Annotated in this window: 53 protein-coding genes, 1 pseudogene and 1 riboswitch (2 of these 55 only partly in view); of the genes and pseudogenes, 43 read left to right on the forward strand and 11 right to left on the reverse strand. The window is 64.4% G+C overall.

Features of this window, described 5'->3' with window-relative positions; genetic code table 11:
* The 21 genes and pseudogenes from ACVWYQ_RS38110 to ACVWYQ_RS38210 all read left to right on the forward strand — a co-directional run.
* On the forward strand, positions 1-10 hold the final stretch of the coding sequence (locus ACVWYQ_RS38110; RefSeq protein WP_007593252.1) for a 4Fe-4S dicluster domain-containing protein. 224 nt of this gene lie to the left of the window's left edge; the window shows 10 of its 234 coding nt (coding positions 225-234); its start codon lies beyond the left edge, outside the window; it ends in the stop codon at positions 8-10.
* Between the two features lie 2 nt (positions 11-12).
* Complete coding sequence (locus ACVWYQ_RS38115; protein WP_404542234.1) at positions 13-990, forward strand: HEAT repeat domain-containing protein; 978 nt, start codon at positions 13-15, stop codon at positions 988-990.
* Between the two features lie 112 nt (positions 991-1,102).
* A complete protein-coding gene (locus tag ACVWYQ_RS38120; protein ID WP_404542232.1) occupies positions 1,103-2,275 on the forward strand; it encodes a fumarylacetoacetate hydrolase family protein in 1,173 nt (390 codons plus the stop codon).
* A gap of 302 nt (positions 2,276-2,577) precedes the next feature.
* Positions 2,578-2,718, forward strand: a pseudogene (locus tag ACVWYQ_RS38125) (sugar ABC transporter substrate-binding protein); the annotation flags it as partial.
* Positions 2,719-2,720: 2 nt separating this feature from the next.
* Positions 2,721-2,867, forward strand: a complete 147-nt coding sequence (locus ACVWYQ_RS38130) for a hypothetical protein (RefSeq protein WP_271545134.1) — start codon at positions 2,721-2,723, stop codon at positions 2,865-2,867.
* Positions 2,864-3,640 (forward strand): FadR/GntR family transcriptional regulator, encoded by a 777-nt coding sequence (locus ACVWYQ_RS38135; protein ID WP_157282541.1) that lies wholly within the window; start codon positions 2,864-2,866, stop codon positions 3,638-3,640. The genes ACVWYQ_RS38130 and ACVWYQ_RS38135 overlap by 4 nt, the downstream gene beginning before the upstream one ends.
* Positions 3,637-4,563 carry a Gfo/Idh/MocA family protein gene (locus ACVWYQ_RS38140; protein WP_271545133.1) on the forward strand — a complete coding sequence of 309 codons (927 nt, stop codon included), beginning with the start codon at positions 3,637-3,639 and terminating at the stop codon, positions 4,561-4,563. Before ACVWYQ_RS38135 ends, ACVWYQ_RS38140 begins: the two co-directional genes overlap by 4 nt.
* 2 nt (positions 4,564-4,565) lie before the next feature.
* Complete coding sequence (locus tag ACVWYQ_RS38145) at positions 4,566-5,642, forward strand: aldose epimerase family protein (RefSeq protein WP_271545132.1); 1,077 nt, start codon at positions 4,566-4,568, stop codon at positions 5,640-5,642.
* Complete coding sequence (locus tag ACVWYQ_RS38150) at positions 5,642-6,520, forward strand: SMP-30/gluconolactonase/LRE family protein (RefSeq protein ID WP_271545648.1); 879 nt, start codon at positions 5,642-5,644, stop codon at positions 6,518-6,520. Before ACVWYQ_RS38145 ends, ACVWYQ_RS38150 begins: the two co-directional genes overlap by 1 nt.
* A gap of 72 nt (positions 6,521-6,592) precedes the next feature.
* A complete protein-coding gene (gene chvE / locus ACVWYQ_RS38155; RefSeq protein WP_157282544.1) occupies positions 6,593-7,663 on the forward strand; it encodes a multiple monosaccharide ABC transporter substrate-binding protein in 1,071 nt (356 codons plus the stop codon).
* A 245-nt stretch (positions 7,664-7,908) separates the two neighbouring features.
* Positions 7,909-9,486: a multiple monosaccharide ABC transporter ATP-binding protein gene (gene mmsA / locus ACVWYQ_RS38160; protein ID WP_404542228.1), complete on the forward strand. Its 1,578-nt coding sequence runs from the start codon at positions 7,909-7,911 to the stop codon at positions 9,484-9,486.
* A complete protein-coding gene (mmsB, locus tag ACVWYQ_RS38165; protein ID WP_157282546.1) occupies positions 9,483-10,673 on the forward strand; it encodes a multiple monosaccharide ABC transporter permease in 1,191 nt (396 codons plus the stop codon). The genes mmsA and mmsB overlap by 4 nt, the downstream gene beginning before the upstream one ends.
* Positions 10,674-10,833: 160 nt before the next feature.
* A complete protein-coding gene (locus ACVWYQ_RS38170; protein WP_404542225.1) occupies positions 10,834-11,496 on the forward strand; it encodes an HAD family hydrolase in 663 nt (220 codons plus the stop codon).
* A gap of 6 nt (positions 11,497-11,502) precedes the next feature.
* Positions 11,503-12,453, forward strand: coding sequence for a sugar-binding transcriptional regulator (locus ACVWYQ_RS38175; protein WP_157282548.1), 951 nt, complete (start codon positions 11,503-11,505; stop codon positions 12,451-12,453).
* A 214-nt stretch (positions 12,454-12,667) separates the two neighbouring features.
* Complete coding sequence (locus tag ACVWYQ_RS38180) at positions 12,668-13,981, forward strand: ABC transporter substrate-binding protein (protein ID WP_271545130.1); 1,314 nt, start codon at positions 12,668-12,670, stop codon at positions 13,979-13,981.
* An 84-nt stretch (positions 13,982-14,065) separates the two neighbouring features.
* Complete coding sequence (locus ACVWYQ_RS38185) at positions 14,066-14,938, forward strand: carbohydrate ABC transporter permease (protein WP_036035012.1); 873 nt, start codon at positions 14,066-14,068, stop codon at positions 14,936-14,938.
* A 1-nt stretch (position 14,939) separates the two neighbouring features.
* Positions 14,940-15,770 carry a carbohydrate ABC transporter permease gene (locus ACVWYQ_RS38190; RefSeq protein ID WP_404542220.1) on the forward strand — a complete coding sequence of 277 codons (831 nt, stop codon included), beginning with the start codon at positions 14,940-14,942 and terminating at the stop codon, positions 15,768-15,770.
* 14 nt (positions 15,771-15,784) lie between these two features.
* The gene (locus ACVWYQ_RS38195; RefSeq protein ID WP_404542218.1) at positions 15,785-16,792 is read left to right on the forward strand and encodes an ABC transporter ATP-binding protein; all 1,008 of its coding nucleotides are present in this window, start codon (positions 15,785-15,787) and stop codon (positions 16,790-16,792) included.
* Between the two features lie 31 nt (positions 16,793-16,823).
* Positions 16,824-17,597: an SDR family NAD(P)-dependent oxidoreductase gene (locus tag ACVWYQ_RS38200; protein ID WP_404542216.1), complete on the forward strand. Its 774-nt coding sequence runs from the start codon at positions 16,824-16,826 to the stop codon at positions 17,595-17,597.
* A gap of 34 nt (positions 17,598-17,631) precedes the next feature.
* Entirely contained in the window at positions 17,632-19,278 is a 1,647-nt protein-coding gene (locus ACVWYQ_RS38205; protein WP_271545126.1) for an FGGY-family carbohydrate kinase, read from the forward strand.
* A gap of 5 nt (positions 19,279-19,283) precedes the next feature.
* On the forward strand, positions 19,284-20,219 hold the full coding sequence (locus tag ACVWYQ_RS38210; protein ID WP_271545125.1) for a carbohydrate kinase family protein: 936 nt from the start codon (positions 19,284-19,286) through the stop codon (positions 20,217-20,219).
* Positions 20,220-20,225: 6 nt separating this feature from the next.
* On the opposite strand, the gene ACVWYQ_RS38215 is transcribed toward ACVWYQ_RS38210, so the two are convergent.
* The gene (locus tag ACVWYQ_RS38215; protein ID WP_271545124.1) at positions 20,226-21,113 is read right to left on the reverse strand and encodes a LysR family transcriptional regulator; all 888 of its coding nucleotides are present in this window, start codon (positions 21,111-21,113) and stop codon (positions 20,226-20,228) included.
* A 125-nt stretch (positions 21,114-21,238) separates the two neighbouring features.
* On the opposite strand from ACVWYQ_RS38215, the gene ACVWYQ_RS38220 reads away from it, so the two are divergent.
* The 9 genes from ACVWYQ_RS38220 (at position 21,239) to ACVWYQ_RS38260 (ending at position 31,307) form a co-directional block, all read left to right on the forward strand.
* Positions 21,239-22,660, forward strand: a complete 1,422-nt coding sequence (locus ACVWYQ_RS38220; protein WP_271545646.1) for an amidase — start codon at positions 21,239-21,241, stop codon at positions 22,658-22,660.
* A gap of 84 nt (positions 22,661-22,744) precedes the next feature.
* On the forward strand, positions 22,745-23,695 hold the full coding sequence (locus tag ACVWYQ_RS38225; protein WP_271545123.1) for an ABC transporter permease: 951 nt from the start codon (positions 22,745-22,747) through the stop codon (positions 23,693-23,695).
* Entirely contained in the window at positions 23,692-24,579 is an 888-nt protein-coding gene (locus ACVWYQ_RS38230; protein ID WP_404542213.1) for an ABC transporter permease, read from the forward strand. Before ACVWYQ_RS38225 ends, ACVWYQ_RS38230 begins: the two co-directional genes overlap by 4 nt.
* A gap of 2 nt (positions 24,580-24,581) precedes the next feature.
* On the forward strand, positions 24,582-25,595 hold the full coding sequence (locus ACVWYQ_RS38235) for an ABC transporter ATP-binding protein (protein ID WP_456727093.1): 1,014 nt from the start codon (positions 24,582-24,584) through the stop codon (positions 25,593-25,595).
* Positions 25,592-26,596 carry an ABC transporter ATP-binding protein gene (locus ACVWYQ_RS38240; protein ID WP_404542209.1) on the forward strand — a complete coding sequence of 335 codons (1,005 nt, stop codon included), beginning with the start codon at positions 25,592-25,594 and terminating at the stop codon, positions 26,594-26,596. The genes ACVWYQ_RS38235 and ACVWYQ_RS38240 overlap by 4 nt, the downstream gene beginning before the upstream one ends.
* A gap of 56 nt (positions 26,597-26,652) precedes the next feature.
* Positions 26,653-28,146, forward strand: coding sequence for an ABC transporter substrate-binding protein (locus tag ACVWYQ_RS38245; RefSeq protein ID WP_271545119.1), 1,494 nt, complete (start codon positions 26,653-26,655; stop codon positions 28,144-28,146).
* Between the two features lie 228 nt (positions 28,147-28,374).
* On the forward strand, positions 28,375-30,033 hold the full coding sequence (locus tag ACVWYQ_RS38250) for an amidase family protein (RefSeq protein WP_404542206.1): 1,659 nt from the start codon (positions 28,375-28,377) through the stop codon (positions 30,031-30,033).
* A 210-nt stretch (positions 30,034-30,243) separates the two neighbouring features.
* Positions 30,244-30,630: a nuclear transport factor 2 family protein gene (locus ACVWYQ_RS38255; protein WP_036035076.1), complete on the forward strand. Its 387-nt coding sequence runs from the start codon at positions 30,244-30,246 to the stop codon at positions 30,628-30,630.
* A 383-nt stretch (positions 30,631-31,013) separates the two neighbouring features.
* The gene (locus tag ACVWYQ_RS38260) at positions 31,014-31,307 is read left to right on the forward strand and encodes a hypothetical protein (protein WP_271545117.1); all 294 of its coding nucleotides are present in this window, start codon (positions 31,014-31,016) and stop codon (positions 31,305-31,307) included.
* 656 nt (positions 31,308-31,963) lie between these two features.
* Here ACVWYQ_RS38260 and ACVWYQ_RS38265 read toward each other — a convergent pair.
* Positions 31,964-32,134 carry a hypothetical protein gene (locus ACVWYQ_RS38265; protein WP_271545116.1) on the reverse strand — a complete coding sequence of 57 codons (171 nt, stop codon included), beginning with the start codon at positions 32,132-32,134 and terminating at the stop codon, positions 31,964-31,966.
* A 461-nt stretch (positions 32,135-32,595) separates the two neighbouring features.
* Here ACVWYQ_RS38265 and ACVWYQ_RS38270 point away from each other — a divergent pair, with 461 nt between their 5' ends.
* The 4 genes from ACVWYQ_RS38270 (at position 32,596) to ACVWYQ_RS38285 (ending at position 38,527) form a co-directional block, all read left to right on the forward strand.
* Positions 32,596-34,035, forward strand: coding sequence for an IS1182 family transposase (locus ACVWYQ_RS38270; protein WP_404542203.1), 1,440 nt, complete (start codon positions 32,596-32,598; stop codon positions 34,033-34,035).
* A gap of 145 nt (positions 34,036-34,180) precedes the next feature.
* A complete protein-coding gene (locus tag ACVWYQ_RS38275) occupies positions 34,181-35,962 on the forward strand; it encodes an adenylate/guanylate cyclase domain-containing protein (protein WP_404542200.1) in 1,782 nt (593 codons plus the stop codon).
* A 626-nt stretch (positions 35,963-36,588) separates the two neighbouring features.
* Positions 36,589-37,065: a hypothetical protein gene (locus ACVWYQ_RS38280; RefSeq protein WP_271545114.1), complete on the forward strand. Its 477-nt coding sequence runs from the start codon at positions 36,589-36,591 to the stop codon at positions 37,063-37,065.
* 109 nt (positions 37,066-37,174) lie between these two features.
* Positions 37,175-38,527 carry a transposase gene (locus ACVWYQ_RS38285; protein WP_456725395.1) on the forward strand — a complete coding sequence of 451 codons (1,353 nt, stop codon included), beginning with the start codon at positions 37,175-37,177 and terminating at the stop codon, positions 38,525-38,527.
* A 98-nt stretch (positions 38,528-38,625) separates the two neighbouring features.
* On the opposite strand, the gene ACVWYQ_RS38290 is transcribed toward ACVWYQ_RS38285, so the two are convergent.
* Positions 38,626-39,582 (reverse strand): LysR family transcriptional regulator, encoded by a 957-nt coding sequence (locus tag ACVWYQ_RS38290; RefSeq protein WP_404542197.1) that lies wholly within the window; start codon positions 39,580-39,582, stop codon positions 38,626-38,628.
* A gap of 92 nt (positions 39,583-39,674) precedes the next feature.
* On the opposite strand from ACVWYQ_RS38290, the gene styA reads away from it, so the two are divergent.
* The 3 genes from styA (at position 39,675) to ACVWYQ_RS38305 (ending at position 41,825) form a co-directional block, all read left to right on the forward strand.
* Positions 39,675-40,925, forward strand: a complete 1,251-nt coding sequence (styA, locus tag ACVWYQ_RS38295; RefSeq protein ID WP_404542194.1) for a styrene monooxygenase subunit StyA — start codon at positions 39,675-39,677, stop codon at positions 40,923-40,925.
* Between the two features lie 70 nt (positions 40,926-40,995).
* On the forward strand, positions 40,996-41,298 hold the full coding sequence (locus ACVWYQ_RS38300; protein ID WP_404542191.1) for an EthD family reductase: 303 nt from the start codon (positions 40,996-40,998) through the stop codon (positions 41,296-41,298).
* Entirely contained in the window at positions 41,298-41,825 is a 528-nt protein-coding gene (locus ACVWYQ_RS38305) for a flavin reductase family protein (RefSeq protein WP_404542188.1), read from the forward strand. The genes ACVWYQ_RS38300 and ACVWYQ_RS38305 overlap by 1 nt, the downstream gene beginning before the upstream one ends.
* A gap of 27 nt (positions 41,826-41,852) precedes the next feature.
* Here the strand turns inward: ACVWYQ_RS38305 and ACVWYQ_RS38310 are convergent, their stop codons facing one another.
* The 3 genes from ACVWYQ_RS38310 to ACVWYQ_RS38320 all read right to left on the reverse strand — a co-directional run bounded on the left by ACVWYQ_RS38310 (position 41,853) and on the right by ACVWYQ_RS38320 (position 44,518).
* A complete protein-coding gene (locus ACVWYQ_RS38310) occupies positions 41,853-42,776 on the reverse strand; it encodes an arginase family protein (protein ID WP_404542185.1) in 924 nt (307 codons plus the stop codon).
* A gap of 168 nt (positions 42,777-42,944) precedes the next feature.
* Positions 42,945-43,583: an alpha/beta hydrolase gene (locus ACVWYQ_RS38315; RefSeq protein WP_404542183.1), complete on the reverse strand. Its 639-nt coding sequence runs from the start codon at positions 43,581-43,583 to the stop codon at positions 42,945-42,947.
* A complete protein-coding gene (locus tag ACVWYQ_RS38320; RefSeq protein ID WP_275509260.1) occupies positions 43,580-44,518 on the reverse strand; it encodes a ring-cleaving dioxygenase in 939 nt (312 codons plus the stop codon). The genes ACVWYQ_RS38315 and ACVWYQ_RS38320 overlap by 4 nt, the downstream gene beginning before the upstream one ends.
* Before the next feature lie 128 nt (positions 44,519-44,646).
* Here ACVWYQ_RS38320 and ACVWYQ_RS38325 point away from each other — a divergent pair, with 128 nt between their 5' ends.
* A complete protein-coding gene (locus ACVWYQ_RS38325) occupies positions 44,647-45,546 on the forward strand; it encodes a LysR family transcriptional regulator (RefSeq protein ID WP_404542180.1) in 900 nt (299 codons plus the stop codon).
* On the opposite strand, the gene bluB is transcribed toward ACVWYQ_RS38325, so the two are convergent.
* The 3 genes from bluB to cobU are packed head-to-tail and all read right to left on the reverse strand — an operon-like array spanning position 45,543 to position 47,462.
* Positions 45,543-46,175: a 5,6-dimethylbenzimidazole synthase gene (gene bluB / locus ACVWYQ_RS38330; protein ID WP_404542177.1), complete on the reverse strand. Its 633-nt coding sequence runs from the start codon at positions 46,173-46,175 to the stop codon at positions 45,543-45,545. The two genes, ACVWYQ_RS38325 and bluB, sit on opposite strands and share 4 nt — an antisense overlap.
* 4 nt (positions 46,176-46,179) lie before the next feature.
* Positions 46,180-46,962 carry an adenosylcobinamide-GDP ribazoletransferase gene (gene cobS, locus ACVWYQ_RS38335; protein ID WP_271541219.1) on the reverse strand — a complete coding sequence of 261 codons (783 nt, stop codon included), beginning with the start codon at positions 46,960-46,962 and terminating at the stop codon, positions 46,180-46,182.
* Positions 46,959-47,462, reverse strand: a complete 504-nt coding sequence (cobU, locus tag ACVWYQ_RS38340; RefSeq protein WP_271541216.1) for a bifunctional adenosylcobinamide kinase/adenosylcobinamide-phosphate guanylyltransferase — start codon at positions 47,460-47,462, stop codon at positions 46,959-46,961. The genes cobS and cobU overlap by 4 nt, the downstream gene beginning before the upstream one ends.
* Positions 47,463-47,582: 120 nt before the next feature.
* Here cobU and cbiB point away from each other — a divergent pair, with 120 nt between their 5' ends.
* On the forward strand, positions 47,583-48,524 hold the full coding sequence (cbiB, locus tag ACVWYQ_RS38345) for an adenosylcobinamide-phosphate synthase CbiB (protein WP_271541214.1): 942 nt from the start codon (positions 47,583-47,585) through the stop codon (positions 48,522-48,524).
* A gap of 11 nt (positions 48,525-48,535) precedes the next feature.
* Complete coding sequence (gene cobD / locus ACVWYQ_RS38350) at positions 48,536-49,501, forward strand: threonine-phosphate decarboxylase CobD (RefSeq protein WP_271541245.1); 966 nt, start codon at positions 48,536-48,538, stop codon at positions 49,499-49,501.
* Here the strand turns inward: cobD and ACVWYQ_RS38355 are convergent.
* Together ACVWYQ_RS38355 and cobO are read right to left on the reverse strand one after the other, a co-directional pair.
* A complete protein-coding gene (locus ACVWYQ_RS38355; RefSeq protein ID WP_456727094.1) occupies positions 49,490-50,938 on the reverse strand; it encodes a cobyric acid synthase in 1,449 nt (482 codons plus the stop codon). The two genes, cobD and ACVWYQ_RS38355, sit on opposite strands and share 12 nt — an antisense overlap.
* 221 nt (positions 50,939-51,159) lie before the next feature.
* Complete coding sequence (cobO, locus tag ACVWYQ_RS38360) at positions 51,160-51,795, reverse strand: cob(I)yrinic acid a,c-diamide adenosyltransferase (protein ID WP_456727095.1); 636 nt, start codon at positions 51,793-51,795, stop codon at positions 51,160-51,162.
* A gap of 40 nt (positions 51,796-51,835) precedes the next feature.
* Positions 51,836-52,056, forward strand: a riboswitch (cobalamin riboswitch).
* A gap of 95 nt (positions 52,057-52,151) precedes the next feature.
* On the opposite strand from cobO, the gene ACVWYQ_RS38365 reads away from it, so the two are divergent.
* The 3 genes in view from ACVWYQ_RS38365 to cobN are tightly spaced (each overlapping or abutting the next) and all read left to right on the forward strand, a layout consistent with a single transcriptional unit that may run on beyond the window.
* Positions 52,152-52,526: a DUF1636 domain-containing protein gene (locus ACVWYQ_RS38365; protein WP_275501001.1), complete on the forward strand. Its 375-nt coding sequence runs from the start codon at positions 52,152-52,154 to the stop codon at positions 52,524-52,526.
* Positions 52,523-53,557, forward strand: a complete 1,035-nt coding sequence (cobW, locus tag ACVWYQ_RS38370; RefSeq protein ID WP_404652404.1) for a cobalamin biosynthesis protein CobW — start codon at positions 52,523-52,525, stop codon at positions 53,555-53,557. Before ACVWYQ_RS38365 ends, cobW begins: the two co-directional genes overlap by 4 nt.
* Positions 53,557-56,324 carry the 5' portion of a cobaltochelatase subunit CobN gene (gene cobN / locus ACVWYQ_RS38375; protein WP_456727096.1) on the forward strand. 481 nt of this gene lie beyond the right edge of the window, so the window shows 2,768 of its 3,249 coding nt (coding positions 1-2,768); the start codon lies at positions 53,557-53,559; the stop codon falls past the right edge of the window. Before cobW ends, cobN begins: the two co-directional genes overlap by 1 nt.

Below are 56,324 nucleotides of genomic sequence, written 5' to 3' on the forward strand. Positions count from 1 at the left end.
GTTGAGGTGATCATGTCGAGCCCGTTCGAATCCTATGACGATCTCGAGGACGCCGACGAGCGGCTGCAGGCGGCCGATCCCGCCGAACGCCGCGTCGCCATCATTGCACTCGGTCATTCCGGCGATCCCGCCGCGGTCGCACATCTCGCCAAAATGGTCACCGATCCTGATGCCGGTGTGCGCCAGCAAGTCGCGATGGCGCTCGGCGAGTTCGACGGGCCGGAGGCAGCAAGCGCGCTGGTGAAGCTGTTGGTTGATCCCGAGAGGATTGTCGCGGCGGCTGCGGCCGACAGCATGGCTGAATTCAAGGATCCCGCTTGCGCCGACGCGATCCTGCCGCTGGTCAGGCATACCCACGCTTTCGTCCGCATGGGTGCTCTGCGCGCGCTCAAGGAACTGCGCCGCAGGGATACACTCAAACCCGCGCTGGAAGCGCTCCAGGACCCTGACGCCGCCGTGCGTGTGCAGGCGATCGGCGTGATCGGCTTCCTCAAGCTGGAGGAATCCATTCCGGCGCTGACCGCGCTGATCAACGATCCCGATGCCCATGTGCGCCGCGCCGCCGTAAGCGCATTGGCCTTTTCGCAGATGAAGCCGGCGGCGGAGACCATCACCCGCGCGCTGAAGGATGCCGACTGGATGGTCCGCGAGATGGCCGCGGAGACGCTGGGTCTCAACGTGAATGGTGCAATCGCGGCTGATCAGCTCGTCGCTTGCCTCGCGGACGAGTTCTGGCAGGTGCGGCTGAAGGCGATCCGCAGCCTTGGCAAGATGAAGATCGAACGCGCGGTGCGGCCGATCGGCAATTGCGTCAATCACGACCAGGCGAATTTGCGCAAAGAGGCCGCCGCCGCGCTAGGCGAGATCGGCCATCCAGACGGCGAGGCATTCCTGGCCGTGATCGCCGACGATCCTGATCCTGATGTCCGCAAGAATGCGCGCTGGGCGCTGCATCAGATTTCGGCGCGAAAGGCGCGTGCAGGGGCATAATTGCACGGCGCACCGCCGCTCTGGACTTCCAGCGCCAGACGTTTATTGGTCTTCGCTAACGGGAACGGCCGCTGCGAATGCGGCCGTTCCTTAGAACAGCGAGGACGCGGCCATGACGACATTGACTGTAAAGGACCTTCTCCCCGAGGACGGCACGAAGGGGACGCTGGTCGGCCGCGTCTGGCTGCCGCAGGTCAACGGTCCGGCCGTCGTCGCCGTGCGCGGTGATGGCGTGTATGACGTCACAGCAAAATATCCGACCATCAGCGCGCTCTGCGAGACGGACGATCCCGCCAAGGCGCTTGCCGCCACCAAGGGCGAGCGCATCGGTGATCTCGAGGCGATCGTGGCCAACACCCCACCGGACGGGCGCGATCCCCAAAAGCCCTGGCTGCTCGCGCCCGTCGATCTCCAGACGTTGAAGGCCGCCGGCGTCACCTTCGCGATCTCGATGCTGGAACGCGTCATCGAAGAGCGCGCCAAGGGCAACCCGGCTTCGGCCGAAGCGATCCGGAAAGAAGTGACGCGCCTGATTGGCGACGATCTGTCAAAGCTCAAGCCGGGCTCGGATCAGGCGATGCACCTGAAACAGGTGCTGATCGATCAGAACGCCTGGAGCCAATATCTCGAGGTCGGCATCGGTCCGGATGCCGAGGTCTTCACTAAGGCGCCCACCTTGTCGTCGGTCGGCACCGGCATGGATGCCGGCCTGCATCCGAAGTCGACCTGGAACAATCCCGAGCCCGAGCTCGTGTTGTTCGTGTCGAGTCGTGGCAAGATCGTTGGCGGCGCGCTCGGCAACGACGTGAACCTTCGCGACTTCGAGGGCCGCTCGGCGCTGCTGTTGTCGAAGGCCAAGGACAACAACGCGTCCTGCTCGATCGGCCCGCTGCTGCGCCTGTTCGACGACAGTTTCACACTCGACGACGCGCGCAGGCTAGACATCAGCCTGAACGTCACGGGCACGGACGGTTTCGTTCTCGACGGCCATTCCTCGATCAGCAAGATCAGCCGCGATCCGACCGATCTCGTCGCGCAGACCATCGGCAAGGTGCATCAATATCCTGACGGCTTCGTGCTGTTCCTCGGCACCATGTTCGCACCCGTCAAGGATCGCGATGCGCCGGGGCAGGGGTTTACGCACAAGCGCGACGACATTGTCACCATCGCAGCGCCTCAGCTCGGCAAGCTCGTCAACCGCATGCGCACCAGCGACGATTGCGAGCCCTGGACGTTCGGCATCGGCGCACTGATGAAGAACCTGGCGCAGCGGAAGCTGATTTAACGCTGCCGCCCTTCGCCCCAGCAAGCGGGGCGGGGCGCCCCTTCGCCCGCCGAAAGCTGAGGCTCCGTCGCGCAGCCTGTTTTTTTCATCTCCTCGTTGCAATGGCGGAACAATATCGCGCTTAGCGTGTCATAGTTTAGCCGGCCGCCGCCCACCCGAGTTTGCTCCAAATAGTCAAATAATATGACTAGTCGGAACTCAACTTCCGTGAAATAATGCCCGCCGCTGGCGCGAAGGCCGGCCTGTGGGTGCCATGCTACCAATCGGCGCCCTGGATAAGAACATCTTGGGAGACGCGCCTGATGCCCCCTAAAGCTCTCTATGCGGCTAGCACCATGGCCGCCTTGTTGCTCGCGACGCCGGCCAGCGCCCGCCAGCTCACGATCGGCTTCTCGCAGATTGGATCGGAATCCGGCTGGCGCGCGGCCGAGACGTCCGTCTCAACGTGAAGTCGATCTCCTGCACCGCGCCAATGCTCTTGCTGATCCCCCACACCTTGAGCGTGCTTCTGTTCGCCTTCATCGCCCTCCAGCAGGGGCTGGTCGCGCTCGCGCGCCGGCCGGTGGCGAAGCATGCGGGAGCGGCGTCATGACCTCGCGGATCGTCGTCATCCCGACGCGGCGGGCCCATTCCAACCATGCGGAGGTGGCGCGTTCGATCGGCGTCGACATCATCGCCGGCCGCTATGCGGAAGGCACGCGCCTGCCGGGGGATGCCGAGATGATCGCGATGTTCGGTGTGTCGCGGCCGGTGCTGCGCGAGAGCGTCAAGACGCTGGTCGCCAAGGGCCTGCTCACCACCAAGGCGCGGGTCGGCACCGTCGTGCGCGAGCGCGGCGCCTGGAACATGTTCGACGCGGACGTGCTGGCGTGGCACCTCGACGCCGGCATCGACAAGCGCTTCCTCAACGACCTCGCCGAGATCCGTCTCGCCGTCGAGCCGCGCGCGGCGATGCTGGCGGCAACGCAGCGATCCGAGCAGGACATCAGCGAGCTGCGCCGCTGCATGGATCGCATGCGGCAGGAAGCGTCCGACTCGGTCGGATTTGCCGATGCCGATCTCGCGCTTCATGTGGCCGTGGCGCGTGCCTCGGGCAATCTGTTCATGCGCTCGATCGGGCATGTCATTGAAGCAGCGCTGCGCGCCTCTTTCCTGCTCAGCGCTCCGGTCGAGTCGGAGGACCGCGAAACCGTGCTGCTCTGGCATCAGAAGATCGTCGATGCCATCGTCGCGCGCGATGCCCACGCCGCATCCGAGGCCATGGTCTATGTCATTCACAACGGCATGCGCCGCCATGACAGTACGGTGATCGAGACCGCCCCGGCCGAGCCGCTGCGGTCGGCCGACACTGGAGAACAAGCGTGACAGACCTTCGCATCGCCATCGTCGGCTTCGGCAAGATCGCGCGGGACCAGCATGTGGGGGCGATCGCCGCCACACCGGGTGGAACGCTCGCCGCCGTGGCGAGCCGCAACGCCTCGCTGCCGGGGCTACCGCATTTTGCGACCGTCGAGGAATTGCTTCAGAAGGGGCCGCCGATCGACGCGGTCTCGCTCTGCACGCCGCCACAGGTGCGGCGGGCCCAGGCCGCGGCGGCGCTCGCCGCCGGCAAGCATGTCATGCTGGAGAAGCCGCCGGGCACCGGCGTTGCTGAGCTTGATCCGTTGATCACGATGGCGGCGGGTGCGAAGCGGACATTGTTTGCGACCTGGCATTCGCGCTATGCGCCGGCGGTGGAGCCGGCCCGGCAATGGCTCACTGATCGGCACATCAAATCCGTTCACATCAGCTGGAAGGAAGACGTGCGTGTCTGGCATCCCGGACAGGGCTGGATCTGGGAGCCCGGCGGCCTCGGCGTGTTCGATCCGGGCATCAATGCGCTGTCGATCCTGACCAGGATTCTGCCGAAGCCCGTGTTCGTCACCGCGGCCGAGCTGGCCTTTCCAGCCAATTGCCAGGCGCCGATCGCGGCGAACCTGAACCTGACGGATATCAGCGGCCTGCCCGTGACCGCCGAGTTCGACTTCCGCCAGACCGGGCCGCAGAGCTGGGATATCCTCGTCGATACCGATCAGGGCCGGCTGACACTGTCCAGCGGTGGCGCGCGCATGGCCGTCGACGGCAAGGTGCTTGCCGAAGGGCCCGATGAGGAATATCGCGGACTCTACCGACGCTTCGTCGCGCTCACAGCGACCGGCGCAAGTGACGTCGATCTGACGCCGCTCCGTCTCGTCGCCGACGCCTTCCTGCTCGGCAAGCGCACGATCGTCGAACCGTTTGTGGATTGAGCATGGCCGCATCAACAATCACAAGAGACGTGTTCGGGACCCTGCCCGACGCCCGCAAGGTCGAGCGCGTCGTGCTGCGCGGGCAGGGCGGCTTCGAGGCGCGCATCATCAGCTACGGCGCGGTGATGCAGGCGCTGATCGCGCCGGATGCCAACGGCGGATACGACGACGTCGTGCTTGGCCATGATGCCTTCGCCGGCTATCTCGCCGAACGAAAGTTTCTGGGCGCCACCGTCGGCCGCTATGCCAACCGCATTGCCAAGGGACAGTTTTCGCTTCAAGGCGAGACGGTGCGGCTTGCCGTCAACAACGGTCCGAATGCGCTGCACGGCGGGCTCGAGGGTTTTGATCGCAAGCTCTGGGAGATCGCTGATATCGACGAGGGCGCCGAGCCCGCCGTGACGCTCACCTATGTCAGCCCGCACGGCGAGGAGAATTATCCGGGCAGGCTCGAGGTCCGCGTGACCTATCGCATCACAGGCCCGACCGAGCTGTCGCTGCTGATGGAAGCGCGGACCGACCGGCCGACCATCGTCAATTTGACCAACCACAGCTTCTTCAACCTCGAGGGCGCGACGTCAGAGACGTCCATTCTCGATCACCGCTTGATGGTCGCCGCCGAGCAGTTCCTCGCCATCGATCCCACCGCCATTCCGCTGCCGGAGCCGCCGCGCAGCGTGGCCGGCACGCCGTTCGATTTCCGCAAACCGCGGCCGGTGGGCGAGTGCATCCGCGAAGGCGATCCGCAATTGCGAAATGGCAGGGGCTACGACCACACCTACTGCCTCGGCCGCGACGGCAAGCTTGCGCTCGCGGCCCGGCTGGAGGCGCCGCGCTCCGGGCGCATCATGGAGCTGCTCACCGATCAGCCCGGACTTCAGGTCTATTCCGGCAATTATCTCGACGGTACGATGTCCGGCAAGGGCGGCAAGCTGATCCGGCAATCGGACGCCATGTGCCTGGAGCCGCACATCTGGCCCGACGCGCCGAACCGGCCGGATTTCCCGAGCCCGCGCCTCGATCCCGGCGGGGTCTATCGCCATCACACGGTCTATCGCTTTTCGGTGAGGTCGCTATGATGGAGCAGGTGCCGACGACTGTCCTCTCGGACCATCCTTGCCATCTCGGCGAAGGTCCGACCTATGACGTGACCACGGATACGGCCTGGTGGTTCGACATTCGCGAAGGCAAGCTGTTCGAGGCGCAACTCGGCACCGGCTCTGTCCGCAGCCACGCGCTCGGTCGGATGGCGAGCGCGCTGGGGCGCATCGACGCCGAGCGGCAGCTGATCGTCGCCGAAGATGGTCTCTACATCCGCAAGCTCGCTGATGGTGCGATGACGCTGTTCTGTCCGCTCGAAGCGGACAATCCGATGACGCGCTCAAACGATTGCCGCGTGCATCAATCGGGTACGTTCTGGATCGGTACTATGGGCAAGAAAGCCGAGCCGAAGGCGGGCGCGATCTACGCGCTTCATCGCGGCAAGATCTCGACGCTGTTTCCCGGCATCAGCATTCCCAATTCGATCTGCTTCTCGCCCGACGGCGCAACCGGCTACTTCACCGACACGCCGCGCGCGGTGCTCTATGCCGTGCCGCTCAACCCCGCGACCGGCCTGCCGCGTGGCGAGCCCGAGGTGCTGTTGCGCCACAGCGGCATCGGCGGTCTCGACGGTTCGGTATGCGACGCCGACGGGCAGATCTGGAATGCGTGCTGGGGCGCGAGCCGGATCGACGTCTACTCGCCGCAAGGCGAGCGTCTGCGTTCGCTCAGTGTGCCGGCGAAGCAGGCGAGCTGCTCCGCCTTCGTCGGCCCCGACCTGTCGCGCCTGCTCGTCACGTCGGCCTGGCAGGATATGGACCCGGCGGCACGCGCTGCCGATCCGCAAGCCGGCTGCACCTTTCTGCTCGAAGCAACCGCGCGCGGCCGCGCGGAACCCGACGTCAAGCTCGCATAGGAGGCCGAAGCCGTATACGACGCGTCGTTCTCGACACTACGAAGAATGTCCGACACCCAAAGGGAGTGAAACATGCTGAAACTGAAGACAACATTTCTCGCGCTGGCGTTGGCCAGTGCCGCCACGATGGCCACAGGCGTCGCTGCCTTCGCCCAGAAGGCGACGGTCGGCATCGCCATGCCGACGAAATCCTCGGCGCGCTGGATCGACGACGGCAACAACATGGTCAAGGTGCTGAAGGAGCGCGGCTACAACACCGACCTGCAATATGCCGAGGACGACATCCCGAACCAGCTCTCCCAGGTCGAGAACATGGTGACCAAGGGCGCCAAGGCGCTGGTGATCGCCGCGATCGACGGTACCACCTTGTCCGACGTGCTTAAGCAGGCGAAAGCAAAAGGCATCACCGTGATCGCCTATGACCGCCTGATCCGCGGAACGCCGAACGTCGACTATTACGCGACCTTCGACAACTTCCAGGTCGGCGTGCTCCAGGCGGAATCGATCGTGCAAGGTCTCGGTTTGAAGGACGGCAAGGGCCCCTTCAACATCGAGCTGTTCGGCGGCTCGCCCGACGACAACAATGCCTACTTCTTCTACAACGGCGCCATGAGCGTGCTGAAGCCGTATATCGACAGCGGCAAGCTCGTCGTCGTGTCCGGCCAGATGGGCATGGACAAGGTCGCGACCCTGCGCTGGGACGGTGCCACTGCGCAGGCCCGCATGGACAACCTGCTCAGCGCCTACTACGGCAACAAGAAGGTCAACGCCGTGCTGTCGCCCTATGACGGCCTCTCGATCGGCATCATCTCCTCGCTGAAGGGCGTCGGCTACGGCAGTGCCGGCCAGCCGATGCCCATCATCTCGGGCCAGGATGCCGAAGTGCCTTCGATCAAGGCCATGCTGCGCGGCGACCAGTACTCGACCATCTTCAAGGACACCCGCGACCTCGCCAAGGTGACCGCCGACATGGTCGACGCCGCGCTCGCCGGCAAGCAGGTCACCGTCAACGACACCAAGACCTACGAGAACGGCGTCAAGACCGTGCCGTCCTATCTGCTCAAGCCGGTTGTGGTCTACAAGGACAATTGGGAGAAGGTGCTGGTCGATAGCGGCTACTACAAGAAGTCGCAGTTCCAGTAAGACTCTCTCTTTTTCCCCTCTCCCCGCTTGCGGGGAGAGGGTTAGGGTGAGGGGCCCCTTTCCATACGGGCAGTGGTTGGTATGCACTCCGTCATTGCGAGCGCAGCGAAGCAATCCAGTCTGCCACCGCGGAAATAGTCTGGATTGCTTCGCTGCGCTCGCAATGACGATGTGGATGCAGCGATATCATTCAACCTCTCCCCGCACGCGGGGAGAGGCGAAGTAACGCAAGGGACACCAAAGCCATGACCGCCATGCTGGAGATGCGCAACGTCAGCAAGAGCTTTGCCGGCGTGCAGGCGTTGCGCGATGTCAACTTCTCGGTTCGCGCCGGGCAGATCCATGCGCTCGTCGGCGAGAACGGCGCCGGCAAGTCGACGCTGATGAAGGTGCTGAGCGGGGTCTATCCGCACGGCAGCTACGAGGGCACCATCGTCTTCGAGGGCGAGGAGCGCCGCTTTCGCGACATCAATGATTCCGAGGCGCTGGGCATCATCATCATCCATCAGGAGCTGGCGCTGATCCCGCTGATGTCGATCGCGGAGAACATCTTCCTGTCGCATCCGCCGTCGACGTTGGGGGTGATCGACCGCGACGAGGTCTACCGGCGCACGCGCGAGCTGCTGGCGCAGGTTGGCCTGAAGGAATCGCCGGATACGCTGATCACCGATCTCGGCGTCGGCAAGCAGCAGCTCGTCGAGATCGCCAAGGCGCTGTCTAAGCGGGTGCGGATGCTGATCCTGGACGAGCCGACCGCGAGCCTCAACGAGGCCGACAGCGCCGCGCTGCTCGAGCGGCTGATGACGTTCCGCGAGCAGGGCATCGGCTCGATCCTGATCTCGCACAAGCTGAACGAGGTCGCCAAGGTTGCCGACCACATCACCGTGCTGCGCGATGGCCGCACGGTGGACAGCATCGACTGCCACGCCGAGCAGATCCAGGAAGACCGCATCATCCGCAGCATGGTCAACCGCGACATGGCGCACCGCTTCCCGGAGCGCAACGTGAAGATCGGCGAGCCGGTGCTCGACGTCGAGAATTGGTCTGTCTATCACCCCATCCATCCCGAGCGGCAGGTGATCAAGAACGTCAGTTTCGGTGTCAAGCGCGGCGAGGTCGTGGGCATTGCCGGGCTGATGGGGGCTGGGCGCACCGAGTTCGCCATGAGCCTGTTCGGCCGCTCCTGGGGCACCAATATCAGCGGCACTATCCGGCTCGAAGGCCGTGAGATCGCGCTGCCGAGCGTCGCCGCCGCGATCGATGCCGGCCTTGCCTACGTCACCGAGGACCGTAAGCAGCTCGGCCTGATCCTTGCCGACGACGTCCGCAAGAACATCACGCTGGCGAGCCTCGACCAGGTCGCACCCGGCAGGGTGATTGACGACATCGCCGAGCTCAAGGTCGCCAGCGACTACCGCAACCGGATGCGCATCCGCTGCTCCGACGTCTACCAGGAGACCGGCCAGCTCTCCGGCGGCAACCAGCAAAAGGTCGTGCTGTCGAAATGGCTGATGACCGACCCGAAGGTCCTGATCCTGGACGAGCCGACCAGGGGTATCGACGTCGGTGCCAAATATGAGATTTACTGTATCATCAACGAGCTTGCGGAAGCCGGCCGCGGCGTCGTGGTGATCTCCTCCGAGATGCCCGAGCTGCTCGGCATCTGCGACCGCATTTGCGTCATGAACGACGGCGCCTTCGTCGGCGAGTTCAAAGGCTCAGAGGCGACACAGGAAAAGATCATGCGCGCCATCATGCGCAACGAACGAAGCATTGGGAACGCCGCGCCCGCGGCCGCGGAGATGGGAGGATTGCAGCCATGACCGACAAGACGGTTTCGCTGCCCGAGGAGCGCCGGCACGGCAGCTTCATCAAGAACAATTTGCGCAATTACGGCATGTTGATGTCGCTGGTTGCGATCATGCTGTTCTTCCAGGTCGTGACCGGCGGCACGTTGCTGCAGCCGCTCAACCTCACCAACCTGGTGCTGCAGAACAGCTACATCGTCATCATGGCGCTGGGCATGCTGCTGGTCATCGTCACCGGCCATATCGACCTTTCGGTCGGCTCGGTCGCAGGCTTCATCGGCGCCGTGGCGGCCTTGCTGATGGTGACCTACAAGGTCGACTACACGCTCGCCTTCCTCGCCTGCCTCGCGCTCGGCGGCGCGATCGGTGCGGCGCAGGGCTATTGGGTAGCCTATTTCAAGATTCCGTCCTTCATCGTGACATTGGCGGGGATGCTGGTGTTCAAGGGCCTGGCACTCGCGGTGCTGCAGGGCCAGTCGCTCGGGCCGTTCCCGGCGACCTTCCAGAAGCTGTCCTCGGGCTTCATTCCGGAACTGCTGCCCGAGGCCGGCACGCTGCATCCGACCTCGATGCTGATCGGCGCCGTTCTCGCGCTCGGGCTCGTCTATGCCAGTGCCAAGGGAAGGTCGCGCGAGCAGTCGCACGGCATCGAGGTCGAGCCCTATGCGTTCTTCCTCGGCAAAAGCATCCTGCTCGCCTGCGCCGTGCTCTATTTCACCTATCTGATCGCCTCGCATCGCGGCCTGCCCAACGTGCTGGTGATCATGACCGCGCTGATCGCGCTCTATGGCTTCGTCACCCGCCGCACCGTGATCGGCCGGCAGATCTACGCCGTCGGCGGCAACGCCAAGGCGGCGAGCCTGTCGGGCATCAAGACCGAGCGGCTGACCTTCCTCACCTTCGTCAACATGGGCGTGCTCGCCGCACTTGCCGGCCTCGTCTTCGCCGCGCGGCTCAACACCGCAACGCCCAAGGCCGGCCTCGGCTTCGAGCTCGACGTCATCGCCGCCTGCTTCATCGGCGGCGCCTCGGCCTATGGCGGCGTCGGACGGGTCGGCGGTGCCGTGGTCGGCGCCATGATCATGGGCGTGATGAACAACGGCATGTCCATCCTCGGCATCGGCATCGACTATCAGCAGGTCATCAAAGGCCTGGTGCTGCTGGGCGCGGTGTGTATCGACGTGTACAATCAGCGGCGATAGGTCGGGTAGGGTGGGTTAGCCGAAGGCGTAACCCACCAGCGGCTGTACCCCGGATGCAGAAGTGGTGGATTACGCCTCCGGCTAATCCATCCTACGCGCGCATTCGACGCTCGCGAGCTGAGCTATTGCTCACAACGTGGGTATATGATCGAATGTCTGGATGGAGCAAGGCCGGCCAAATCCCGATCTGATCATCTTCGACTGCGACGGTGTGCTCGTCGACAGCGAGCTCTTGAGCTGCCGCTGCCTCTCTGAGGCCCTGGCGGAATTCGGCCTCGTGCTCAGCGAGGAGCAGGCGCTCGAGCTGTTTCTCGGACGCAGCACCAAGGCCGTCGAGCAGCATTATCGTGATCTCGGCCACTCGCTGACGGACGCCTTCATGTCCCGACTGAAGTCGCGTGTGCTGGAGAATTTTGCCGCCTCGCTCGCGCCGATCCCCGGGGTGGAGGCGGCGATCTCCGGACTGACCGTGCCGTTCTGCGTGGCTTCATCCAGCGACCTCGACCGCGTTTCGCTTTCGCTCGACGTCACCGGTCTTCGGGCATATTTCGGCGATCGGATCTACACTGCGCAGATGGTCAGGCACGGCAAGCCGGCGCCCGATCTCTTTCTCCATGCCGCCGAGAGCATGCGCGCGTCGCCATCGCGCACGCTGGTGATCGAGGATAGCGTCAGCGGCGTGCAGGCGGGCAAGGCGGCCGGCATGACCGTCTGGGGATTTGTCGGCGGCGGCCATTATCGCAACCGCGACGGCGGGGCTATATTATCCGCCGCCGGGGCCGATCGGGTCTTCGCGCATATGAGCGATCTCTGGGAGGTGTGAGCCCGCATGGCCGCCGAGAACGACAAGTCGAGACTCGACGACGCCGCGCGCGCCGGCTGGCTCTATTTCATTGCCGGCCACACCCAGGACGAGATCGCGAAGATGCTCCAGGTGTCGCGGGCCTCGGCGCAGCGGCTGGTCTCGCTGTGCCTCGCCGAGCGGCTCATCACCTTCCGGCTCGAACATCCCATCGCGGCCTGCATGGAGCTGGCGGCGCGCCTGAAGCAACGGTTCGACCTCGTCCATTGCGAGGTGGTGCCGGCCGATCCGGCCGCGCCGCAGGCGGTGGCTGGAATCGCCGAGCGCTGCGCCAATTTGCTCGATTCCACGCTGCGTTCGGAGACGCCCGTGATCGTCGCGCTCGGCACGGGGCGGGCGGTGCGCGCCGCGGTCGAGCGCGTCACGCCGATCGAGCGGCCCAATCACCAGATCGTCTCGCTGGTCGGCAACATTTCCGCCGACGGCTCGGCGAGCTTCTACGACACCGTCGGCCGGCTCGCCGACCGCACCGGCGCGCGGCACTATCCGATGCCGCTGCCGTTCCTGATGTCGTCGGAGGACGAGCGCAACAAGATGGTGCGCATCGAGCCGATCGCGAAGGTGAAAGCGGTCGCAGCCAAAGCGGATTTGCGCCTTGTCGGCATCGGTCAGATGGACCAGAAGGCGCAGGTGCACATCGACGGCTTCGTCACCCGCGACGAATTGTTCGAGATGATGCGGCTGGGCGCCATCGGGGAGATTACCGGCTGGGCCTATGACGCCAAGGGCCGCCTGCTCAAGGCCGGCACCAACAAGCGCCTCACCAGCATTCCGCCGGAAGTGCCGGCGAAGACAACGACCATCGGTGCGGCGGTAGGCGCGGCCAAGGTGGCTGCAATTGCAGCCGCGTTGAGCGGCGGGCTGATCAACGGATTGATCACGGACGAGGCGACGGCAAGAGCGATTCTGGAGCGGTAAAAGCGCTTACGCTTCGCGTGCCTACCACTGGATGCTCCGCGTTCGCGGAGCACGACAGCCGTGGGTGAAGCAAAACCTTCCCGTCCTTCCCGCACCGCAGCACTCATAAGTTGCGCAAACACCCGCGCGCGTGCTTGACAACTGCCGTTCGCCCGTCGAACATACGCCCAACGCGTGGGCATATGCCCAAAACGCGAATTGAGGGGAGGTCACCGTGAAACATGTCCTGGGCGCCGTCTGCGGCGCGTCTTGCCTGCTGCTGGCCGTCCCAGCGATGGCCGAAACGACCCTGACGATCGCCACCGTCAATAATGGCGACATGATCCGCATGCAGGGGCTGACGGGTGAGTTCACCAAGAAGAACCCTGATATTTCGGTCAAATGGGTGACGCTGGAGGAGAACGTGCTGCGCCAGCGCGTCACCACCGATATCGCCACCAAGGGCGGCCAGTTCGACGTTCTCACCATCGGCACGTACGAGGTGCCGATCTGGGCCAAGAAGGGCTGGCTGGTACCGCTCGCCAACCTCGGCGCCGACTATGACGTCGCCGACCTCTTGCCCAAGATCAAGGACGCGGTCTCCGCCGACGGCAAGCTCTACGCCGCGCCGTTCTACGGCGAGAGCTCGATGGTAATGTATCGCACCGATCTCTTCGAGAAGGCCGGCTTGAAGATGCCGGAAAAGCCGAGCTGGGATTTCGTGATCGACGCCGCCAAGAAGCTGACCGACAAGAGCGCCGGCACCTACGGCATCTGCCTGCGCGGCAAGGCAGGCTGGGGCGAGAACATGGCGTTCCTCTCGGCCATGGCCAATTCCTATGGCGCGCGCTGGTTCGACGAAAAGTGGCAGCCGCAGTTCAACACGCCGGAATGGAAGACGACACTCACCACCTACGTCAACCTGATGAAGGAAGCCGGCCCTCCCGGCGCCAGCTCCAACGGCTTCAACGAGAATCTGGCGCTATTCAACGCCGGCAAATGCGCAATGTGGATCGACGCCACGGTCGCGGCGTCCTTCGTCACCAACCCCAAGGAGTCCAAGGTCGCCGACAAGGTCGGCTTCGCGCTCGCGCCCAACACCGGGCTCGGCAAGAATGCCAACTGGCTGTGGGCCTGGAATCTCGCAATCCCTGCCGGCTCCAAGAAGACGGAAGCCGCCGAGAAGTTCATCGCCTGGGCAACCAGCAAGGACTACACCAAGCTGGTGGCGTCGAAGGAGGGCTGGGCCAACGTGCCGCCGGGCACACGCACCTCGCTCTACCAGAACGATGAGTACCTGAAGGTCGCGCCGTTCGCCAAACTGACGCTGGCCTCGATCGACGCCGCCGATCCCAACAAGCCGACGGTGAAGCCCGTTCCCTACGTCGGCGTGCAATACGCCGCTATCCCCGAATTCCAGGGCATCGGCACGCAGGTGGGCCAGCAGTTCTCGGCGGCGCTTGCGGGATCGATGACGGTCGATGCGGCGCTCACGGCTGCGCAGTCCGCTACCGAGCGCGAGATGAAGCGCGCCGGCTACATCAAGTGAACCCGGGCTCTCCCTGAGCTCAAACTTGCGGCCATCCATCCTTGCTGGATGGCCGCCCTTCTTCCTCCGAGCGGAGCGCCAAGAATGGCAACCCGGCAGACGCAGCTTCTTGCGCGGTCGCTCCTGACCCCGGCCGTCGGGCTGCTGTTCATCTGGATGATCGTCCCGCTGGCGCTGACGATCTACTTCTCGACGCTGCATTACAGCCTGCTCGATCCCGGTTCGGAATCGTTCGTCGGCCTGGAAAACTTCCGCTACTTCCTCACCGATCCTGCCTTCCTCGCCTCGCTCCAGAACACGCTGGTGCTGGTCGGCTCGGTGCTGGCGCTGACCATCCTGCTCGGCATTCCCCTGGCGCTGCTGATGGACCAACCCGTGATCGGCCGCAATTTCGTGCGGTTGATGGTGATCGCCCCGTTCTTCGTGATGCCGACGGTGAGCGCGCTCGTCTGGAAGAACCTGTTGATGCATCCAGTGTCGGGATTGTTCGCCTGGCTCGCCTCGCTGTTCGGCCTGACGCCGATCGATTGGTTCAACGACGTGCCGCTGTTTGCGGTGATTTTGATCGTGACCTGGCAATGGCTGCCGTTCGCGACCCTGATCCTGCTCACCGCGCTGCAATCGCTCGACGAAGAGCAGAAGGAAGCCGCCGAGATGGACGGCGCGAGCGCCGTCTCGACCTTCATCTACATCACGCTGCCGCACCTCGCGCGTCCCATCACGGTGGTGATCCTGATCGAGACCATCTTCCTGCTCACGGTGTTCGCCGAGATCTTCGTCACCACCGGCGGCGGGCCGGGCCTGCAAACCACCAACATCGCCTTCCTGATCTATTCGCAGGCGCTGATCCAGTTCGACGTCGGCAGCGCCTCGGCGGGCGGGCTCGTCGCGGTGGTCATTGCTAACATCGTCGCCTTCTTCCTGGTCCGCATCGTCGGCCGCAACCTGGAGGCCTGACATGGCACGGATGGCGACGACGCGGCGGGTGATGATATCGACGGCGGCGGCCTGGCTGTTCGGCTTCCTGATCTTCTTCCCGATCCTGTGGATGGTGCTGGCGAGCTTCAAGACCGAGCTGGAGGCCTTCGCGATCCCGCCATCCTTCCTGTTCTTCCACTGGACCACGGAAAATTACGCGACCGTGCAGGAGCGCAGCGACTACCTGCACCACGCGATGAACTCGATCATCATCGCCGGCGGCTCGACGCTCATTGCGCTGTTGATCGCCATTCCAGCGGCCTGGTCGATGGCGTTCTCGCCGACCAAGCGCACCAAGGACATCCTGCTCTGGATGCTCTCGACCAAGATGATGCCGCCGGTCGGCGTGTTGGTGCCGATCTACCTGATCTACAAGAGCCTCGGGCTGCTCGATTCCCGCATCGGCCTCGTCTTCATCCTGTGCCTCGGGAATTTGCCGATCGTCATCTGGATGCTCTTCACTTATTTCAAGGAGATCCCGCGCGACATCCTCGAAGCGGCGCGCATGGATGGTGCCACGATCGGCCGCGAGCTGGTCTACGTGCTGACGCCGATGGCGATCCCGGGACTGGCGTCCACGCTGCTGCTCAATCTGATCCTGGCTTGGAACGAGGCGTTCTGGACGCTGAACCTGTCCACCTCGAGCGCTGCGCCGCTCACCACGTTCATCGCCTCCTATTCGAGCCCCGAAGGGCTGTTCTGGGCAAAACTGTCGGCGGCGTCCACGCTGGCGATCGCGCCCATTCTCGTCCTCGGTTGGTTCAGCCAGAAGCAGCTCGTGCGCGGGCTCACCTTTGGCGCGGTGAAATAGGGGGCTGCCGGAACATGGGTCAGATCACACTTCAGGGCGTGCAGAAATCCTTCGGCCCCGTACACATCATCAAGGGCGCCGACCTCGAGATCGCCGATGGCTCCTTCGTGGTGTTCGTCGGTCCCTCCGGCTGCGGCAAGACCACGCTGCTGCGGCTGATCGCGGGGCTCGAGGACGTCAGCGGCGGCAAGATCCTGATCGACGGCAAGAACGTCGTCGATACGCCGCCCGCCAAGCGCGGGCTGTCGATGGTGTTCCAGTCCTACGCGCTCTATCCGCATATGAGCGTGCGCGGCAATATCGGCTTCGGCCTCAAGATGGCGGGCTTGCCGAAGGACGAGATCAACCGCAAGGTCGAGGCGGCCGCCACGACGCTGAACCTCACGCCCTACCTCGACCGCAAGCCGCGCGAGCTCTCCGGCGGCCAGCGCCAGCGCGTCGCGATCGGCCGCGCCATCGTCCGCGAGCCCAAGGCATTCCTGTTCGACGAGCCGCTCTCCAACCTCGACGCCGCGCTGCGCGTGCAGATGCGCATCGAGGTGACGCGACTTCAGAAGCAGCTCGGCACCACCGCGATCTACGTCACCCACGACCAGGTCGAGGCCATGACCATGGCCGACAAGATCGTCGTGCTCAACGGCGGCAAGATTGAGCAATATGGCTCGCCGCTGGAGCTTTACGAGCGACCCGCCAATCTCTTCGTCGCCGGCTTCATCGGCTCGCCCAAGATGAATTTCGTCACGGGCGAACCCGCTTTGCAGAAGGGGGCAGCGACGATCGGCGTCCGGCCGGAGCATCTGAAGATCGAGCGCGACGGCGGTGGCGGCTGGCAGGGCACCATTGCGGTGGCCGAGCATCTCGGCAGTGACACCTTCCTCTACGTCGATGCCGGCGCGCTCGGCATGCTGACCGCGCGCTACATCGGCGAATTGAGCCTGCATGCCGGCGACCGGGTGTCGCTGATGCCCGACCCTGCGCGCATTCACCGGTTCGATGAGAGCGGCAACGCTCTTCGGGGCTGACAAGAAACGGCAAGAAGACGGAAAGACGACCATGTATCTGGAAAAATTCAGGCTGAGCGGCAAGACCGCGTTCATCACCGGCGGCGGCCAGGGCATCGGCCTCGCCTGCGCGGAGGCGCTGGCCGAGGCCGGTGCGAAGGTCATCATCGGCGACCGCGACGGCAAGGTCGCCGACGGCGCCGAGGCCAGCCTGAGGGCGAAGGGCTACGACATCGAGACCGCAATCATGGATGTCACCAACACCACACGCGTGGCGGAGGTGGCAAGTGATCTCGTCGCCCGCCATGGCAAGGTCGACATCCTCGTCAACAATGCCGGCATCGCGCGGAGCGAGACGCCGGCCGAGACCGTTACCGACGAGCACTGGCTCAACGTCATCGATGTCAATCTCAACGGCACCTTCTGGTGCTGCCGCGAGTTCGGCAAGCACATGTTGAAGGCCGGAAGCGGCGCCATCGTCAATGTCGGCTCGATGAGCGGCTTCATCGTCAACAAGCCGCAGGAGCAGTGCTTCTACAATGCCTCCAAGGCCGCCGTGCACCATCTGACCAAGTCGCTGGCCGCCGAATGGGGCGCGCGCGGCATCCGCGTCAACGCGGTGGCGCCGACCTATATCGAGACGCCGCTCAACGCCTTCGTGAAGAGCAATCCAAGAATGTATGACGCCTGGATCGGTGGAACTCCGATGGCGCGCATGGGGCAGGTCGAGGAGATCGCCTCCGTCGTGCTGTTCCTCTCGTCCGAGGCCGCGAGCCTGATGACCGGCAGTATCGTGCTGGTGGATGGCGGCTACACTTGCTGGTAGGCTCACCGTCAAAACGGACGGACCGGGAGATACCATGCCGCGAGCGTATATCGGCGTCGACGTCGGGACCACGAGCACGCGGGCAGGGGTGTTTGACGAGGCCGGCACGCTGCTCGCGACGGCCCGGCATCCGATCAGGATCTGGCACGAGGCCGGCGACATCGTCGAGCAGTCGTCGGAGGACATCTGGCAGGCCTGCGCCAAATCGGTGCGCGCGGCGATGGCGGAAGCAGCGATTGCGCCCGGCAGCATCGGCGGCATCGGTTTCGACGCGACCTGTTCCCTCGTGGTGCTCGATCCGCAAGGCGAGCCGCTCACCGTCAGCACCTCCGGCGAGGCGCAGCGCAACGTCATCGTCTGGATGGACCATCGCGCCACGGCCGAAGCGCGGCTGATCAACGAGACCGAGGATGCCGTGCTGCGCTATGTCGGCGGCTCGATCTCGCCGGAGATGGAGATGCCGAAGCTGCTGTGGCTGAAGCGGCATCTGCGCGCGAGTTTCGATGCCGCCGGTCACTTCTTCGATCTGGCCGATTATCTGACCTGGCGGGCGACCGGCGCGCTGCAGCGCTCGACCTGCACGGTCACCTGCAAGTGGAACTATCTCGCTCATGACGGCGGCGGCTGGAGCGCGCCGTTCTTCAAGCGCATCGGCCTCTCCGACTTCGTCGCCGAAAAATACGCGCGCATCGGCACCGAGATCGTTGCGCCCGGTACGCGCCTCGGCGAAGGTCTCACGCCGGCAGCAGCCGTCGAGCTCGGCCTTCCCCAGGGCACCCCGGTCGGCGCCTCGCTGATCGACGCCCATGCCGGCGGCATCGGTGCGATCGGTGGCCGTGACGGGGCGGGCGGTACGAGCGATGTCAGCGATCGTCTCGCCTACATCATGGGAACGTCGGCCTGCATCATGGCGACGACGAAGGAACCGTGCTTTGTGCCGGGCGTATGGGGGCCCTATTATTCCGGCATGGTGCCGGAGTTCTGGCTCAATGAAGGCGGGCAGTCCGCCGCGGGCGCTGCGATCGATCACCTCCTCAAGTCGCATCCCGGCCATGGCGAGGCGAGCGCGGCGGCACGCAGCGAAGGCCTCGATCTCATCGATTTCCTCGAGCGCCGCATCATCGCGCGCTCCGGTGATGCCAGCCGTGCCGCGCTGCTGGCGCGCGACATCCACGTGCTGCCGGAATTCATTGGCAACCGCTCGCCCTATGCCGATCCCGACACGCGCGCGGTGATCGCGGGCCTTGATCTCGACACCGACATCGCCGCGATGGAACGGCTGTTCGTCGCCGGCCTCTGCGGTCTTGCCTACGGGCTTGCGGAGGTCATCGAGGCTTTTGCGGCGCACGGGGTCCGCTCCAGCATCATGATCATGGGCGGCGGTGCCAGCCGCAGTCCTTTGGTGCGGCAGATCATGGCCGACACCACCGGTCTCACGGTCGCGCTGCCGCAGACCAAGGAGCCGGTGCTCCTGGGGGCCGCGATGCTCGGGGCGGTCGCCGGTGGCGCTTACGCCTCGATCGGCGAGACCATGGCCAAGATGTCGGCACTGGGGCGCAAGAGCGAGCCGACCGCGCCTGATATGGCCGCGTTTCACGCCCGCAAGCGCGAGGTCTACAAGCTGCTGCGCGATCTCGATCGCGGCAGCCGTGCCGCGATGCGCAGCGTCGCGAGAGGTTGAAGGACATGCTGATTGCCTGCGGCGACGCGCTGATCGATTTCGTGCCGACGCGAAACGTCGAAGGGCGCGAAGCGGTGATGCCCGCGGTGGGCGGCTCCTGCCTCAACGTCGCGATCGGCATGGCGCGGCTGGGCGCGCCAACTGGTTTCGTCGGCGGCATCTCGACCGACCTGTTCGGGCGCATGATCGCCGATCATGCCTCCGCATCGAAGGTTGCACTCGATCTCGCCACCCGCAGCGACCACCAGACCACGCTCGCCTTTGTCCGCATTGTCGAAGGCGAGTCGCACTACGCCTTCTACGATGCCGAGACCGCGACGCGGAGCTGGACGTACCGGCGCGGGTCCATTCCATTCGATACGATCGAGGCCGTCCATGTCGGCTCGACCACGCTGGTCAACGACCAGGGTGCGGCCGAGACCAAGACGCTGATCGCAGACGCGCGGGCGTCGTCCACGATCTCCTTCGATCCGAACTGCCGACCGAATCTCGTCAAGGACAAGCCGGGCTATCTCGCCCGCATGGCCGAGTTCGCCGGAAGTGCCGATCTCATCAAGATGTCGGATGTCGATTTCGCCTATCTCTTCGGCGAGGAGCCGTATCAGCAGCGCGCGAGCACATTGCTGGGGCAGGGCACCAGCCTCGTCGTCATCACCCGCGGCAACAACGGCGCCATCGCCTGGCATGCGCAGGCAGGGCAGATCGAAGTGCAAGCACCAAAGGTCGAGGTAGCCGACACCATTGGCGCCGGCGATAGCTTTCAGGCGGCGCTGCTGTTCGCCCTGTACAAGCAGGGTCGAATCGCCCGGCCGAGATTGCAGGACATCGGCGCGGACGAACTCCGCCGTGCGCTGTCCTTCGCCGCCAATTGTGCCGGCCTGACCTGCACCCGTCCGGGCGCCGATCCGCCCTGGAGCCACGAGATCAGTTGGGACTGGTAGTCCACGTCACATCCGCGCGACGGCCTTCTCGGCACATTTGAGGAAGGTTCCGATCAGCGGACTGTGGGAGTCCCGCCGCCAACAGACTGCGATGTCGAGGGCGTCAGCGACGTCACGCAGGGGTCTGAACACGACTCCGCGTGGCGCGCCGAGCTGTGCGCAGGCCGGCAGGATGGCGAGACCTTCGCCGGCCAAAACCAGGCTCATCGCAGAATGCACCGTCTCCACCCGGCTGGCGATCGGCATCACCACCTGGTGCCGACGCAATAAAGGGACGACCGCGGAGGAGGCGGGCCCATGGTCCGGATGCGGGAGTGCGATCAGCGGACGGCCCTGCAGCCGGGCCATCGGCACGGAGCTCAAGCGGGCGAGCGGCGAGCGGATCGGCATGGCCAGCATGAAGGGCTGTGCACCGATCTTTGCCACCTGGATCTCGGGATGATTGATTGCGGGCATACACAGCGCGACCGTGACGCTGCGGTCGAGCACGCGGGCCTCGCGCGTCGATGCGCTGAGCTCAACGAAGCTGAGGTCGACGCCGGGAACCGCATGACGCAGTTCGGGGATGAGCCGCGGCAGCATCGCATTCGCCAGCACGAACATGTAACCCACCGCCAGCCGGCCGCGCCGTCCCGAAGCAACCGCGCGCGCGGCTTCGGCGCCGTCGGCCGCCAGCGCCAGCGCTTCGCTGGCGCGCGCCAGCAACGCCTGGCCCGCCTCGGTCAGATCCATGCCGCGGGTGCCGCGGCGGAACAGTGGCGCGCCGATCTCGGCCTCGAGCTTGCGGATCTGGACGGAGAGCGGCGGCTGCGCCATCCGGAGCTGGTCGGCCGCCTTGCCGATGCTGCGCGCCTCGGCGACGGCGACGAAATAGCGGAGCCGACGAAGATCCATTGGCATACCGAAAGCGTATGGGTTGGCGATAAAAATCGTATTGGACGGCGAGTTAACAAAACTGTCATTCTCGCTGTCAATGTCTTCGGGCCAATGGCGGCCCTGCTTCGGAGCGTGATGTGACGATGAACGGCGATCCCTGTCTGTTGTCCGCGACCGAGCTGCGCGGCCTTATTGCGGGCAAGCGAATCTCGCCAGTCGAGCTCACCCGCGCAGTGCTTGCCCGCGCCGAGGCCCTCCAGCCCGAATTGAACTGCTTCATCACGTTGTGCGGCGACGAGGCGATCACAGCGGCGCGCGAAGCCGAGCGCAAGGTGATGGCGGGTGAACCGCTCGGCCTGCTGCACGGCATCCCCGTATCCGTCAAGGACATCGTCAATACCAAGGGGGTCAAGACCACCTTCGGCGCCGTTCCCTACAAGGATAATGTGCCGGCCGAGGATGCCGTCGCCGTCGCGCGGTTGCGCAGCGAAGGCGCGATCCTGGTCGGCAAGACCACGACGCCGGAGTTCGGCAGCAAGTGCCTCACCGATTCACCTTTGTTCGGTCGGACCCGCAATGCGTGGGACGCCCGCCGATCCTCCGGCGGCTCGAGCGGCGGCGCGGCGGTCGCTGTGGCGAGCGGCATCGCGCCGCTCGCGATTGCGACCGACGGCGGCGGCTCGACACGAATTCCGGCCGCTTGCAACGGCGTGGTGGGCCTGAAGCAGAGCAACGGCGTGATCCCGCACAGCCAGGCCCTCGACGTGTTCGGCAACCAGACCTATGTCACGCCGACCACCCGCACCGTCGCCGATACTGCGGTGATGATGCAGGCGATGGCGGGCGAAGATCCTATCGATCCCTGGTCGATCGGCGTGCCCGTGCCCGACTTCATCGGCACCGCCGCCCCGCATGGTGATTTGCGCGGTCTGAGGATCCTGTACTGCCTGACGCCGCCGGGCCGTCCGGTGTCGGCCGAAGTCGCCGCCAATTTCAAGGTGAGCCTCGACCGGCTGGCCGGGTTAGGGGCCGAGCTCGAGGAATTCTCCGGCGAGGGTTTCGACATCGAGCCGATCTGGCGCGCCATCAACCACACCGTCTGGCGCACGCGCTTTGCCAAGCTTGCGGCCGAGCATCGGGACGAGCTGAGCGAAGCCTTCCTCAAGCAGCTCGCGCTCGCCAGCGAAGTCAGCGGCATCGACTATCAGGAGGCGATGTTCGCGCGCACCGCGTTGTTCCGCCGCGTGCAATCGCTGCTTGCGCGCGGTCACCTGCTGGCGATGCCGACCCTGACGCGTACCGCGCTGCCGATCAAGCAGGATCTGTTCGGCAGCATCGAGATCGACGGCAGGCATTTCGACAGCGTCCGGCCGCATTGGTTCCCCTGGACCATGCCGTTCAACATGACCGGCCATCCCGCCGTCAGCCTTCCCTCGGGCTTTGCCCGCGACGGGCTGCCGATCGGGCTCCAACTGGTCGGCCGTTTCCGGGCCGACGCGGAATTGCTGCGCGTGAGCGCTCTGTTCGAGGCGTCAAGCGACCTTCTGTCCCGCTGGCCGTCTTGAGGAGATGGCGATGCAGCAAAGAGCTTGCTTAAGGCGTCCGGACATGTTGATCGTGGCCTGGGTGAGCCCTGAAGCCGAGCGCGCATGAGCGTCTTTGTCCTCCGACGTCTGTTGACTCTGCTGGCGACGCTGGTCGGCGCATCGCTGATCATCTTCCTGGTGCTGGACGCGCTGCCTGGCAACGCAGCGCAGATGCTGATGGGCGCCGACGCTTCGCCGGACGCGGTGCGCGCGCTCACCGTCAAGCTCGGGCTCGACCAGCCGCTGGCCGTTCGCTACGTGCAATGGATCAAGGGCCTCCTCGTCGGCGATCTCGGCAATTCCTACGTCTACGGCACCCCGGTCGGCAGCCTGATCGCCGAGCGGCTCGTGCTGACCATTCCGCTCGCGATCATGGCCATGACGATCACGGTGACGCTGGCGCTCTCGGCCGGCATCTACACCGCCGCCAACCACAACAAGCTCGGCGATGTCGGCGTGATGTCGTTGACGCAAGTGGGCATCGCGCTGCCGAATTTCTGGTTCGCGATCCTCCTGGTGCTGCTGTTCTCGGTGCGGCTGCAATGGCTCTCGGCCGGTGGCTTTGCCGGCTGGGAGGACGGCATCTGGCCGGGGATCAAGTCGCTGCTGTTGCCCGCGATCTCGCTCGCGGTGGTGCAAGCCGCGATCCTTGCCCGCGTCACGCGCTCGGCCGTGCTCGAAGTGCTGCGCGAGGACTTCGTCCGCACCGCCCGTGCAAAAGGCCTCGGCAAGCGCGAGGTGCTGTGGAGCCACGTGCTGCGCAATGCCATGATCCCGGTCATGACGGTGATGGGGCTGCAATTCGCCAATCTGCTCGCCGGCACCATCGTGATCGAGAACGTGTTCTACCTGCCGGGCCTCGGCCGCCTGATCTTCCAGTCGATCGCCAACCGCGACCTGATCGTGGTGCGCAATTGCGTGATGCTGCTCGCCGCGATGGTGGTGATCGTCAACTTCGTGGTCGATGTGCTCTATGCCTTCATCGATCCTCGCATCAAGGTGCACGACCTGTGAGCGCGCCCATCGCCATCGACGCGCCCGTCGCAACGCGTCCGCTGCCGGCGCGCACGTTCTGGCGCCGCGCGCTGCGCCACCGCAGCTTCGTCCTCGGTGGCACGCTGAGCCTTCTGGTGCTGGCTTCGGCGCTATTGTCGCTGGTATGGACGCCGTGGTCGCCTCACGAGATCGACATCGCCGCAAAGCTCCGGCCGCCCTCGGCATCGCATTGGCTCGGCACCGATTCCTTCGGCCGCGACATCGTCTCGCTGCTGCTTGCGGGCGCCCGGTCCACCATCATGGTCGGTGTGATCGCTGTCAGCATCGGTCTTACCTTCGGCGTCACGCTGGGCCTGATCGCCTCGGCCCGGCGCGGCTGGACGGAGGAGATCATCATGCGCTTTTCCGACTTCACCTTCGCCTTTCCAGCCGTGCTGTCCGCGATCATGCTCGCGGCCGTCGTCGGGCCCGGCATGGTAACCTCGATCGTCGCGATCGGCATCTTCCAGATCCCGACCTTGACCCGGCTGACGCGCGGCTCAGCCAATGCGATCTGGGCGCGTGAATTCGTGCTGGCGGCGCGGGCGGCGGGCAAGGGGCGCTTCCGCATCACCATCGAGCATGTGCTGCCCAACATCCTGTCGATCCTGATCGTGCAGGTCACCATCCAGTTCGCGCTCGCCATCCTCGCCGAGGCCGCTTTGTCCTATCTCGGCCTCGGCACGCAGCCGCCGCAGCCGTCCTGGGGACGGATGCTGAACGATGCGCAGACGCTGCTGTTCCAGTCGCCGATGCTCGCGGTCTATCCGGGCATTGCGATCGCAATCTCGGTGCTCGGCCTCAACCTGCTCGGCGACGGGCTGCGTGACCTGCTCGATCCCCGGCTGGCGCGGGAGCGATAACGATGGCCGAGCGCTCCGACACGCCGCTGATCGAAGTCGAAAATCTCGGCGTCCGCCTCAACACCAGCCGCGGGCCGGCGCGGGCCGTGCGCGGGGTAAGCTTTGCGCTGAAGCGCGGCGAGACGCTCGGGCTCGTCGGCGAGTCCGGCTGCGGCAAGTCGGTCACGGCGTTGTCGTTGATGGGCTTGCTGCCGGACAGTGCCGTCGTCACTGGCAGCATCAAGCTGGACGGCGACGAGCTCGTCGGACTTGCGGATGCCGACTATTGCCGCCTGCGCGGCGACCGCATCAGCATGATCTTCCAGGAGCCGATGACTGCGCTCAATCCGATGCACACGATCGGTAACCAGGTCGCCGAGCCGCTGCGGCGTCACAAGAATTATTCGGCGGCGCAGGCGCGCAAAGAGGCGATCGCCTTGCTCGACCGCGTCGGGCTTCCCGACCCTGCGCGTCGCGTCGATGCCTATCCGCATCAGTTCTCCGGCGGCCAGCGCCAGCGCATCACCATCGCGATGGCGCTTGCCTGCGAGCCTGACCTCCTGATCGCGGACGAGCCGACCACCGCGCTCGACGTCACCATCCAGGGCCAGATCCTCGACCTCATCGCCGACCTCGTCGAGGAGCGCGGCATGTCGATGATCCTGATCTCGCACGATCTCGGCGTCATCGCCGAGAATGTCCATCGCATGATGGTGATGTATGGCGGCACCGTCGTCGAAAGCGGGCCGACCGACGAGGTGTTCCGTCGCATGGGCCATCCCTACACGCAGGGCCTGTTCCGTGCCCGGCCCAAGCTCGGCGCACGCAAGGGGACGCGGCTGAAGACGATCTCGGGCACGGTGCCGGAGCTCGCCGATCTTCCGTCCGGCTGCACCTTCTCCGATCGCTGTCCACTCGTGATCGATCAGTGCCGTGCCGCGCTGCCGCCGATGGTGGATGTCGGCCCCGGCCATTTTGCGCGCTGCATCAGAACGGACGTGTCGATGGCCGAGCGCGTCGGAGCGCTGACCGCATGAGCATCGCCCCGCTTCTCGACGTCAGGGATCTCGAGCAGCGCTACACGCTGCCGCGCGAGAGTCTGTTCCGTCCGCCGGGGCAGGTGCGCGCGCTTAACGGCGTCAGCGTGCAGGTCCGGGCCGGCAAGAGCCTCGGCATCGTCGGCGAGTCCGGCTCCGGCAAGTCCACCTTCGCGCGCGTCGTGATGGCGCTGGAGCGGCCGACCGCAGGACAGGTCGCGCTGCTCGGACGCGATCTCAATCGCCTGCCGGCCGACGAACTGCGCCGGGCCCGGCGCGATTTCCAGATGGTGTTCCAGGACCCCTATGGCTCGCTCGATCCGCGGCAGACCATCGCGCGGATCGTCGCCGAGCCGCTGACCGTGCTGGAAGGCGCCGACCGCACCACGTTCCGTGACCGCATCGCCGCGGTGCTGCGCCAGGTCGGCTTGCGCGATGCGGATATGGAAAAATATCCGCACGAATTCTCCGGCGGCCAGCGCCAGCGCATCGCGATCGCGCGTGCGCTGATCACGCAGCCGAAGCTGATCGTTGCCGACGAGCCGGTCTCGGCGCTCGACGTCTCCGTGCAGGCCCAGGTGCTGAACCTGATGCAGGACCTCCAGGAGCAGTTCGGCCTGAGCTACATCCTGATTAGCCACGACCTCGCCGTCGTCGACTATCTCTGCGATGAGGTCGCGGTGATGTATCTCGGCCGCATCGTCGAGCAGGGCCGGCCGGAGGATCTGTTCGAGCGCTGCGCCCATCCCTATACGCGGGCGCTGCTGGATGCGGTACCGCGGGCGCGCGCCGGAGGTGGCCGGCGCCGCCGCGGAGCCCAGGCGATCGCCTCGCAATCGGCGGCGACGGCCGGATGCCCCTATGCATCGCGCTGCGCTCTTGCCGACCAGCATTGTCGCGAGGTTCCGCCTGAGTTACGCAAGGTGGGCGAGGGGCACCTTGCCGCCTGCCACAAGGCCGAGGCTGTGATGGCGTTGCCGCAGGCGGCCATGGAAGGTTAGTGTTCGGGGCAGGATTGGCGTTAAGCTGGAAACAGGATCGGTTGGGGAGTTCGCGCATGTTCAGGAAACTATCGATCGTCGCATTTGCAGCTGCGCTCGTCGCGGCGCCTTTGCCGGTGCTGGCGCAGAGCAAGAAGGACAGCGTCGTCATGGGGATGACGCTGGAGCCGCCGGGGCTCGACCCCACCAATGCCGCCGCTGCCGCGATCGCCGAGGTCACGCTCTACAACATCTATGAGACGCTGACCAAGATCAACGAGGACGGCTCCACCTCGCCGCTGCTCGCCGAGAGCTGGACCGCTTCGCCCGATCTGAAGACCTATACGTTCAAGCTGCGCAAGGGCGTCAAATTCCACAATGGCGAAACGTTCGATTCCGCTGCGGTGAAGTTCTCGTTCGAGCGCAACGCGGCGCCGACCAGCACCAACAAGGACAAGAGCCTGTACCAGGCCTTCGAGAAGGTCGAGACGCCCGACGCCGACACCGTCGTGATCACAGTGAAATATTCCGAGCCGAACCTGCCGTTCCTGCTCGGGCAGGCGGGCGGCTCGATCGTCGAGCCAAAGAGCGCTGGCACCAATGTCACGCAGCCGGTCGGCACCGGACCGTACCAGCTTGGCGCCTGGGCCAAGGGCTCTTCGATCACGCTGAACAAATGGGCCGGCTACCGCAACGCCTCCGCGATCAAGCTGTCGAAGGTGACGATCCGCTTCATCTCCGATCCGGCGGCGCAGGCCGCGGCGCTGCTCTCGAACGACGTCGACGCGTTCCCGCGCATCGCAACCCGCGTGGTTGCTCAGTTCAAGTCTGATCCGCGCTTCACGGTGCTGATCGGCGGCTCCAGGGCCAAGACCATCGTGGCCATCAACCATCGCAAGAAGCCGCTCGACGACGTCCGCGTTCGCCGCGCCATCCTTGCCGCGATCGACCGCAAGGCCTTGATCGACGGCGCGGTCGAGGGTTACGGCACGCCGATCGGCAGCTTCTACACGCCGGGATCGCTCGGCTATGTCGACACCACCGGCATCAACCCGTACGATCCCGAGAAGGCCAAGAAGCTGCTGACTGAAGCCGGCGTCACCACGCCGCTCGAACTGTCATTGAAGCTGCCGCCGCCGCCCTATGCGCGGCAAGGCGGCGAGATCGTCGCGGCCCAGCTCGCCAAGGTCGGCATCACCGCCAAGATCGAAAACGTCGAATGGGCGCAATGGCTGTCGCAGGTTTTCGCCGGCAATGGCCCGCACAATTTCGATCTCACCATCGTCAGCCATGTCGAACCGTTCGACCTCGTCAAGATCACGGAGCCGGACTACTACCTCGGTTACAACAACGAGAAGTTCAACGCGCTCTACAAGCAGATCGTCTCGACGCCGGACGAAGCCGGCCGCGCCAAGCTGCTCGGTGACGCCCAGCGCATGCTGGCGACCGATGCAGTCTCGGCTTACCTGTTCCAGCCGCAATGGCCCACCGTCATCAACAAGAAGCTGAAGGGCGTCTGGAAAGAAGTCCCGCAGTTCGAGAACGACTTCTCCGCCTGGTATTGGGAATAGGCGGCGTCCATTGCTGTGCCCTCTCCACGCGTTGGAGAGGGCAGCTCCAAACAAAACCTGAAAAACAACCCCATGCACAGTAGCCGGGGTCAGTCATCTCAATGGCTTGCACGTTGCGCCTGTGTGATCGACGCGATGCGCCCGAAAGTTGACCCGTCGGGCAAAACACTGGCATGATGGCATGCTCGAGTCTCGTGGTGGAGACGCGCGCCGTCGGTCGAGGCAGCCGTGCAGAAATCATCCCGCCGCAATGCCGGCATTGCCGCGGCGGTCGTCAGCGCCGAGGCGCCGATCTCCCCAAAGCTTGATCATGCGAGGCTCGATCATGCGTCGATGAGCGATATCGCTCATGCTTTGGCTGACGGACATGTCACTGCCACGGCGCTGCTCAAAGCCTATCTCGCGCGCATCGCAGCCTACGGCCGCGACGGGCCCAAGCTCAACGCGGTCCGCGCGCTCAATCCCGACGCACTCGCGATCGCGAGCAGGCTCGACGGCGTCAAGCCGTCGGCCGAGCGGCCGCTGGCCGGCATCCCGATCCTGGTGAAGGACAACATCGCGACCGGCGACGCGCAGCCGACCACGGCGGGATCGTTGGCGCTAGAAGGCGCGCGCGCACGGGACGATGCAACGCTCGTCAAGCTGCTGCGCGAGGCCGGCGCGGTGATCCTCGGCAAGGCGAATCTGACCGAGTTCTCCAACATGCTCGCGGTCGACATGCCCTTCGGCTATTCGTCGCTGGGCGGTCAGGTCAAGAATCCCTATGCGCCGGCGCTGGCCGACGATCACGGCATCCCCGTCGTGTCCCCGGGCGGCTCGAGCGCGGGTTCGGCGGTCGCGGTGGCGGCAGGCTTGTGTGCGGCTTCGATCGGCACGGAGACCTCGGGCTCGCTGCTCTTTCCCGCCAGCCAGAATGGCCTCGTCACCGTGAAGCCGACGGTCGGGCTGATCAGCCGAGCCGGCATCGTGCCGATCTCGCACAGCCAGGACACCGCGGGGCCAATGACGCGGACCGTGCGCGACGCGGCGCTGCTGCTCAACGTGCTCGCGGCCAACGACCCGCTCGATCCGGCGACGCAAAAGCAGCGGCGGCCGGCCGATTACACCGCCGGTCTGACGCGCGATGCGATGAAAGGTGTGCGCATTGGCGTGCCGAGCGACCATGTCGACCCGCTGAACGACTGCTATTACGGCAAGCTGCCACCGAAGTCGGCCAAGCTGATGACTGAGGCGATCCAGGTGCTGGAGGATCTCGGAGCCGTCGTCGTGCGTGCCAGCATGCCGACATCAGGCTGGATCGGCGGGCCGGGCACGACCATGGCCGTGCTTAACCGCAATCCGCTGAGCGCCCACAAAGGCACGATTGCCCGACCGCCGGTCGTCTTCCTCTACGAACTGAAGCACGACCTCAATCTCTATCTGAAGGAATGGGCGACCAACACGGACATCAAGACCATGGCCGACATCGTCGCCTTCAACGAGGCGAATGCGGGCAGGGCGCTGCGTTTCGGCCAGGACCACTTTCTCGCCGCGGAGATGACCAGGGGCGATCTCAGCGAGCGCGAGTACAAATCGGCGCGCGCCATGGACCTGCTCTCGGCCAAGACGCGCGGCATGGATGCCTATATGAGCCGGCACAAGCTCGACGCCGTCCTGTTCCCCGGCGCATACGGCGCCGCAATCGCCGCCAGGGCCGGCTATCCCAGCGTCATGGTGCCGGGCGGGTTCGTTTCGGGGACAGACGACGGCAAGGAAACGCCCGATTATCCGTTCGGCGTCACCTTCGCAGGCCTTGCCTGGAGCGAGCACAAGCTACTTCGCCTGGCCTACGCGTATGAGCAAGCCTCCGCCAAGCGCAAGTCGCCGCCCGGCTTGCCGGCGCTTTAGAGTGCGCTATGCGTGCGCCGGATGATGGCGGTGGCATGTGCTGACAAGGCCGCTGTCTGTTCTCACTGATGCAGCGGATGCGCCGTCCTGTCCTGGGGAGGGCGCTTTGTGACCCGAAGGCGACATCGACCAGACGTCTAATCGGCCCTTCAACTCACCTGCGTGCGCTTGTGTTATTGTATGCCTTCCGGGAACTCGATGGAGGGAAGGATGGACATTCGATCGAAATTGACGGCGCTGTGTGAAGCGTTCAACGCGCACGACTTGGATTCCATCATGGAGTTCTTTGCTGACGATTGTGTCTTGGAGATGCCGAGGGGAAGCAAGCCTTGGGGCTCCCGCTTCGAGGGCAAACGCAACGTACGAGACGGGCTCGCGACGCGCTTTGAAGGCTTACCCGATGTTCACTACGGCGACGCCGAGCATTTTGTGGATACGATGGCAAACACGGGCATTTCAAAATGGACGCTAACGGGCACTACAGGCGAAGGAAAAAAGATCGAGGTCCGAGGATGTGACTTTTACACTTTTCGCGCGGACGAGGTGATCCGCAAGGACTCATATTGGAAGATTGTTGAAGGACCTTCGTCAGCTTAACGACGCACATGTCCGAATGTGGCCCAGAGGTGCAGGTCCGTGCAGCGTCTCTGTTGTCGGCTCATCGGGGGAAATCGGAAGTAACCCGCCGTGCCGACAATTGGCGCTCATGACCCAAACCGGAAGCTGCGCCCGTTGGCCTATTCGACAGCGTAAGGGTTGAGCTTCGGAACGCCCTGCTTCCACTGTACCCATTCTTGCGCGTCACGGAGTGACACAAAGTCGGCAACAGGGATGTCCGTGAGATCAGCGCGACGCTCTGTAATGCGCCAGCCACCCGCGTCTAAGCGCTCTATGATAAAGCTCTCGATAGGCATGCCAAGGTTAGTCATTTTGTTCCTGATCAGTCTGGTCGAGTGGAAGCGTAGAAGTGGTGAACGCCGATGTATAGAGAACTATCTATCTGGAAGCGAATTGACGCTGAAAGAGCAGTGCACTTCCGATGCTTTGAGGACCTTGCGTCGCATCTTTTTTGCGTCCAGAGCGCCGACTTCTATACTCTGCCGATAGCGAGCGACGCACGATCCGGCTTCGATCGCCAATTTGCTGAGCTTTTTATCGAAGTCGAGCCGATTGAACGCAGTGAATGGTTCGAGACTGTTGAGGAGGCCATTGCTGCACATGAGGAGAAGTTTTTCTCGATGGGGCGGCTTGCCGAGCGAGAAAAGAAGCAATGATTTGACGTCCGGAAATGGCCCATCGCATCCGTTGGCGCGGTGCAGCGGTAGGTCTGTAGTCGGGGCCACAGCAGAAGTCATCGCCTCCTGTGCGGACCGCTGACTTTGACCCATAACGGACAATCGATGAGCATCTCGTCGAGAGTCGGCACTCGACCCCTCGGTGGGCTAGTTTCATTCTAGCAGCGGCTTAAGCTCCATTTCCGCCGCCGCCCATCCCCGGCAGATCGCTGCCACCGTTGTCTGTCCGATCTCGTGACGTCTTTGTGCCCTGCCGAACCGCAAAGCTAATAAACCCGACAAGAGCTATGAGGACGAGGAGTGGTCCTATCCAATTTGGCATCAGCTTCTCCCGTTAGACCGCCTCAGTTGGCGACCTCTTTCATATCATCCTAAGCGTGCAATGTCGCCTGTTCGCCCTGAGCTGAACACCACGAGAACCATTGCCATGTCTGCTGTCTGAGGGAAGCCGGACGTCGCCCGACCGAGGGGCTGACCGCTGCCTTTGACCCACAGCGGTCATCCTTGACGGCATGTAAAAACCGCATTCGAAATCGTCCGGGTTTGATTTCCTGTCCGTTTTGTTTTCTGAGTTCACTTTTGGCGTCGGCACACCGCGAGCAGCGAATAACCTACGATGCGCAAGATTTGGATAGTCACGCTGGCATTAGTGCTCGTCGGCACCGGCGGCTTGGCGTCGCCGCCTGTTGGCGCAGGATGGAGGTCATGACGATTGTGCGGGCAAGCTCGTGACGTTCGTCCGGGAACTCGATGGCCTTCTTTCTAAGCATCCCCGCGACCTGAACGTAATCCTTGCGCTTGTTCAACGTCACATTCCTGTCCGGGGTTGCACGGCCGATGTTGCTTCGCGAGTGATGAAGACTTCGGCCTATTTCAAGGGAGAGGAGCGCGTCAGCCGCGGCATCCAATTCTCAATTTTCAACGGAAACGCATCTTCGCGAGGAGCGGCGATATTGCTCGTGCTTAATGACGCTGGAGATTGGAATTCGCCGTTTGCAATATGGTACCCGCCTTACCTGTGACGGCGGCGATATGCTTTTATGGTCCGCGGCCCCCGTTCGCAATCATCAATCATGCGGCGGAAATCGCATGTTTGCCTTTGATCGCCATCGGTCGGGCCATTCCGACCCTCAATGCGCCACTTGTCGGGGCCTATTGGCCCGTTGCAGACATTCGGTCTCGACCCGCTGAGGACCGCTCGTGACCCTGGCTGTGTGAAAACACTGGACTGCTGTTATGATTCTCCTGTGATTCTTTGGGGGAATCGATGAGGCGCTTCGTTGAAGAGGCGGATCGTGGGCAGCGGACGCTGTTGCCCGAATGCCTCGATGACTTCATTGACGAGAGCAACCCAGTTCGCGTGATCGACGTATTTGTCGATGCGCTCGGTTTGGCTGAGATGGGCTTTGAGGGTGTGGAGCCGGCGGCCACGGGTCGGCCGTCGTACCATCCCTCGGTGCTCCTTAAGCTTTACATCTATGGCTATCTGAACCGGGTACAGCCGAGTCGGCGGCTGGAACGAGAGGCCGGGCGCAATGTCGAGGTGATGTGGCTGCTGGGTCGGCTCGCTCCCGATCACAAGACGATTGCGGACTTCCGGAACGACAACGGCCTGGCGCTGCGCAAGGTATGTGCGCGCTTCGTCGAACTCTGCCGAGACATTGGTCTGCTGGCGACGGCGAGCGTCGCCATCGATGGCAGCAAGTTCAAGGCCGTGAACAACCGGGACAGGAACTTCACGCGCGCGAAGATGGAGCGACGGCGTGCTCAGTTGGAGGAGAGCGTCGCGCGCTATCTCAGCCAACTTGACACGGCCGACCGCCAGGAGCCGACGGAGGCGCTGGCCACGAAGGTGACGAGGCTTACCGAGAAGCTGACAAAGCTGAAGGAGGAAATGGGCAAGCTTGCCGTCTACGAGAAGCAAATGCTTGCTTCGCCTGACCAGCAAATCTCGCTGACCGACCCCGACAGCCGCTCGATGGCAACGAGCGGCCGCGGCTCTGGCGTTGTTGGCTACAACGTACAGGTCGCCGTAGACACCGAGCACCATCTGATTGTGACGCATGAGGTGACGAACAGCGGCTCGGATCGGGCACAACTTGCCAATATGGCCAAGCAGGCGAAGGCTGTTCTCAAGACCGAGACGCTCGAAGCGGTAGCCGATCGCGGCTACTTCAACAGCCCAGAGATCCTCGCGTGCCACGAAGCAGGCATCACAGTAACTCTGCCCAAACCGCTAACGTCCGGCGCTAAGGCAGACGGACGCTTCGGTAAACAGGACTTTGCCTATTTGCCAGAGGAGGACGCCTATCGCTGCCCGGCCGGGGAGCGGCTGTCATATCGCTTTACGAATGAAGAAGACGGCAAGGTGCTGCGGCGCTACTGGACGACGGCCTGTCAAAGCTGTTCCCTCAAGACCCAATGCACGCCTGGGTCAGAACGGCGGCTTACGCGATGGGAGCATGAGCATCTGCTCGAGGCTGTGCAGCATCGCCTTGATGCAAACCCGCACGCCATGCGTCAGCGTCGCGAAACAGTCGAACATCCGTTCGGCACCATGAAAGCCCGCATGGGAGCGACACACTTCCTGACCAAAACGCTTCCGAAAGTGGCGGCCGAAATGGCGCTCTCCGTCCTGGCCTACAATCTGACACGGGTCATGAACATCGTCGGGATCAAGCCGCTGATGGCTGCGATCGCGGCCTGACACCAAGCGATCATGACTTCCGCTCGACTGCCTAGCGACCGGCGTTTTTACACGACCAAGACCCATTTCCGACGTGCGCATAGCCGGACACGGCCCCACAATTGTGCTATATGACCATTCGATTTCCCCAGTAAGGGGGACCATCTTGAGCAGCGATCATGTAGAGCGGCGATTGGCGGCTATTCTGGCGGCGGATGTCGCGGGCTCTTGCCGTTTGATCGGGATCGACGAAGAAGGCACGCTGGCGCAACTGAAAGCTATTCGAAAAAAGCTTTTCGATCCCAAGATCACTGATTATCGCGGACGCATCGTCAAGAATACCGGGGACGGCGCTCTCGTTGAGTTCGCCAGCGTGATAGACGCCTTACGATGTGCCCGCGAAATCCAATGCGGCATGGAAGAACAAAATACCGATGTGCCGCAGGACAAACGGATCGAATTTCGCATCGGGATTCACGTCGGTGATGTTATCATCGAAGAGAACGATATCTTTGGTGACGGCGTCAATATTGCGGCGCGTCTCGAAGGCATCGCGGAGCCGGGCGGGATTTGCATCTCGTCTTCGGCCCACGATCAAGTCCGGGACAGGCTCGAACTCCGGTTCATCGATCTGGGTGAGCAGATACTCAAGAACATAGCCCGTCCGATACATGCCTATGCTGTGGTCCGGGGTGGACTTGGCGCACGGGTTAGTAGCATTACCCCAAGCTCAGCTGGGGCACCCCATCTTTCCATTGTGGTGTTGCCGTTCGCGAACATGGGTGACGATAGGGAGCAAGACTATTTCGTCGATGGCGTGACCGAGAGCCTCACCACGGACTTGTCGCGCATCAGCGGGGCGTTCGTGATTGCACGCAACACAGCGTTCACCTTCAAGGGCAAACCCATTGATGTAAAGAAGCTGGGGCGTGAGTTGAACGTCCGGTATGTGCTCGAAGGCTCGATACAGCGCGCTGGCAATCGCCTTCGGGTGAATGCGCAATTGGTCGACGCCGAAACTGGCAACCACCTCTGGGCGGAGCGTTTTGACAAGCCCGTCGCCGACCTCTTTGATATGCAGGACGAAATCGTATCGAGGCTAGCCAATACGCTGGACGCCGAACTCATTTCCGCCGAGGCGCGCCGAGCGGAGCGCTCACCGCACCCAGACGCAATGGACCTGGTTTTCCAAGGTTACAGTTGGTTCAACAAGGGGCTGACCCCCAATTGGGTGGCACAAGCGCGCGGTTTCTTCGAGAGAGCCATTGCGCTCGATCCTGAAAATGTCGAGGCCATGGTCGGTTTGGCGCGGGTCGATATTGCACTTGGGTCTGCCGTCATGACTGACGACTATTCAGCGCGGCTTGCGGCGGCAGAGACAACCATAACAAAGGTTTTATCCCTTTCACCGAACCATGCTTCTGCTCACGCGATTTTAGGCACTGTGCAAATATTTACGAGACGCGCATCTCAGGGCATCGCTGAGTGTGACCACGCGGTGACGCTGGATCGCAATTTGGCCCGCGCCCACGCTATGATCGGTCTCGCCAAGTATTTTCTTGGTCGGGGCGCAGAAACCGAATCTCACATCAACGAGGCATTCCGCCTTTCTCCCCGCGACACCATGGTTCATCGATGGTTAGTTTGGGTCGGCCTTGCCAAGGCGCAGCTCAACGCTGATGCCGAAGCTGTGGTCTGGCTGCGTCGGGGCATCGAGGTAAACCGGAATTATTCCGTCACCCATTTCGATCTTGCGGCCTTACTCGCGCGGCTCGGTAAGTTGGACGAAGCACAGGCTACAGTGAATGCGGGGCTTGCGCTCGATCCACGTTTCACCATACGCCGCTACCGTGATGTCACCCATGCAAACAGCGACAATCCTGTTTACCGAGCCGGGCGCGAACGCATCATTGAGGGCATGCGCTTAGCCGGAGTTCCGGAAGCATAGTTCCGCTCGCGCGGCCTCTAATGATGAATTTCTCTATGCTGCCGTGCAAGGGTCCGGTTTTGGCCCATCTGCGAAGTTGCGCCTTGCCAGTTGGAAGTCCGCTCGTTGAGCCGGAGCGGACCAGATTTGCTCAACCTGAGTTCTTCGCATTTTGACCCATTGCGGTCATCGCGCAATGCCGGCAAGGTCGATTGCGATGAGTGGGCGGTAGCCAACTTCTGGCTCAACTGGCGTGAGGAACGAGATGGTGCAAGAACGGATTGCGGCAGCAGGCAATACCGACGTTCCGGCATATCTCACGCTGACGAAACTCGGATATCTCGTTGAACGTACCAATAGCGATGGCCAGGAGCATTGGGCCGCGAAGAAAGGAACGCTCGAACTTGTTCGCAAATGGCCCTTTAGAACTGCTCGGCCTCTGTCTCTTGACAAACGAGCGTGGCCCATGTTGGCAAGCGGGCGATAGCGAGATCGATGAGTTTCTGAAACGGTTTTACCGATCGGCCGGATGACTGGGATCGTCATCGTTCCGTTTGGCGATGTCGGGTTGTGGCTCCGAGCCGACCTCGCCGCTGTTGCTGAATCTCTCACTTCGTCTATTGAAGGCTTTGATCGGAGCGTGTGATATGGGTGCGGACACCGATCTGCAAACATTCGCAGACTATTTCCAGGTTTACCTCTCTGATCTCAAAGCGGACGTTGATTGGTCGGATGCCTGGAAGGCGCCGAGCGCGCTGGCAGACCGCTTCATCGCGTGCGAACACATCTTGGGTTTCGCCACCGAACGAAACACAACAGTGCCGCTGCGCGTGGTCTTGCACGACGTTGCTCCCGCTTTGACGCATCAAGTTGCGCGCGCGGACCACGCCGTGAAGGCCGGACTGTTCACAACGGATCGTCGGCTGATGGTCGCAGGCTGCTCTGACTATTGGCCGGAAGCCTATTCAATTCCCGTTTTACCCGGATTTTATGGTGCAGCCTTCCTCTCGTTTGGGCTTGCAAGTGTGAATGGGGTTCAGGGGAAAGATCGATATGAGCTGCACATCTGGCCGGTCGGTGAAACGCCGAAACCCGAGGTCCTGGTCCGTTGGCAGCCAAAGTAGTTGTCCGCTGCGGCGATGTCTGGACATGGCCGATTTTGTTGAAAAACGCGGCAGTTGCGACTCAAGGATAGCAGTGATTCAGTCTGTCTAATTGGCAGGACTGAAGATCATGATGGGGCATCAGCAAGTCGAGCAGGCTGCGTTGTTCTATGAGTTCTCGCTCGAGAAGCATATTCCCTCCGACCATCTTTTGAGATCGGTCGACAGGTTCGTCGACCTGCAAGAGATCAGGCGGGAGCTGGCACCTTTCTACAGTAGCATCGGCCGACCTTCGATCGATCCCGAGCTGATGATCCGGATGCTCCTGATCGGCTACTGCTTCGGCATCCGGTCGGAGCGGCGCCTGTGCGATGAGGTTCACCTCAATTTGGCCTACCGGTGGTTCTGCCGGCTCGGTCTGGATGGGGCGGTGCCGGATCATTCGACCTTCTCCAAGAACAGGCATGGCCGCTTCCGGCAGAGCGACCTCTTCCGTCGCGTGTTCGAGAGCGTGCTGCGCCGCTGCATCGAGGAACGACTGGTCGGCGGTGAGGGATTTGCGGTTGATGCGAGCCTAATCAAGGCCGATGCCAATCGGCAGAAGGGCATCGAAGGCGATAAGGGACTTCCGCCGGAGGCTGCCGGCCGAGCAATCGATGAGTATCTGGCTGTCCTCGATGATGCCGCGTTCGGAGCGGCGACCGAGGTTACCCCGAAGTTCGTATCGCCCTCCGACCCGGCGGCGCGCTGGACGGGGGCGCACGGTGGCCAAGCGTTTTTCGCTTATTCGACGAACTACCTGGTCGACGTCGAGAACGCGATCATCGTCGATGTTGAGGCAACGACGGCGATCCGGCAGGCGGAGGTATTGGCCGCCAAGCGCATGATTGAACGATCGCTGGAGCGGTTTGATCTCTATCCGAGCCGGCTACTCGGTGACAGCGGCTATGGCTCGGCCGAGATGCTCGCTTGGCTGGTCTATGAGCACGGCATCGAACCGCACGTTACAGTCTTCGATAAGTCCGCCCGCACAGACGGTATCTTCTCGCGCGACGACTTCACCTATGACCATGCTGGCGACATCTATCGTTGCCCTGGTGGCAAAGTTCTTACCACCACCGGAACGTTGGTGAATGATGGTGCCACCATGCTTTACCTCGCCAGCAAGCGCGATTGTGATCGATGCGCATTGAAGGCTCGGTGTTGCCCCAAGCAGGCATCACGGAGGGTGCCGCGCTCCATCTACGAAGGCGCTCGCGACATGGCGCGCCAGATCGCCAAATCGTGGGAGGGAGGCACCTCGCGCCGGCTTCGCAAGAAAATCGAGATGTTGTTCGCCCACCTCAAGCGCATCCTCAAGCTCGACCGTTTGCGTTTACGAGGCCCGAACGGCGCGCGCGATGAGTTCATCCTCGCGGCCACCGCCCAGAACCTTCGAAAGATGGCCAAGCTCATCCCGATGCCCATCGCGAGGCTCGCATAGGGTCGATGGAGCAGTTCGGTCACGTCGCGACGGAGCTATTACAACAAAATACTGCCGGCCTTTTTCAACGGAATCGGCCCTTTCCAGACGCCGAACGCTCAACGGAACGAGCTAACTTCCGTGGCTGCCGAAGCGGCGAGATCGGCGTTTCGAAAGCGGTCAACGAGCGTGAAGACGTCCGCACGTTCGATGATCAGATCGCGGAACAGTCGCGCCTGGTGTGACATCCATTGCGGGTCGGGATAGACGACATGCATGGGCAGCGGCGGCACGACGAAGTCGGGCAGCACATGGACGAGGCGGCCGGCCGCGATGTGCTCCTGGGTACACCAGTTCGGCAGCACGGCGACGCCTATCCCCTCCAATGCAGCCAGCGTCATTACGTCCGCATCGTCGCAGGTCATCGCCGGCGCGATGTCCACGACGTAACGGCCGGTTTCGGATTCGAACGTCCACTGGTTCTTCTGCGACAGGCGTGAGTAGGTGACGCAGGGCATGCGGCGCAGATGATCCGGCAACGAGGGCACCTGATGTCGCGCAAGCAGTCCGGGCGCCGCCACCAGCAGGCGCTTAATGGTGCTCACCCGCCGCGCTACCAACGAACTCGAATTGAGGCTGCCGATCCGTATCGCAAGCTCGGTCCCGGTTTCGATGAGGTCGACGAACTGTTCCGTAAAGCTGACGTCCAGCCGGACATCAGGATAGCGGCGGGTGTATTCGGCGAAGATCTCACGGAAGAAGAAGCGGCCGAACGACGTCGGCACCGTCATGCGCAACGTCCCTGACGGATTGCCGATCCGGCTCTGCGTCGGCGCGCCCGCGCTCTCGAGCAGCGCGACAATGTCCTTGGCGTACTTCAACACGCGGTCGGCTTCCGGGGTCGGCCGCAGCTTGCGCGTGGTGCGCACGAACAGCCGGCAGCGAAACTCGGCTTCCAGCAGCGCGATGCGCTTGCTGATCGCCGGTTGCCCCAAACCGAGGTCGTCGGCGGCTTGGGTGAAACTCCCTGCCTCCATCACCCGGATGAAGGTTTGCAGCGCCTCGATCCGGTCCATTCATTCCTCGCCGGAATTTATATTATTCTGACCATTCCATATACGGCATGACTGGTCCGGTCTAGCCTTCCTGCGTTCAGGGGAGGACACGAATGAGCAAATCGATCGGCATTTTAGGGGCCGGCATCGGCGGCCTGCATTTGGCGCTGTACCTGCAGAAGCAGGGCATCGCGGCAACCGTGCTGACGGACCGCGCCCCGGAGCAATATGCGGCGACACGGCTGATGAACACCGTCGCGCATCACAGCGTCACCATCGCGCGCGAGAACGAGCTCGGCGTGAACCACTGGGACGATCCCCGGGTGGTCTATCACCACCACGACCATTACTTCAATTTCCCGAACGGCGGGCTGCTGTTCCGCGGTGCATTTCAGCGGCCGAGCCGCGCGGTGGATTACCGGATCTACCTGCCGGCACTGATGAAGGACTTCGAAGATCGTGGCGGCCTGATCGAATATGCCAGCATCCAGGACGACGACATCCCCGCGCTAGTCTCCCGCTTCGACCTTCTCGTCGTCTCCACCGGCAAGGGCGCCCTCGGGCGCATGTTCGCCCACCGGCCCGAACTGTCTCCGTACACCCGGCCGCAGCGCCTGCTTTGCGTCGGCCTGTATGACGGCGTCTATCACGGCAGCCCGGATGGCGACGATCCGCGTGGCGTCACCTTGTCCGTCTCGCCCGGCCATGGCGAGATGATCGTCATTCCCACGCTGACCTTCGGCGGCATGAAAACGGCGCTGTTGATGGAAAACATTCCCGGCGGCGACATGGCCGACCTGGTGTCGCTCAGCTACGATGACAACCCGGCAGCATTCCGCCAGACCATTCTGGATAAGCTGGAAAAGCATCATCCGCACACCTACAACCGCATCGACACGCACCGCTTCGGGCTGGCCCAGCCGCTCGACCTGCTGCAAGGCGCGGTGGTGCCGACGGTGCGGCAGTCCTGGGTGGCTTTCGACGGCGACAAGCTCGCCATTGCCTTGGGCGACGTTCACTCCGTCGTCGATCCCTTGATGGGCCAGGGCGCCAACATGGCCTCATATGCGGCCTTCGAGCTCGGCAAGGCGATCACCGACGCGGTGGCATTCGATGCGCGCTTCGTCGAGGAGGTCGACCGCGCGCGCGAGAACCGCGTGCTTGCCGCTGCCCGCTGGACCAACATGATGTTGCAGCCGCCATCGGAGGCCATGGGCCGGCTGATCTTCGCCATGTCGCAGGACCGGGCGCTTTGCGACGAGTTCACCGAGAACTTCAATTATCCGGAGCGCCAGTGGGATCGTTTGGCGAGCGACAAGCGCATCCACGACTGGATCGATAGAAGCGCAAAAATCGCCGCCTGACGCCGAACCGGCATACGGAATCAGCTCCGCTCCCGGGCGGTTGGCTGAACCGTGTCTGAGAGGAACACCAATGCACTGCCTGACCGTTCTTTATCCGACGCCCGACGATCCATCGGCCTTCAGGGCCTATTACGTAAACAAGCACGTCCCCCTGGCCGCGACGCTCCCGGGTCTGGTGCGTCATCATTACGCTTTCCCCCAACGGCTCGGACCGGGGGAGGCGCCGTTCTGCATCTTCCAGGCATTCTTCGCCGACGCTGCTGCGATGGAGGCGGCGCTCGGCTCTAGCATCGGCCGGAAGGTCGCAGCCGACGTGCCGAACTATTCGCCCAAGGGGGCGACACTCTGCCATTTCAAGCTCGAAGGCGCGTAATGGGCCATCATGCCGATCCGGCCGGCTTTCGGGCTGCCGCATCGCGGTTCGCGACGGGCATTACGGTCGTCGCGACCGTCGACCAGGACGGCGCGCCACTCGGCATGACCGCCAACAGCTTCACGACCGTTTCGGCGAATCCGCCAACCGTGCTTGTCTCTCTCATGCACGGGCGGACGTGGCAGGCTGTGGTCAAGTCCGGCGTCTATTCGGTCAATGTCCTGCATGCGGAAGATGCTGCGCTCTGCGCGCACTTCGCCGGAAGGCCGTTGTTGCGCGACGCTTCGCCGCTCGTGCCTCGCCAAGGATTTTTCGTGCTCCCGCAGGCGATCGCGCAGTTCGCCTGCGAGGTGGTCCAATCGATCGATATCGCTGACCACACGCTCTTCATCGGCGAGGTGCGCTGGTGCCGGCACAACGAGGGAACGCCTCTCGCATTCTACGCCAGCCGTCTTCGAAGGGGCGTGGGGATGGAAATCTCTTCGGCGGATCGTGTTGCCTATCCCGGTGACGGATGGTGGACTTGAGACGACTGTGCTCGGAAGGGTGAACCACTATACCTTCCGCCGCCCAATGCAGCCCAGCGCATTGCAGATGATCCGCGCGATCGCAATCGCTCCAAGATTTTGCACATCGCGCTCGGGAACGTATTCGACGATGTCCAGGCCGACTATTCTGGACTTTGTCGCGACACCCCGTATGAGATCGACCACATCGAAGTAGGACAGACCGCCGGGCTGTGGGACGAGCACACCGGGGATGACCGATGGATCGAGACCGTCGCAATCGATGGTCATCAGGCACTCGCCGTCATCCTCGATCGCCTCGACCACGCTTGCGATCCCGTAATGCTGGACATGTCTTGCCGTGAAGATCTTCGCGCCCCACGCTTTTGCATCGTCGAATTCCGCGCGACCGGAGCCGCCGATGCCGCGCAAGCCGACCTGCACGATGCGCTTGACCCAGGGCAATTCGCTGGCGCGCCGCATCGTGCTGGAGAAGGTATAGCCGGATCCGTTTCGCTGATCCCGCCAATCAAGGTGGGCGTCGATCTGCACGATGGTCAGTCCGTTGCTGTCCTGGAACGCCTCGAAGAAAGGAATGGGGACGGAATCATCACCGCCTAGTAGGATCGGAACGGCGCCAGCCGAAAGGACGGCTTGCGTAGCTGCTCTGATCGCGTCGCGGTTGCGCTCCGGAGTCATGGGGTCGGTCGGCACGTTTCCGCCGTCCAAGACCCTCGTTTTGGTCGGATCGAGCAGCTCGGCCTCCTGGTCGAAATCCCAGCGGGTGAGATCGCTCTCATAGTGACGCAGCGCGCGACGGATGACGTCGGGCGCTTTGGAGGCATGGCTGGTCTGACCTGCAAGGTACGGGGTGGCATCCGACGCGCCGAACAAAATCGCGTCGGCGGGCGGCAGTGCGGCGGTCAAGTCGCAGGCCTCAACACCCAGGAAAGTCGTCATGTCGGGATGCACTACGCGTATCCATGGATCACATATGCATCGGCTCAACGTGCATCGCTTGACCGTGTTCCGATCGGTCGCCCTCTGCGCAGTGACCGAAGCGGCGGGTTAAGCCATGCCGACCGCGCTTTGCGCGGCCGCCAAGGCTAACGCACCCTACATATGCCGCTGCTCGTCAGATCATGCCGCTTCGGCCTCGACCGTGCTGATCCAGTCGCGGGACAGCGCCACATCGGCCTGCGACAATTGGTGGCCTGTTGGCAGCACCTTGTGATCGACGCGCGCGCCGGTGTCCGACAACAACGCCGCGAGTCGCGCCGAGTTGCTCGCTGGCACGATCGGGTCGGCCTGACCGGAGAGCAGCAGCACCGGCTTGCCGCCGAGCGCAGGCTTAGGCGGATCCTCGGGCGGATCCGATAGAGGCACCATCGCGCGCAGCAGGATCGCGCCGGCAAGCGCGTCCGGCTGCAGCAGCAACAGCGCCGCGGCGATGTTGGCGCCGTTGGAGAACCCGACCGCGATCGGCGCGGCGATGCCGTAGCGCTGCCGCGCCTCCGCGACGAACTCGCCGAGCTCGTGCGCACGGCGGGCTACGTCCTCCTCGTCGAACACGCCTTCGGCGAGACGGCGGAAGAAGCGCGGCATGCCGTGCTCGAGCACGCGGCCGCGCGGCGAGAGCAGGGCGGAGCCCGGCGAGATCATCTTGCCGAGGCCGAGCAGGTCGTTCTCGTCGCCGCCGGTGCCGTGCAGCAGCAGCAGCGGGGGCGAGCCCGCGCTGGTCGCGGGCTCGAAGCGATGGATGAATGAAGTCTCGGTCATGACGCGGTCTCTTCCAGATTCGGCAGAACGCCCTCGATCTGCTTGCGGTGCGGTTCGAGGAAAGCAGGCAGCTTCAGCTCGCGGCCGAGGCTCGCGACGGGCTCGTCGACGGCAAAGCCGGGGATGTCGGTCGCGATCTCGAACAGCACGCCGCCGGGCTCGCGGAAGTAGATCGAGCGGAAGTAGTTGCGGTCGCGCTGCTCGGTCGGGTGCAGGCCGTGATTGCTGACGAGCTTTTGCGCCATCTCGCCCTGCTCGGCATCGTCGGCCGCGCGGAAGGCGATGTGATGGACGGAGCCGCCGCCCTGATGGCCCCGCAGGAAGCCCTTGGCTTCGTAGATGTCGACGACGCTGCCTTCGACATCGCCGGGCGCCTTGAAACGGATCACCGAGCCCTCGCGCCCGGTCTCCTTGAAGCCGAACACGTCGGTGAGGATGGCCGCCGTCTTCGCCGCGCTGTCGAGCAGCAGGGTCACGCCGTGGAAGCCGCGGATCGCGTGCTCGGCCGGCACGTCGCCATTGCTCCAGCCCGGCTCGTTCTCGGCACCTGATATGCCGACCAGCGCGAGCGCCATGCCATCGGGATCGGTGAACGGCAGCACGGACTCGCCAAAACGCTTCTCCAGCGCCTCATACGCGATGCCCTTCTCGGTGAAGCGCTGCGTCCAATAGCCGAGCGAGCGCTGCGGCACGCGGAAGGCGGTCTGATGGGTCTCGCCGACGCCGCGGCGCCCGGCCGAGACGCCGGCCCAAGGAAAGAAGGTCAGGATGGTGCCGGGGCGGCCGGTCTCGTCGCCATAATAGAAGTGGTACGTGCCGGGATCGTCGAAATTGACCGTCTTCTTGACGAAGCGCAGGCCAAGATCCCGCGTGTAGAAGCCGAAATTGCGGATGGGATCGCCAGCAATCGCGGTGACATGGTGCAGTCCCGACATTGTCGTCCTCCAGATTCGGGGAGCGGTCTTGCTCTGGCCGGAAATATCGTTCCGCTTTAGATTGGAGACAATCCATGCAAATATGACGGCTATGTCTACGATTTGGAAACAATCGACGGGGCGGGCGCTTGGATAAGCTCGGCAGCCTCCGGGCCTTCGTGAAGGTGGTGGAAAGCGGCAGCTTTGCCGAGGCCGGTCGGCAGCTGCGGCTGTCGCGCTCGGCGATCAGCAAGTACATCGCCGACCTCGAGGAGAGCCTCGGCGTCCAGCTTCTGAACCGCACCACAAGGCACGCCAGCCCGACCGAGAACGGCCAGCGCTATTTCGAGCGCGCGGTCGTGATCCTCTCGGAGATCGAGGCTGCCGACCAGGCGGTGACGCAGGCGCAATCGGCACCGCGGGGGCTGCTGCGTGTCAACGCGCCGATGTCGTTCGGCACGATGCGGCTCGGGCCGGTGCTCGCCGATTTCATGGCGCGTTACCCGGAGCTTCAGCTCCAGATCGTGCTCAGCGACGATCTGCTCGATCCCGTGCAGGACGGCTTTGACGTGACCTTGCGGATCGCGGAGCTGGAATCGTCCAGCCTGATCGCGCGTAAGATCATGCCGGTGGCGCGCATGATCTGTGCGTCGCCGGATTATCTCGCCCGGCACGGCACGCCAAAGCATCCGCAGGATCTGCGCGAGCATGTTTCGCTGACCTACGGCTTCCTGCTCACGGGCAATCAGTGGAAGCTCACAGGCGGCGACGGCGACCACTGGATCCAGCCGGCCTGGTCGCTCTGCGTCAACAATGCCGAGGTGCTGCGCGATGTCGCCATCAAGGGCAGGGGACTGGCGCTGCTGCCGGAGTTCATTGCGGCCGATGCGTTGCGGAAAGGCGAGTTGCGGACAGTGCTGGATGAGTATTCCGCGCCGCCGCTAGCGCTCTATGCGGTCTATCCGCCAACGCGGCACTTGTCGCTGAAGGTGCGGCTGTTCATCGATTTCCTGGTGGAGCGGTTTGGGCGGGAGGATATTCTCGCCTAGCGCCGCAGCGTGAACGCGTCCGCGCTCCGCCGGTGCTCCCATTTCGCCTGCTCCAGCTCGGGCCGGTCGCACTCGATCTCGGGATAGCCGATGCAGAGATAGGCGATGAATTTCCACGAGGGCGGCACGTCGAGGATGGCCTGAATGCGATCCGGATTGAGGATCGACACCCAGCCGAGGCCAACGCCCTCGGCACGCGCGGCGAGCCACATCGCGGTGATGGCGGCGACCACGGAATATTCGGTTGTCTCCGGCATGGTCGCGCGGCCGAGGCCGTGGCCGATGTCGCTGCCCTTGTCCGCGAACACCGCGAGGTGGGCGGGCGCCTGCTCGAGGCCGGACAGTTTCAAGGTGGCATAGCGGGCGGCGCGGTCGCCGGAGTAGCGGCTCAGCGCGTCGGCATTGCACGTCCTGAAATCCTCGACCACGGCGCGGCGCGTTGCGGCATCGTCGACGACGACGAAGCGCCAGGGCTGGCTGAGCCCGACCGAAGGCGAGAGGCAGGCGGTTTCGATCAGGCGATCGATCGCACCCTCCGGCAATGGATCGCTGCGGAAGCGGCGCACGTCGCGCCGCCACACGAACAGCTCGCGCAAGTGCTGGCGGAAGGTATCGTCGAACTCGACCATGAGGTCATCGCCCCATCTGGAAGGACGCCGCCACTAGCAGGATCAGGATCTCGCCCGTCTGCTCGAACGCGCCGAGGATGTCGCCGGTCTGCCCGCCGATCTGGCGGATGGCAAGCCGCGCCAGTAACAGGCCGGCAAGCGACAGCAGGATCAGGCCGACCAGCGCCTTGGCTGGCCCCAACGCCAGGGCAAGCGCGAGCGTTCCAAGCGCGAAGGCGATGGCGATGCTACGGCCGGGCGGCGCCCCGGCGCTGGCTGACAGCCCATCAGGCCGCGCCGACGGGACCAGCGACATGAAGGCCGGCACGCCGGCGCGGGCAGCCACGTGCGCCGCACACAGCGCGAGCATGACGGCCCATGGATTTGCGATCGTCGCAAGCGCGCTCCAGCGCAGGCCGAACGACAGGATCAGGGCGCAGACACCATAGGTCCCGATCCGGCTGTCGCGCATGATCTCGAGCTTGCGCTCGCTCGTGCGGCCGCCGCCGAGTCCATCCGCGGTGTCGGCAAGTCCGTCCTCGTGCAGCGCGCCGGTGATGAGGGCGGTCGTGGCCAGCGCGAGCAACGCGGCAAGGCTCGGCGTCAGTCCGCAGCGAGTGGCGATCTTGTAAACCAGGGCGCCGGCGAGGCCGACCAGCAGTCCCGCGACCGGCAGCGCCCACGTCGCGCGCGCGATCGCGCCGTCACCAGCCGGCTTCGAGGATGCCAGCGGGAGGATCGTCACGAACGATGTCGCCATCCTGAGATCGGCAAAGATGTCTTTGAGCAGTTCGGCGCGCGGGATCATTTCAGCTTCATCGGCAGGCCGGCGACGACGAACTCGACCTCGTCGGCGACACCGGCAATGATCTGGTTCATGATCCCGGCGGCATCGCGGAAGCTGCGCGCCAGCGCGTTGTCGGGCACGATGCCGAGACCGACCTCGTTGGTGACCATGATGACCGGACTCCGCAGGCGGGGAAGAACGTCTGCGAGGCGCGTCACCTCGCGTAACCAGTCGCGCTCGGAATGCAGCAGGTTGGACAGCCAGAGCGTCAGGCAATCGACCAGTCTCGCGCCGCCGCCCTCGGTCTCGACCAGGGCCTGCACGAGATCGAGCGGCGCCTCGCGCTCGATCCAGTCGGTTCCGCGCCGCGCGCGATGCTTCGCAATGCGCTCCTGCATTTCGCCATCGAGCGCCTCGGCGGTCGCAATATAGACGAGCTGGCCGGGAAAGCTGCGCGCGCGCGCTTCCGCCCGGGTGCTCTTGCCCGATCGCGCCCCGCCGGTGATCAAGATGACGGCCATGAAGGTCTCCTGCCGCAGCACTAATCATCAAACGCGGCCAAAGACAAAGCCGAAATCAGGCGGCGAGGGGCTTGCACTCGGCCGCCGTCTTGCGCAACAGGGGCGGGACAGGAGCTAGATGTGGACTTTGCGGGCGCGATGGTGGTGGCGATGGCGGTGGATGCCCTCCTGGGCTGGCCGGCGTGGCTGTTCGCGCGGATCGGCCATCCCGTCACCTGGCTGGGCGGGCTGATTGCGGCCGTCGACAGTGCCTGGAATCGCGCGTCCGATCCGCCGGCATCGCGCCGAGCCGCTGGCGCCGCCGCCGCGGTTGCGGTGATTGCGCTCTCCGTGGCGCTCGGTTGGGCGCTGCAATCACTGCTTCCTTCGGGCTGGATCCAGATCGTGCTGATTGGCATCCTGGCCTGGCCGCTGGTCGCGCTGCGCTCGCTGCATGATCATGTGGCGGCCGTCGCCATGCCCTTGCTTGCCGGCGACGTCGCCGCCGCGCGCGATGCGGTCTCGCGCATCGTCGGCCGCGATCCCGCAAGCCTCGATGAGGCCGGCATCGCGCGCGCGGCGATCGAGAGCCTTGCCGAGAACGCCTCAGACGGCATCGTCGCGCCGGTGTTCTGGGGCGCGCTGTTCGGCCTGCCCGGTATCCTCGGCTACAAGGCGATCAACACGCTGGACTCCATGATCGGCCATCGCAGCGAACGGCACGAAGCCTTTGGCTGGGCGGCAGCGCGCATCGACGATGTCGCCAATTTCATCCCGGCGCGGCTGACCGGATTCCTGTTCGTGCTGCTGGCACCGCAACGGTCGGAAGCATTGGCCTGCATGACGCGCGATGCACGCCATCATCGCTCGCCCAATGCCGGCTGGCCGGAAGCGGCGATGGCGGGCGGACTCGGTGTGCGGCTCAGCGGTCCCCGCATCTATCACGGCAGCGCGACCGACGAGCCCTGGCTGAACAAAGGCGCGCGCGATCCGCGCGCCGCCGACATCGCGGAGGCGCTGACCGTCTACCGTCGCGCCATGCTGCTGGTCGCAGGCCTGCTTGCGATCCTGGCCTTCGCATGAAACAACGGGGCATGCGCGAGCACGGTGGAAATCTGGACCTGGCCCAGCAGCGTTTTGGCGGACGCGCGGAGGATTGGATCGATCTGTCGACCGGCATCAACCGGCTGCCCTATCCCGTGGGCGAGGTGAGCGCGCGCGCGTGGAGCGCGCTGCCGTCACGTGCCGAGATCGAGGCGCTGCATCAGGCCGCAGGGCACGCGTACCGCACCGGCGCGCCAATCGTTGCGCTTGGCGGTGCGCAGGCTGCGATCCAATTGCTGCCGCAACTCGTGCCGCCCGGTCGCGCGCGTATTTTCGCGCCGACCTACAATGAATATGCCGGCGTGCTGTCTGCCGCAGGCTGGGAGGTGCAGGAAGTCGGAGAGCTTGGCGCGCTGCCGGGCGCGGACCTCGCCATCGTCGTCAATCCAAACAATCCGGATGGCCGGCGTTCTGCGCCACAGGATCTATTGGCGCTACTGCCGCGCGTCGGCCGTCTCGTCATTGACGAGAGCTTTGCCGACGCCGTTCCGCAGCTGTCGCTTGCGCCGCAGGCGAATCAGGCGGGACTGCTGGTGCTGCGCTCGTTCGGCAAGTTTTACGGGCTTGCCGGCCTGCGGCTCGGATTCGCCATCGGTCATGCCGCCGACATCGGCAGGCTTGCCGCAATGTCCGGCCCATGGCCCGTTTCGGGCGCGGCGATCGAAATCGGCTGTCGTGCATTGCGCGATGAGGCCTGGGCCGAGGTTACGTCGGCGCGGCTCGCCCATGATTGTGCTCGTCTCGACGCGATGGCGCCTTCGCAAGGCTGGCGGCTCATCGGCGGCACACCGCTGTTCCGTCTTTACCAGACGCCTGACGCGCGGGCCGCTCAAGACAAGCTCGCGCGCGTCCACATCTGGTCCCGCGTCTTCGCGCAACAGCCGACATGGCTGCGTCTCGGGCTGCCCGGCAGCGAAGCCGAATGGACGCGCCTTGCCGAGGCCCTAGCGCGCTAGCGCGAGCAGGCCTTCGACGTCGAGATGCTTTTCCATGTGATCGGCCAGTGCCTCGAGCGCGCTCTCGACCCTGGCGTGATAGGGCTCGTCGCCCGCGGGAATATCCAGCCTGGCGAGGTATGCCTTGCGGAAATTATCCGACGTGAACAGGCCGTGCAGATAGCTGCCCTGCACACGGCCGTCGCGCGAGATCGCACCTTCACGCTCGCCGTCCAGCCTCGCGAAGGGGCGGGCGCGATCCGGGCCGTCGGTGCGGCCGATGTGGATCTCGTAAGCCTGGATCGGCTGATCCGTCGCCGCGTGCACGGCCGCAACGCGCGTCAGCGTCTTCTGCGGGCTCATCACCGTCTCGACATCGAGAAGCCCGAGGCCCGGCGTGTCGCCCGCAGGTCCTTCGATGCCTTCGGGGTCGGCGACGCTGCGTCCCAGCATCTGATAGCCGCCGCAGAGGCCGAGCACATGGCCGCCCCTGCGGTGGTGGGCGAGCAGGTCGATGTCCCAGCCCTGCGCACGAAGGAAGGCGAGGTCGCCCCGGGTTGATTTCGACCCGGGAATGATGACGAGGCGCACGTCGCCCTGGATCGCCTCGCCCGGGCGCACCATCACGAGATCGACACCCGGCTCGAGCTTGAGCGGATCGAGATCGTCGAAATTGGCGATCCGCGACAGCGCGAGACAGGCGATCTTGCATCGGCCCGGCTTGCGCGCATCGCGCAGGCCGAGCGCGTCTTCGGCCGGCAGCTCGCCGGCGCGCGGAAACCAGGGCAGCACGCCAAGGCCGCGCCATGCGGTCTTTTGCTCGATCAGATTGTAGCCGTCGTCGAACAGGGTGGGGTCGCCGCGGAACTTGTTGATGACGAAGCCGGAGATCATCGCGGCATCGTCGGGGTCGATCACCGTCTTGATGCCGACGAGCTGGGCAATGACACCGCCGCGGTCGATGTCGCCGACCAGCACGACCGGCACATTCGCCTTGCGGGCAAAGCCCATATTGGCGATGTCGGACTTGCGCAAATTCACCTCGGCCGGGCTGCCGGCACCTTCGACCAGCACGAGATCGGCGCGCGCCTTCAGGCGCTCGAAACTCTCGAGCACCGCGCCCATCAGCGACGGCTTCATCGCCGCGTAGTCGCGCGCGCGTGCGGTCGCGATGCGCTTGCCGTGAACCACGACTTGCGCGCCGACATCGGTCTCGGGCTTGAGCAGCACCGGGTTCATGTCGGTGTGCGGCTCGACACCGGCGGCGAGCGCCTGCAGCGCTTGGGCGCGGCCGATCTCGCCGCCGTCGACGGTGACCGCGGCGTTGTTCGACATGTTCTGCGGCTTGAACGGCAGCACCCGCAGACCACGGCGCGCAAAGGCGCGCGCAAGGCCGGCGACGATGAGCGACTTGCCCACGTCCGAGCCGGCCCCCTGGATCATCAATGCGCGTGCCATCGATATCTTTTAAAGCGGAATGGGATTGAGTTGAATCAAGCAGCTGCGGGCTCGGTGCACCTCTCCCGCTTGCGGGAGAGGTCGTGCCGAAGGCACGGGTGAGGGTTTTCTCCTCTTGGGGGCTCTCGATTGCGTAGATACCCTCTCCCCAACCCTCCCCCGCAAGCGGGGGAGGGAGCATACCTCCCTTGGCGCAGCATTAGAATCCAATCTCATCAGCATCAAAACTCGACGCCGGCCTGCGCCTTGATGCCGGAACGGAACGGATGCTTGACCAGCGTCATCTCGGTGACGAGGTCGGCGATCTCGATCAGCTCGTCCTTGGCGTTGCGCCCGGTGAGCACGACATGCGTCATCGCAGGCTTTTGGGTCGTCAGGAACTCGACGACTTCGGCGATATCGAGATAGTCGTAGCGCAGCGCGATGTTGATCTCGTCGAGCACGACCATGCGCAGCCGCTCGTCGAGGATCAGCTCTTTGGCCTTCTCCCAGCCGGCGCGTGCGGCGGCGATGTCGCGGGCGCGGTCCTGCGTCTCCCAGGTGAAGCCTTCGCCCATCGCGTGGAACTGACAGAGGTCGCCGAAATGGCCGGTGAGCAGTCGCCGCTCGCCCGTGTCCCAGGCGCCCTTGATGAATTGCACCACCGCGCAAGGGAAGGCATGCGCGACGCAGCGGACGATCATGCCGAAGGCCGAGGAGGATTTTCCCTTGCCGGCGCCGGTATGGACGATGATCAGGCCCTTTTCGCCGCTCTTGGTCGCCATGATCTTGTCGCGGGCGGCCTTCTTCTTCGCCATTTTCTGGGCATGCCTGATGTCGGTTTCCTCGGCTGTTTGGGTATCCGGTTCAGATGTCATGGGACCCGGTCCTTCGGCTTGACAAGTGGCGGCCACCGGCAAATGGTGGCCCGGCGTTGGTTCCTGTCCTATGACAGGCGAAGAGGGAATGCGATAGGGTCCGAATCGGCAAGATCTGGATCCAAACTGCAGCCGCCCCCGCGACCGTGACCGGAGAGATGCCCGAAGCCACTGATTCCTTTTGGAATCGGGAAGGCGGGGATCGAAGGGCCAAAACCCTGCTCCGCAAGCCGGGAGACCTGCCAGCGCGGACGAGTTTTGGACCGGCGGACGGGGTGTTCCGCGACGGGGAAGCGGGCCTTTCTGGAGAATGGTCCGTGCGCCTCATCGCCTCCCGCTGTTATCTGGAAGAGGCGATGACCGTCACACTTCATGTCTGCATTACCTGCCGCGCCGGCCAGACGCTTGGAGAGGGCGAGACGACGCCCGGCAAGCGCCTGCATGGCGCGATTCTCGAGGCCGGCGTGCCCGAGGGCGTCAGCGTGGTTCCCGTCGAATGCCTGTCGGCCTGCAGCCAGGGCTGCTCGGTCGCGCTCAGCGCGCCCGGCCGCTGGTCCTATGTCTATGGCCGCCTGTCGGAGACGAATGCGCGCGACGTGGTCGCGGGCGCTGCGGCTTATGCCGCCGCGCCTGATGGGATCGTGCCATGGCGCAGCCGTCCCGAGATCTTCCGCAAGCAGTCGCTTGCCCGCATTCCCCCCATTGCCGTCGTGCCGGAGGCCGCCGAATGAACTCGCTCGCAAAAGTCCCCGTCACGGTGGTCACGGGTTTCCTGGGCTCCGGCAAGACGACGCTGATCCAGCATCTGCTCAGCAACGCCGGCGGCAAGAAGCTCGCGGTGCTCGTCAACGAGTTCGGCAGCGAAGGCGTCGACGGCGAGATCCTGAAGTCCTGCGCCGATGCGAACTGCCCGGAGGAGAACATCGTCGAGCTCGCCAATGGCTGCATCTGCTGCACCGTCGCCGACGATTTCATTCCGACCATGGAGCAATTGCTGGCGCGGCCGGTGCGGCCCGATCACATCCTGATCGAGACCTCGGGCCTGGCGCTGCCAAAGCCGCTGCTGAAGGCGTTCGACTGGCCGGAGATCCGCTCGCGCATCACGGTCGACGGCGTGATCGCGCTGGCCGACGCCGAGGCCGTCGCGGCCGGCCGCTTCGCGCCGGATCCGGCTGCGGTGGAAGCGCAGCGCGCGGCGGACGACAATCTCGATCACGAGACGCCGCTGTCGGAAGTGTTCGAGGACCAGATCGCCTGCGCCGACATCGTGCTGCTGACCAAGGCCGACCTTGCGGGCGCCGCAGGCATCGAAGCCGCAAAGGCGGCGATCACCGCCGAGATGCCGCGCCGCGTGCCGATGCTGCCGGTCACCGACGGCGCGATCGATGCGCGCGTCATCCTCGGCCTCGGCGCTGCGGCCGAGAATGATCTCGCCGCGCGGCCCTCGCATCACGACGGCGAGGAAGAGCATGAGCATGATGATTTCGCCTCCGTCGTGATCGACCTTCCGGAGGTGGCGGATATCGAGGAACTGGTTGCCTCCGTCCAGAAGCTGGCGCGCGAGCAGAACGTCCTGCGGGCCAAGGGCTACATCGCGGTCGCGGGCAAGCCGATGCGCCTGTTGCTGCAGGCGGTCGGCGAGCGGGTGCGCCATCAGTTCGACAAGCCATGGGGCGCGGGTCACAGGCAGTCCAAGCTCGTCGTGATCGGCGAGCATGGCGATATCGACGAGGCCGCCATCAAGGCAGGACTTGGTATCTGATGCACGTCGTCTTCCGCGAGAGCCGCGGTCTCGAGGAGACCGCGACGCCAAGAGACATCGGCCAGGACCCGGCCGATCTCGTGGTGCTCTCGTATTCGGATTCCGATTTGGCCGCGTTCGCGGCCGGCTGGCGGCGCGGTCGGGGCAGCCTGCCGTCGCTGCGGCTGGCCAATCTCGCGGAGCTGCGGCATCCGCTGTCGGTCGACACCTACATCGAGCGCACGCTGTCGCAGGCGCGTGGCATATTGGTGCGCCTGATCGGCGGGGAGTCCTATTGGGCGTACGGGCTTGCGGCGCTCCAGCAACTCGCGAAGGATCGCGGCATCGTGCTGGCGGTGCTGCCGGCCGACGGCCGCGACGACACGCGGCTGGACGGGTACTCGACCCTGCCGGTCTCGACGCTGCGTCGGCTCAAGGTGCTCTGCGACACCGGTGGCCCGGTCGCCGCGCAAGCGGCGATCGCGCAGCTCGCGCTGGCCTCAGGCCTCTATGCTGGCCCGGTCATCGGCGAGATGACCGTGCCCGAGATGGGATTCTACGATCCCGCGCGCGGCGTCATTGCCGCGCCGGCGGGCGGCGAGGGCAAGCCGCGCGCACTCGTGACGTTCTATCGCTCCTATCTCACCGCCGCCGATACGGGGCCGGTTGACGCCTTGATTGTCGCGCTGCGCGAGAAGGGATTTGACGCCTACGGCGCGTTCGTCACCTCGCTGAAGGCGCCGGGCGCTGCCGACTGGCTGCGCGCGCATCTGGCGCAACATCCTGCGGCGGCGATCGTCAATGCGACGGCGTTCTCGGCCCTTGGCGACGACGGCACGACGCCATTCGATGCCGCGTCCTGTCCGGTGTTCCAGGTCGCGCTCTCGACGGCGCGGCGCGAGGATTGGGCGGAATCACTGCGTGGCCTGTCGCCCGGCGATCTCGCGATGCATGTCGTGCTGCCGGAGGTCGACGGCCGCCTGTTCGCAGGCGTGGTGAGCTTCAAATCGGCCGGTCAGCGCGATCCGGATTTGCAGTTTGCGCATCTGGCGCACAGGCCGGATGAGGAATGCGTGAAGGCGGTCGCCGCGCGCGTTACGGCCTGGCATCGCCTTGCGCAGAAGCCCGCCGGCGAGAAGCGGCTGACCGTCGTGCTCTCGAACTATCCCGGTCGTCCGCACCAGATCGCGCATGCGGTTGGGCTCGACGCGCTGGCGTCAGTCGAAGCGTTACTGTCCGATCTGGCGGAGGCCGGCTTCGATGTCGCGCCGATCGATGCGCTCGGCGAGACGCTGCTAAGGCAGAGTTTGACCTGGAGTGTTGCCGATTATCGCGCGGGGCTGTCGCGCCTGCCGCAATCCTTGCAGGACGATCTCGCGCGCGCCTGGGGCGCGGTGGAAAACGACCCGAGCTGCCGCGATGGCGCGTTCCACTTCGCCGCGATTCAGTGCGGCCGGTCGGTCATCGCAGTCCAGCCCGAGCGCGGCGATGCGGCCTCGCGCGATGCCGATTATCACGATCTCACCCGCACGCCGCGCCATGCCTATGTCGCATTCTATCTCTGGCTCAGGCAGCAAGGCTGCGATGCTGTCGTGCATATGGGCGCGCACGGCACGCTGGAATGGCTGCCCGGAAAATCCGTGGCGCTGTCCTCGAGCTGCTGGCCGGAAGCGCTGATCGGCGATCTTCCCGTCATCTATCCCTTCATCGTCAACGATCCCGGCGAGGCCGCGCAGGCCAAGCGGCGCATCGGCGCGGTCACCATCGGCCATTTGCCACCGCCGCTTGAGACATCAGCGGTGCCGGAAGGTCTACGTCGGCTGGAACGGTTGCTCGATGAGTATTCGACCGCTGACGGCCTCGATCCCGCCCGTCGCCAACGCCTGATCGCGGCGATCCGTGACGAGGCGCGGGCAGCGGGTCTCGAAGACGATCTCGGCCTCGATGCCTCGGCCGCACCGGCCGAAGCGATCCCGCGGATCGACCGCTTCGTGTGCGATCTCAAGGAGAGCCAGTTCGGCGACGGCCTGCACGTGTTCGGCCGCGGCGCTTGTGCCGATGCGGAACGCGATGCATTGCGTTCCGCGCTCGCTGGCAAACGCGTCGCGCCGGGGCCGTCGGGCTCCCCGTATCGCGGGCGTCAGGACGTGCTGCCGACAGGGCGCAATCTCTTCGCCGTCGACCCGCGCGCGGTGCCGACGCCATCGGCGCATGCCCAAGGCATCAAGCTCGCCGAAGAGCTGCTGCGGCGCCATCTGCAGGATCATGGCGACTGGCCGAGGGGTCTCGTCGTCGATCTCTGGGGGTCGGCGACCATGCGCACCGCAGGCGAAGAGTTTGCGATGGCACTGCATCTGGCCGGCCTTGCGCCGCGCTGGGATCATGCGTCCGGCCGCGTCACCGGTTATGACATCATCGCGCCGGCCGAGCTCGGCCGCCCGCGCATCGACGTCACGCTGCGCGTATCCGGCCTGTTCCGCGACGTCTTCGCAGGTCTGGCGCAATTGTTCGAAGCCGCCGCCGAGGCGCTCGCCGCGCGCGAGGACGAGGGCGATGAGAACCCCTATCGGCATCGTGCGCGCCGCGTGTTCGCGCCGCGGCCCGGACAATACGGCGTCGGCCTGTCGGCGATCCCGGATGCCTTCACGCCGGAGACGCGCGAGGCCGCTGGCGAAGCGTGGCTGTCGGCATCGTCCTGGGCGTTCTCTGCAGATGGCGCGATGCAGCGGGATCGCGCAGGTATCGAACAGCGTCTCGCGTCCGCCGATGCTTTTGTCCACGTCCAGGA

This window comes from Bradyrhizobium sp. USDA 3397, assembly GCF_054060965.1.

What these genes read in the sequence shown, in the direction of transcription:
- ACVWYQ_RS38115 (WP_404542234.1), top strand. Translation starts at nt 13, where the DNA reads ATGTCGAGCCCGTTCGAATCCTATGACGATCTCGAGGACGCCGACGAG.
- ACVWYQ_RS38120 (WP_404542232.1), top strand. Translation starts at nt 1,103, where the DNA reads ATGACGACATTGACTGTAAAGGACCTTCTCCCCGAGGACGGCACGAAG.
- ACVWYQ_RS38135 (WP_157282541.1), top strand. Translation starts at nt 2,864, where the DNA reads ATGACCTCGCGGATCGTCGTCATCCCGACGCGGCGGGCCCATTCCAAC.
- ACVWYQ_RS38145 (WP_271545132.1), top strand. Translation starts at nt 4,566, where the DNA reads ATGGCCGCATCAACAATCACAAGAGACGTGTTCGGGACCCTGCCCGAC.
- ACVWYQ_RS38150 (WP_271545648.1), top strand. Translation starts at nt 5,642, where the DNA reads ATGGAGCAGGTGCCGACGACTGTCCTCTCGGACCATCCTTGCCATCTC.
- chvE (WP_157282544.1), top strand. Translation starts at nt 6,593, where the DNA reads ATGCTGAAACTGAAGACAACATTTCTCGCGCTGGCGTTGGCCAGTGCC.
- mmsA (WP_404542228.1), top strand. Translation starts at nt 7,909, where the DNA reads ATGACCGCCATGCTGGAGATGCGCAACGTCAGCAAGAGCTTTGCCGGC.
- mmsB (WP_157282546.1), top strand. Translation starts at nt 9,483, where the DNA reads ATGACCGACAAGACGGTTTCGCTGCCCGAGGAGCGCCGGCACGGCAGC.
- ACVWYQ_RS38170 (WP_404542225.1), top strand. Translation starts at nt 10,834, where the DNA reads ATGGAGCAAGGCCGGCCAAATCCCGATCTGATCATCTTCGACTGCGAC.
- ACVWYQ_RS38175 (WP_157282548.1), top strand. Translation starts at nt 11,503, where the DNA reads ATGGCCGCCGAGAACGACAAGTCGAGACTCGACGACGCCGCGCGCGCC.
- ACVWYQ_RS38185 (WP_036035012.1), top strand. Translation starts at nt 14,066, where the DNA reads ATGGCAACCCGGCAGACGCAGCTTCTTGCGCGGTCGCTCCTGACCCCG.
- ACVWYQ_RS38190 (WP_404542220.1), top strand. Translation starts at nt 14,940, where the DNA reads ATGGCACGGATGGCGACGACGCGGCGGGTGATGATATCGACGGCGGCG.
- ACVWYQ_RS38195 (WP_404542218.1), top strand. Translation starts at nt 15,785, where the DNA reads ATGGGTCAGATCACACTTCAGGGCGTGCAGAAATCCTTCGGCCCCGTA.
- ACVWYQ_RS38200 (WP_404542216.1), top strand. Translation starts at nt 16,824, where the DNA reads ATGTATCTGGAAAAATTCAGGCTGAGCGGCAAGACCGCGTTCATCACC.
- ACVWYQ_RS38205 (WP_271545126.1), top strand. Translation starts at nt 17,632, where the DNA reads ATGCCGCGAGCGTATATCGGCGTCGACGTCGGGACCACGAGCACGCGG.
- ACVWYQ_RS38210 (WP_271545125.1), top strand. Translation starts at nt 19,284, where the DNA reads ATGCTGATTGCCTGCGGCGACGCGCTGATCGATTTCGTGCCGACGCGA.
- ACVWYQ_RS38215 (WP_271545124.1), bottom strand. Translation starts at nt 21,113, where the DNA reads ATGGATCTTCGTCGGCTCCGCTATTTCGTCGCCGTCGCCGAGGCGCGC.
- ACVWYQ_RS38220 (WP_271545646.1), top strand. Translation starts at nt 21,239, where the DNA reads ATGAACGGCGATCCCTGTCTGTTGTCCGCGACCGAGCTGCGCGGCCTT.
- ACVWYQ_RS38225 (WP_271545123.1), top strand. Translation starts at nt 22,745, where the DNA reads ATGAGCGTCTTTGTCCTCCGACGTCTGTTGACTCTGCTGGCGACGCTG.
- ACVWYQ_RS38235 (WP_456727093.1), top strand. Translation starts at nt 24,582, where the DNA reads ATGGCCGAGCGCTCCGACACGCCGCTGATCGAAGTCGAAAATCTCGGC.
- ACVWYQ_RS38240 (WP_404542209.1), top strand. Translation starts at nt 25,592, where the DNA reads ATGAGCATCGCCCCGCTTCTCGACGTCAGGGATCTCGAGCAGCGCTAC.
- ACVWYQ_RS38245 (WP_271545119.1), top strand. Translation starts at nt 26,653, where the DNA reads ATGTTCAGGAAACTATCGATCGTCGCATTTGCAGCTGCGCTCGTCGCG.
- ACVWYQ_RS38255 (WP_036035076.1), top strand. Translation starts at nt 30,244, where the DNA reads ATGGACATTCGATCGAAATTGACGGCGCTGTGTGAAGCGTTCAACGCG.
- ACVWYQ_RS38260 (WP_271545117.1), top strand. Translation starts at nt 31,014, where the DNA reads ATGTATAGAGAACTATCTATCTGGAAGCGAATTGACGCTGAAAGAGCA.
- ACVWYQ_RS38270 (WP_404542203.1), top strand. Translation starts at nt 32,596, where the DNA reads ATGAGGCGCTTCGTTGAAGAGGCGGATCGTGGGCAGCGGACGCTGTTG.
- ACVWYQ_RS38280 (WP_271545114.1), top strand. Translation starts at nt 36,589, where the DNA reads ATGGGTGCGGACACCGATCTGCAAACATTCGCAGACTATTTCCAGGTT.
- ACVWYQ_RS38285 (WP_456725395.1), top strand. Translation starts at nt 37,175, where the DNA reads ATGATGGGGCATCAGCAAGTCGAGCAGGCTGCGTTGTTCTATGAGTTC.
- ACVWYQ_RS38290 (WP_404542197.1), bottom strand. Translation starts at nt 39,582, where the DNA reads ATGGACCGGATCGAGGCGCTGCAAACCTTCATCCGGGTGATGGAGGCA.
- styA (WP_404542194.1), top strand. Translation starts at nt 39,675, where the DNA reads ATGAGCAAATCGATCGGCATTTTAGGGGCCGGCATCGGCGGCCTGCAT.
- ACVWYQ_RS38300 (WP_404542191.1), top strand. Translation starts at nt 40,996, where the DNA reads ATGCACTGCCTGACCGTTCTTTATCCGACGCCCGACGATCCATCGGCC.
- ACVWYQ_RS38305 (WP_404542188.1), top strand. Translation starts at nt 41,298, where the DNA reads ATGGGCCATCATGCCGATCCGGCCGGCTTTCGGGCTGCCGCATCGCGG.
- ACVWYQ_RS38315 (WP_404542183.1), bottom strand. Translation starts at nt 43,583, where the DNA reads ATGACCGAGACTTCATTCATCCATCGCTTCGAGCCCGCGACCAGCGCG.
- ACVWYQ_RS38320 (WP_275509260.1), bottom strand. Translation starts at nt 44,518, where the DNA reads ATGTCGGGACTGCACCATGTCACCGCGATTGCTGGCGATCCCATCCGC.
- bluB (WP_404542177.1), bottom strand. Translation starts at nt 46,175, where the DNA reads ATGGTCGAGTTCGACGATACCTTCCGCCAGCACTTGCGCGAGCTGTTC.
- cobS (WP_271541219.1), bottom strand. Translation starts at nt 46,962, where the DNA reads ATGATCCCGCGCGCCGAACTGCTCAAAGACATCTTTGCCGATCTCAGG.
- cobU (WP_271541216.1), bottom strand. Translation starts at nt 47,462, where the DNA reads ATGGCCGTCATCTTGATCACCGGCGGGGCGCGATCGGGCAAGAGCACC.
- cobD (WP_271541245.1), top strand. Translation starts at nt 48,536, where the DNA reads ATGCGCGAGCACGGTGGAAATCTGGACCTGGCCCAGCAGCGTTTTGGC.
- ACVWYQ_RS38355 (WP_456727094.1), bottom strand. Translation starts at nt 50,938, where the DNA reads ATGGCACGCGCATTGATGATCCAGGGGGCCGGCTCGGACGTGGGCAAG.
- cobO (WP_456727095.1), bottom strand. Translation starts at nt 51,795, where the DNA reads ATGACATCTGAACCGGATACCCAAACAGCCGAGGAAACCGACATCAGG.
- ACVWYQ_RS38365 (WP_275501001.1), top strand. Translation starts at nt 52,152, where the DNA reads ATGACCGTCACACTTCATGTCTGCATTACCTGCCGCGCCGGCCAGACG.
- cobW (WP_404652404.1), top strand. Translation starts at nt 52,523, where the DNA reads ATGAACTCGCTCGCAAAAGTCCCCGTCACGGTGGTCACGGGTTTCCTG.